Source organism: Bradyrhizobium sp. Mp19, from assembly GCF_029952935.1.
Lineage (GTDB): Bacteria > Pseudomonadota > Alphaproteobacteria > Rhizobiales > Xanthobacteraceae > Bradyrhizobium > Bradyrhizobium elkanii.
In genome coordinates, this window is record NZ_JASAUT010000006.1 from 1 (window position 1) to 56,047 (window position 56,047).

General features: G+C 62.9%; 57 protein-coding genes, 1 tRNA gene and 2 pseudogenes (1 of these 60 cut by a window edge). 13 read left to right on the forward strand and 47 right to left on the reverse strand.

Features of this window, described 5'->3' with window-relative positions; translation table 11 throughout:
• Positions 1–72: 72 nt before the first annotated feature.
• The 6 genes and pseudogenes from QJT82_RS09530 to QJT82_RS09555 all read right to left on the reverse strand — a co-directional run bounded on the left by QJT82_RS09530 (position 73) and on the right by QJT82_RS09555 (position 6,719).
• Positions 73–444 (reverse strand): annotated as a pseudogene (locus QJT82_RS09530) (hypothetical protein).
• Positions 445–508: 64 nt separating this feature from the next.
• The gene (locus QJT82_RS09535; RefSeq protein ID WP_028339171.1) at positions 509–2,437 is read right to left on the reverse strand and encodes a hypothetical protein; all 1,929 of its coding nucleotides are present in this window, start codon (positions 2,435–2,437) and stop codon (positions 509–511) included.
• A gap of 169 nt (positions 2,438–2,606) precedes the next feature.
• Positions 2,607–3,542: a lysylphosphatidylglycerol synthase domain-containing protein gene (locus tag QJT82_RS09540; protein ID WP_028339172.1), complete on the reverse strand. Its 936-nt coding sequence runs from the start codon at positions 3,540–3,542 to the stop codon at positions 2,607–2,609.
• 103 nt (positions 3,543–3,645) lie between these two features.
• Positions 3,646–4,845 carry a hypothetical protein gene (locus QJT82_RS09545; protein WP_155258359.1) on the reverse strand — a complete coding sequence of 400 codons (1,200 nt, stop codon included), beginning with the start codon at positions 4,843–4,845 and terminating at the stop codon, positions 3,646–3,648.
• A 69-nt stretch (positions 4,846–4,914) separates the two neighbouring features.
• Positions 4,915–5,892 (reverse strand): polysaccharide deacetylase family protein, encoded by a 978-nt coding sequence (locus QJT82_RS09550; protein ID WP_196238124.1) that lies wholly within the window; start codon positions 5,890–5,892, stop codon positions 4,915–4,917.
• 29 nt (positions 5,893–5,921) lie between these two features.
• Positions 5,922–6,719, reverse strand: coding sequence for a class I SAM-dependent methyltransferase (locus QJT82_RS09555; protein ID WP_051447737.1), 798 nt, complete (start codon positions 6,717–6,719; stop codon positions 5,922–5,924).
• Positions 6,720–7,054: 335 nt separating this feature from the next.
• On the opposite strand from QJT82_RS09555, the gene QJT82_RS09560 reads away from it, so the two are divergent.
• From QJT82_RS09560 to QJT82_RS09575, 4 genes and pseudogenes are all read left to right on the forward strand, one after another.
• Positions 7,055–8,005, forward strand: a complete 951-nt coding sequence (locus tag QJT82_RS09560; RefSeq protein WP_028339176.1) for a glycosyltransferase family 2 protein — start codon at positions 7,055–7,057, stop codon at positions 8,003–8,005.
• A 24-nt stretch (positions 8,006–8,029) separates the two neighbouring features.
• The gene (locus tag QJT82_RS09565; RefSeq protein ID WP_051447738.1) at positions 8,030–10,060 is read left to right on the forward strand and encodes a hypothetical protein; all 2,031 of its coding nucleotides are present in this window, start codon (positions 8,030–8,032) and stop codon (positions 10,058–10,060) included.
• Positions 10,044–11,084, forward strand: coding sequence for a DUF354 domain-containing protein (locus tag QJT82_RS09570; protein ID WP_080686647.1), 1,041 nt, complete (start codon positions 10,044–10,046; stop codon positions 11,082–11,084). The genes QJT82_RS09565 and QJT82_RS09570 overlap by 17 nt, the downstream gene beginning before the upstream one ends.
• Positions 11,085–11,616: 532 nt before the next feature.
• Positions 11,617–11,727, forward strand: a pseudogene (locus QJT82_RS09575) (PRC-barrel domain containing protein); the annotation flags it as partial.
• 232 nt (positions 11,728–11,959) lie between these two features.
• On the opposite strand, the gene QJT82_RS09580 reads toward QJT82_RS09575, so the two are convergent.
• The 4 genes from QJT82_RS09580 to QJT82_RS09595 form a co-directional block, all read right to left on the reverse strand.
• The gene (locus tag QJT82_RS09580) at positions 11,960–12,874 is read right to left on the reverse strand and encodes a DUF5996 family protein (RefSeq protein WP_028339177.1); all 915 of its coding nucleotides are present in this window, start codon (positions 12,872–12,874) and stop codon (positions 11,960–11,962) included.
• 94 nt (positions 12,875–12,968) lie between these two features.
• Entirely contained in the window at positions 12,969–13,178 is a 210-nt protein-coding gene (locus QJT82_RS09585) for a hypothetical protein (RefSeq protein ID WP_028339178.1), read from the reverse strand.
• A 303-nt stretch (positions 13,179–13,481) separates the two neighbouring features.
• Positions 13,482–13,673, reverse strand: a complete 192-nt coding sequence (locus QJT82_RS09590; protein WP_028339179.1) for a hypothetical protein — start codon at positions 13,671–13,673, stop codon at positions 13,482–13,484.
• 135 nt (positions 13,674–13,808) lie between these two features.
• A complete protein-coding gene (locus QJT82_RS09595) occupies positions 13,809–14,705 on the reverse strand; it encodes a bestrophin family protein (RefSeq protein ID WP_028339180.1) in 897 nt (298 codons plus the stop codon).
• A 355-nt stretch (positions 14,706–15,060) separates the two neighbouring features.
• Between QJT82_RS09595 and QJT82_RS09600 the strand changes: the two genes are divergently transcribed.
• Genes QJT82_RS09600 through QJT82_RS09615 form a run of 4 tightly spaced genes read left to right on the forward strand, consistent with a single transcriptional unit; the run spans position 15,061 to position 19,914 of the window.
• Entirely contained in the window at positions 15,061–17,325 is a 2,265-nt protein-coding gene (locus QJT82_RS09600) for an FdhF/YdeP family oxidoreductase (protein ID WP_028339181.1), read from the forward strand.
• Between the two features lie 50 nt (positions 17,326–17,375).
• On the forward strand, positions 17,376–18,788 hold the full coding sequence (locus QJT82_RS09605; protein WP_028339182.1) for a cytochrome ubiquinol oxidase subunit I: 1,413 nt from the start codon (positions 17,376–17,378) through the stop codon (positions 18,786–18,788).
• Positions 18,789–18,793: 5 nt separating this feature from the next.
• A complete protein-coding gene (gene cydB, locus QJT82_RS09610) occupies positions 18,794–19,798 on the forward strand; it encodes a cytochrome d ubiquinol oxidase subunit II (RefSeq protein WP_028339183.1) in 1,005 nt (334 codons plus the stop codon).
• Entirely contained in the window at positions 19,798–19,914 is a 117-nt protein-coding gene (locus QJT82_RS09615; protein ID WP_080686648.1) for a DUF2474 domain-containing protein, read from the forward strand. Before cydB ends, QJT82_RS09615 begins: the two co-directional genes overlap by 1 nt.
• 81 nt (positions 19,915–19,995) lie before the next feature.
• On the opposite strand, the gene QJT82_RS09620 is transcribed toward QJT82_RS09615, so the two are convergent.
• From QJT82_RS09620 to QJT82_RS09735, 24 genes are all read right to left on the reverse strand, one after another.
• A complete protein-coding gene (locus QJT82_RS09620) occupies positions 19,996–20,292 on the reverse strand; it encodes an Hsp20/alpha crystallin family protein (protein ID WP_051447741.1) in 297 nt (98 codons plus the stop codon).
• Positions 20,293–20,349: 57 nt separating this feature from the next.
• Complete coding sequence (locus tag QJT82_RS09625; protein WP_028339184.1) at positions 20,350–21,174, reverse strand: family 1 encapsulin nanocompartment shell protein; 825 nt, start codon at positions 21,172–21,174, stop codon at positions 20,350–20,352.
• Positions 21,171–22,226 carry a Dyp-type peroxidase gene (locus QJT82_RS09630; RefSeq protein ID WP_028339185.1) on the reverse strand — a complete coding sequence of 352 codons (1,056 nt, stop codon included), beginning with the start codon at positions 22,224–22,226 and terminating at the stop codon, positions 21,171–21,173. The genes QJT82_RS09625 and QJT82_RS09630 overlap by 4 nt, the downstream gene beginning before the upstream one ends.
• Positions 22,227–22,258: 32 nt before the next feature.
• Positions 22,259–22,453 (reverse strand): hypothetical protein, encoded by a 195-nt coding sequence (locus tag QJT82_RS09635; protein ID WP_028339186.1) that lies wholly within the window; start codon positions 22,451–22,453, stop codon positions 22,259–22,261.
• Between the two features lie 103 nt (positions 22,454–22,556).
• Entirely contained in the window at positions 22,557–22,811 is a 255-nt protein-coding gene (locus tag QJT82_RS09640; RefSeq protein WP_028339187.1) for a DUF2171 domain-containing protein, read from the reverse strand.
• A gap of 59 nt (positions 22,812–22,870) precedes the next feature.
• On the reverse strand, positions 22,871–23,098 hold the full coding sequence (locus tag QJT82_RS09645) for a DUF2171 domain-containing protein (RefSeq protein ID WP_028339188.1): 228 nt from the start codon (positions 23,096–23,098) through the stop codon (positions 22,871–22,873).
• A 99-nt stretch (positions 23,099–23,197) separates the two neighbouring features.
• Positions 23,198–25,810 (reverse strand): ATP-dependent chaperone ClpB, encoded by a 2,613-nt coding sequence (gene clpB, locus QJT82_RS09650; protein WP_028339189.1) that lies wholly within the window; start codon positions 25,808–25,810, stop codon positions 23,198–23,200.
• A gap of 50 nt (positions 25,811–25,860) precedes the next feature.
• On the reverse strand, positions 25,861–26,274 hold the full coding sequence (locus tag QJT82_RS09655) for a thioesterase family protein (RefSeq protein WP_028339190.1): 414 nt from the start codon (positions 26,272–26,274) through the stop codon (positions 25,861–25,863).
• A 3-nt stretch (positions 26,275–26,277) separates the two neighbouring features.
• The gene (locus QJT82_RS09660; protein ID WP_028339191.1) at positions 26,278–26,874 is read right to left on the reverse strand and encodes a superoxide dismutase; all 597 of its coding nucleotides are present in this window, start codon (positions 26,872–26,874) and stop codon (positions 26,278–26,280) included.
• 338 nt (positions 26,875–27,212) lie between these two features.
• Positions 27,213–27,605 (reverse strand): hypothetical protein, encoded by a 393-nt coding sequence (locus QJT82_RS09665; RefSeq protein ID WP_028339192.1) that lies wholly within the window; start codon positions 27,603–27,605, stop codon positions 27,213–27,215.
• A gap of 92 nt (positions 27,606–27,697) precedes the next feature.
• Entirely contained in the window at positions 27,698–27,892 is a 195-nt protein-coding gene (locus QJT82_RS09670) for a hypothetical protein (protein WP_035631049.1), read from the reverse strand.
• Positions 27,893–28,209: 317 nt separating this feature from the next.
• The gene (locus QJT82_RS09675) at positions 28,210–30,213 is read right to left on the reverse strand and encodes a HAMP domain-containing sensor histidine kinase (protein WP_028339193.1); all 2,004 of its coding nucleotides are present in this window, start codon (positions 30,211–30,213) and stop codon (positions 28,210–28,212) included.
• An 11-nt stretch (positions 30,214–30,224) separates the two neighbouring features.
• Positions 30,225–31,613, reverse strand: coding sequence for a sigma-54 dependent transcriptional regulator (locus QJT82_RS09680; protein WP_028339194.1), 1,389 nt, complete (start codon positions 31,611–31,613; stop codon positions 30,225–30,227).
• Positions 31,614–31,748: 135 nt separating this feature from the next.
• Positions 31,749–32,030, reverse strand: coding sequence for a chaperone modulator CbpM (locus QJT82_RS09685; RefSeq protein WP_245288648.1), 282 nt, complete (start codon positions 32,028–32,030; stop codon positions 31,749–31,751).
• Positions 32,027–32,935, reverse strand: coding sequence for a DnaJ C-terminal domain-containing protein (locus QJT82_RS09690; protein WP_028339196.1), 909 nt, complete (start codon positions 32,933–32,935; stop codon positions 32,027–32,029). The genes QJT82_RS09685 and QJT82_RS09690 overlap by 4 nt, the downstream gene beginning before the upstream one ends.
• An 89-nt stretch (positions 32,936–33,024) precedes the next feature.
• Entirely contained in the window at positions 33,025–33,207 is a 183-nt protein-coding gene (locus tag QJT82_RS09695) for a hypothetical protein (protein WP_028339197.1), read from the reverse strand.
• Positions 33,208–33,291: 84 nt separating this feature from the next.
• Positions 33,292–33,744, reverse strand: a complete 453-nt coding sequence (locus QJT82_RS09700) for a DUF992 domain-containing protein (RefSeq protein ID WP_245288649.1) — start codon at positions 33,742–33,744, stop codon at positions 33,292–33,294.
• A 191-nt stretch (positions 33,745–33,935) separates the two neighbouring features.
• Positions 33,936–35,831 carry a molecular chaperone DnaK gene (dnaK, locus tag QJT82_RS09705; protein WP_028339199.1) on the reverse strand — a complete coding sequence of 632 codons (1,896 nt, stop codon included), beginning with the start codon at positions 35,829–35,831 and terminating at the stop codon, positions 33,936–33,938.
• A 196-nt stretch (positions 35,832–36,027) separates the two neighbouring features.
• The gene (locus QJT82_RS09710; RefSeq protein ID WP_259266156.1) at positions 36,028–36,621 is read right to left on the reverse strand and encodes an Hsp20/alpha crystallin family protein; all 594 of its coding nucleotides are present in this window, start codon (positions 36,619–36,621) and stop codon (positions 36,028–36,030) included.
• A 176-nt stretch (positions 36,622–36,797) separates the two neighbouring features.
• Positions 36,798–37,337 (reverse strand): nucleotide exchange factor GrpE, encoded by a 540-nt coding sequence (gene grpE / locus QJT82_RS09715; RefSeq protein ID WP_245288650.1) that lies wholly within the window; start codon positions 37,335–37,337, stop codon positions 36,798–36,800.
• A gap of 136 nt (positions 37,338–37,473) precedes the next feature.
• On the reverse strand, positions 37,474–38,037 hold the full coding sequence (locus QJT82_RS09720; RefSeq protein ID WP_264641798.1) for an HdeD family acid-resistance protein: 564 nt from the start codon (positions 38,035–38,037) through the stop codon (positions 37,474–37,476).
• Positions 38,038–38,393: 356 nt separating this feature from the next.
• On the reverse strand, positions 38,394–38,558 hold the full coding sequence (locus tag QJT82_RS09725; protein ID WP_196238126.1) for a hypothetical protein: 165 nt from the start codon (positions 38,556–38,558) through the stop codon (positions 38,394–38,396).
• A gap of 378 nt (positions 38,559–38,936) precedes the next feature.
• Positions 38,937–39,021: transfer RNA gene (locus tag QJT82_RS09730), tRNA-Leu, on the reverse strand.
• Between the two features lie 93 nt (positions 39,022–39,114).
• On the reverse strand, positions 39,115–39,360 hold the full coding sequence (locus tag QJT82_RS09735; RefSeq protein WP_021080574.1) for a FliM/FliN family flagellar motor switch protein: 246 nt from the start codon (positions 39,358–39,360) through the stop codon (positions 39,115–39,117).
• 60 nt (positions 39,361–39,420) lie between these two features.
• Between QJT82_RS09735 and lipB the strand changes: the two genes are divergently transcribed.
• On the forward strand, positions 39,421–40,149 hold the full coding sequence (lipB, locus tag QJT82_RS09740) for a lipoyl(octanoyl) transferase LipB (RefSeq protein ID WP_028339201.1): 729 nt from the start codon (positions 39,421–39,423) through the stop codon (positions 40,147–40,149).
• A 3-nt stretch (positions 40,150–40,152) separates the two neighbouring features.
• Here lipB and QJT82_RS09745 read toward each other — a convergent pair whose 3' ends face one another.
• Positions 40,153–40,578, reverse strand: coding sequence for a 4-oxalocrotonate tautomerase family protein (locus QJT82_RS09745; protein ID WP_028339202.1), 426 nt, complete (start codon positions 40,576–40,578; stop codon positions 40,153–40,155).
• A gap of 115 nt (positions 40,579–40,693) precedes the next feature.
• Between QJT82_RS09745 and QJT82_RS09750 the strand changes: the two genes are divergently transcribed.
• Positions 40,694–41,551: a LysR family transcriptional regulator gene (locus QJT82_RS09750; protein WP_028339203.1), complete on the forward strand. Its 858-nt coding sequence runs from the start codon at positions 40,694–40,696 to the stop codon at positions 41,549–41,551.
• Between the two features lie 18 nt (positions 41,552–41,569).
• On the opposite strand, the gene QJT82_RS09755 is transcribed toward QJT82_RS09750, so the two are convergent.
• The 4 genes from QJT82_RS09755 to QJT82_RS09770 are packed head-to-tail and all read right to left on the reverse strand — an operon-like array spanning position 41,570 to position 44,688.
• The gene (locus QJT82_RS09755) at positions 41,570–41,995 is read right to left on the reverse strand and encodes a hypothetical protein (RefSeq protein ID WP_028339204.1); all 426 of its coding nucleotides are present in this window, start codon (positions 41,993–41,995) and stop codon (positions 41,570–41,572) included.
• A 10-nt stretch (positions 41,996–42,005) separates the two neighbouring features.
• Positions 42,006–43,442, reverse strand: a complete 1,437-nt coding sequence (locus tag QJT82_RS09760; protein ID WP_028339205.1) for a TIGR01777 family oxidoreductase — start codon at positions 43,440–43,442, stop codon at positions 42,006–42,008.
• Positions 43,439–44,104: a DUF4166 domain-containing protein gene (locus QJT82_RS09765; protein WP_028339206.1), complete on the reverse strand. Its 666-nt coding sequence runs from the start codon at positions 44,102–44,104 to the stop codon at positions 43,439–43,441. Before QJT82_RS09765 ends, QJT82_RS09760 begins: the two co-directional genes overlap by 4 nt.
• Before the next feature lie 26 nt (positions 44,105–44,130).
• The gene (locus tag QJT82_RS09770) at positions 44,131–44,688 is read right to left on the reverse strand and encodes a MarR family transcriptional regulator (protein WP_028339207.1); all 558 of its coding nucleotides are present in this window, start codon (positions 44,686–44,688) and stop codon (positions 44,131–44,133) included.
• Positions 44,689–44,921: 233 nt separating this feature from the next.
• Between QJT82_RS09770 and QJT82_RS09775 the strand changes: the two genes are divergently transcribed.
• On the forward strand, positions 44,922–45,734 hold the full coding sequence (locus QJT82_RS09775; RefSeq protein WP_028339208.1) for a methyltransferase domain-containing protein: 813 nt from the start codon (positions 44,922–44,924) through the stop codon (positions 45,732–45,734).
• A 9-nt stretch (positions 45,735–45,743) separates the two neighbouring features.
• Here the strand turns inward: QJT82_RS09775 and QJT82_RS09780 are convergent, their stop codons facing one another.
• The 5 genes from QJT82_RS09780 to QJT82_RS09800 form a co-directional block, all read right to left on the reverse strand.
• Positions 45,744–46,043: an acylphosphatase gene (locus QJT82_RS09780; protein ID WP_028339209.1), complete on the reverse strand. Its 300-nt coding sequence runs from the start codon at positions 46,041–46,043 to the stop codon at positions 45,744–45,746.
• Positions 46,040–46,906: an isocitrate lyase/PEP mutase family protein gene (locus QJT82_RS09785; RefSeq protein ID WP_028339210.1), complete on the reverse strand. Its 867-nt coding sequence runs from the start codon at positions 46,904–46,906 to the stop codon at positions 46,040–46,042. Before QJT82_RS09785 ends, QJT82_RS09780 begins: the two co-directional genes overlap by 4 nt.
• Before the next feature lie 106 nt (positions 46,907–47,012).
• Entirely contained in the window at positions 47,013–49,028 is a 2,016-nt protein-coding gene (locus QJT82_RS09790) for an acetyl/propionyl/methylcrotonyl-CoA carboxylase subunit alpha (protein WP_028339211.1), read from the reverse strand.
• A gap of 191 nt (positions 49,029–49,219) precedes the next feature.
• Positions 49,220–49,426, reverse strand: coding sequence for a hypothetical protein (locus QJT82_RS09795; RefSeq protein WP_016840474.1), 207 nt, complete (start codon positions 49,424–49,426; stop codon positions 49,220–49,222).
• 123 nt (positions 49,427–49,549) lie between these two features.
• A complete protein-coding gene (locus QJT82_RS09800) occupies positions 49,550–49,681 on the reverse strand; it encodes a hypothetical protein (protein WP_259242716.1) in 132 nt (43 codons plus the stop codon).
• 86 nt (positions 49,682–49,767) lie between these two features.
• Between QJT82_RS09800 and QJT82_RS09805 the strand changes: the two genes are divergently transcribed.
• Positions 49,768–50,547: a thermonuclease family protein gene (locus tag QJT82_RS09805; RefSeq protein ID WP_028339212.1), complete on the forward strand. Its 780-nt coding sequence runs from the start codon at positions 49,768–49,770 to the stop codon at positions 50,545–50,547.
• Positions 50,548–50,721: 174 nt separating this feature from the next.
• Positions 50,722–53,190 (forward strand): PAS domain S-box protein, encoded by a 2,469-nt coding sequence (locus QJT82_RS09810; RefSeq protein WP_028339213.1) that lies wholly within the window; start codon positions 50,722–50,724, stop codon positions 53,188–53,190.
• Positions 53,191–53,209: 19 nt separating this feature from the next.
• Here the strand turns inward: QJT82_RS09810 and QJT82_RS09815 are convergent, their stop codons facing one another.
• The 3 genes from QJT82_RS09815 to QJT82_RS09825 form a co-directional block, all read right to left on the reverse strand.
• Positions 53,210–53,506, reverse strand: a complete 297-nt coding sequence (locus QJT82_RS09815; protein WP_028339214.1) for a septal ring lytic transglycosylase RlpA family protein — start codon at positions 53,504–53,506, stop codon at positions 53,210–53,212.
• A gap of 104 nt (positions 53,507–53,610) precedes the next feature.
• Entirely contained in the window at positions 53,611–54,060 is a 450-nt protein-coding gene (locus tag QJT82_RS09820) for a PPC domain-containing DNA-binding protein (RefSeq protein WP_028339215.1), read from the reverse strand.
• A gap of 81 nt (positions 54,061–54,141) precedes the next feature.
• On the reverse strand, positions 54,142–56,047 hold the 3' portion of the coding sequence (locus QJT82_RS09825) for an EAL domain-containing protein (RefSeq protein WP_035631052.1). The gene runs 797 nt beyond the window's last position; only the last 1,906 of its 2,703 coding nucleotides appear in the window; its start codon lies off the right edge, out of view — the gene reads right to left on this strand; it ends in the stop codon at positions 54,142–54,144.

A 56,047-nucleotide genomic window follows, 5' to 3' on the forward strand; every position in this document is an offset into this window, starting at 1 on the left:
TTTGCCTCCATCCTTGGCACAGCGACGCGAATCTACTGCGAATCTATGATTGCGAACTTGTGACTCGGGACACTAGCTGGCCACGATCTTGGCGACGCAGAGCAGAATCACCAGCGCCAGGAAGAAGATGTCGATATAGGTTTGATCTCGCCGGCATGCCTGAGCACAGTGACATCGGCGACGATCTGCCTGCGCGAGGCGACAGCATTGGGCCCCTCGCCGGCCGCCGCGGCGAGCCGCCTCGTCTCACCCTCCAGGCGCTCGATGCGCTGGAAGAAATAGAACGAGCGCAGGCCGGAAAAGGCGTGCATCGCCGCATAGACCACGATCAGGATCGCGACCGTCGCGCTGCTCGTACTTCTCCAGAAGGTTCAGCGTGAAATAGACCAGCCCCAGAAACATGAAGTTGGAGACGACACGGTAGGCGTAGCTGGCAAAGATCATCGGGCGCTCCGGGTGGGGCAGGCTTGCGGCCGCGCGATCGCTCGCATTGCCAAAGTCGCTGCAGCTACGGCGCCGCCCGCACGTAGATGCGCCATGGCTCTACGCCATACATCTTGAAATTCGGCGAGGCCAGCGCCTCAAGAAGCGGCGCAGCAGGCCCGGCCATATCGACGTACAACCCGTCATAGAGAACAACAGTGCAGATATCGCGCTTGTCCAGTTCATGCAGCAGCTTTTCCTTGTCGCGCTCGACGAGAAGGTCACGCATGTATTTGCTGTAGAGTTGCAGAACCTGCCGCTGAGCGAGAAAATTGATGCCGGTATCCTCGGCCAATACCCGACACGTTGGTGGCAGGTTCGCCGTCAAAGCGTTCAACTGCTTGGCAACCCGTTGATAGCCGCTCGTTGAATAGTACGTCCATCGCTTGACGAGAATGCAGGTCGTGGCAACAGCCACACCGAGAATCGCCAACGACAATGCAGCTCGGGTCCAGGTTTCGCGGCGCTCGACGCTCGTTGACGTGGCGGTCAGCGCAACCGGAGCAACCGCTATTCCCCACGCGACGAACAGAGCCGCGAACATGTAAAACTGCATCGCGTAGCGTGCATTCAACACTGTCCAACTCGACAAATTGTAGTATCCGACGTCGAAGGCGCCCAACAGCAGAAGCATCTCGCTGAGAAACCACGCCCCAAACATGGCTCCGATCCGCCAGTCGATTGACTGGAGTGTAGAGCGATCTCGGGACGAAACCCGCTGCACGGCGTACCAGGCTATCGTCGCGAACAGGACGACAAGCGCCGCTGCGCTCGGCCATCCACCGTCCCTGGCAAAACTGATGAGGAGCCGGCTAGACAGGACGGCACCTTCTCCGATGCGGGCCGTATCTCGCGCTTCGATGCTGTGCGCATAAAGCGTACCGGCGGCGACCCGGGCTGCGTCAACGTTGTCGCCGGTCAGGGAGCCGCTCTTGTAATAGGCCATTGCGACGTGAAGGCCGCCCAGGCAATAGCCTGCAGCCACTGCGGCAGTCAGCAGCGCAATGCGCATCGGGGACTGCCCGAATGAAACGCTCAGAAGCGTCCAGGGCGCGACAATCAGTGGCACAAGGACAATGGATAGTGCATGGCCCTGCATCGCCCAACCGCCGAGCACGACGCCCAAAAGCGCAGCTCCGACGCTCGGGTGACGCGAACTGACTTGCCACTGCGCCACAAGAAACGTGCAAAGCAGTAGGAGCGCCGTTAGTCGGAATACGTCGCGGCCGCCGTCGATTGATCCGCTGTGGATGAGAGGGACCGCCAGAATCAAAAGCGGCAGAAGGATCGCGAGGCCACGCACCCGCGCCGCGCTGGCGAGAGTCACGCCCGCCGCAACATAGGTGATGATCGTCAGCTGGAATGCAACGCGCGGCACCATTTCGTCGCTCAAACCGGCCCCGCCGAGACCGGACCAAAGCAGGGCCGACGCATTGTAGGCAGGCCAGAGCAGGCCATGGGGGTCGCCGCGCAGAGTGCCGTCGGAAAGGCCTCCGATCCCGGAGGCATCGAAGAAGCTACGCTGCGAAAGAAGTTGCCGCGCTTCCGCAAGGTACTGCATTGCGTCGGAATTGCCGGTCACCTGGCCGGCATAGAACCAGAGCCGCGGCACGATAATGCAGGCCACCATCAATGTGGCTACGATCGAAGCCAGAACGACTGGATCGCGCAGGGCGTGGGGGCTCTTGGGACCGCGAGGCGTCGGTCCTTTCCAGGGCGCTACAAGCAACGCCAATCCAACGATGAATGGCGCGCTGGCGTGCCCTCCAAGGGCCAGCCCAGGTGCAACAAGCGTGAGCAGCAACAGTAGACATGCTGTGACAAAGCTGGTCGTTGCCACTCCGAAGGCAATACGCCCAAAGGGAGGAATCGGGAGGACGCTGTCAAAGACGTAGAAAAGTCTCGCCAAGCCCGAGGCTAGAACGAGCTGGCCGATCAGAAACAGAGTGCTCAAGCCATTGTCCCTTTGTCGTTCGGCCCATCGCGCAATTACGGTGCCCGGCATTCTGTTCGTGGTGCAAAGCGTGCCCTATCGGCGAAGCCGGAACTCGACGATGTTGTAGTCGCCCCGCGCACGGGCCGCTACCTAATCTTGGGGCGGTCGCGGCGCGTCAAGCAGTGCCCTACGACCGTGAACGTGTTGCGATCAGTCCGGAGACGGCGAAACCAATCAGCAGCGGAAGAACCGTGCGCACGGTGCGGTGAATCAGAGCAAGCGCTGCAGCCGTCTCCGCCGAAGCTCCGGCCTGCTGCAACAGCAGCACGAACGTGACGTCACGCACCCCCAGCCCCAATGGCAGCAGGGAAACTGCCCCGGCCAGATAAGAAATAACGATCGCGTGCCCGATGGCCACAAGGGGAAGATCAGCACCCAAGGCCCGGCCGAGATACCAAATCGAAGCGACGTCGACCACATAGGTTGTCGCAAGCCACAACGTCGCGACAGCCAGCGCAAACGGCTTGATCCCGAACATTGCGTTTCGCAGATCGAAGACGAACCGACGGATCGGCCCGGAGGCCCGAAACAACGGGCCGAGTACCCACATCTTGTCCAACACCGCCGGACCAAGTCCCACCGCTGCGAGGCCAGCGATCAGCAATCCCGCGGCCGCGAGCGAAAGCGGCAGTGCGCGATCACCTGCCAATTCGCCCGGAATGACCAGGACCGCTCCCATCAAGAACAGCCAAAGAAGGCTTTCGATCGTCGTTTGAGCCGCGCCGACACTCACCGGGATATCCGCCAGCATCTTGTAGAACGCCAGGCGCGCCGGCACGCCGAGCTTCGGATCGCCGGCCAGGCTCACCGTGCCCGCTGCCAGCATGGCCATCATGACATCCATCAGGCTGGCTGGATACCGCATTCCCGCCAACAACGTCGCCGCGCCCGCAGCATGCAGCGCAATCATAACGATCGACGAAAGGCAGAGTACGAGTAACGTCTGAATCGAGATCGACCGAAGAGTGTGCCAATCGATGCGATCGACCAAATAGAACAGCGCCGCAGCACCAACAATGAAGGCCGCGCCCCAAAGCAACCGCTTGCGAGTAAGCAGACCCATCAGGCTCCGTGCCTCTCAATCGAGTTCGAGGCGCAAGAGAGGTCCCCGGCAAGCGAGGCGCCGCGTGGCAGTCCGGCTCGCAGCAAGTAGCGGGTGAGGATTTTCATCCACGCTCCGTGGCGGAAGAATTCGCCAGATATTTGCTGGTCGCCTTGTACATCGGTGCTTGCGTCCAGCGAATGAAGACGGCGTCGTTGTTGTTGCCGTTCTCGAACGCCTTGTAACGGAACTTGCCATCGCCGGCATAAAAGCGATCCATGGCAAAAGCCATGTGGCGCTTTGCCAGGCTTTTGTCCCCGTAGGCGAGCGCAGTCAGGATGCTCTGCGCGACATCGTGGGAATCGATTGGCCAGGTCTGCTCGGGACTCCAACGCGGTTTGTCGCCGTCGATCAATTGGGCCTGCATATAACCGCAACCACGCCCGATCGCATCCGCGATACGTTGGTCACCCATTGTCGCGTTGACTTCGATGAGCCCTTCGATGATGTAGCCCGTGTGCCGGCTATCGATGATCGTGTCGACGGGGTGATCGCGGAACGCCGGCGCATAGAACCAGGATCCATCCGGATTTTGATGGTGCACGGCGAACAAGGCCGCCCGCCCGGCAAGCGCGACGAGTTCGTCGCGATCAAGCACCCGTCCCGCCCGGGCCAGCAGGCCTGCGGCTGCAACACTGGCATTGATTATCAGACGCGTGTCGCCCGGACCAAAATAGACATAAGCGCCTTCGGGCAACTCGATCATGCCAGCCTCTTCCAGCATGAAACGTATGCCGGATTCGAGCAGCGCCAGCCCCCGGTCGCGGTCGAGCAGATGGATGGCATCGAGGAGACCGGTCAACACGATGGTGGACGTAATCGTGGTCGGCCAATGCTTCGGGTGCTTCCCCGTTCCTCCCCAGTTGAACGGCAAACCCCAAGCTGCATTGCGAGCCAGCGGGCTACGCGTGTCCTCAAGCAGGGTCAGCAACCTCGCCGCTCGTCGACGCGAGACCTTGCTGTCGGGTTGGCGAGCTTCACCCGCGAGGCTATCTCCGAGTGCTTGTGGCATGACAATGGCCGGGGCCGCCTGGAACAGGCGTTTCGGGATCAGCGCATGGTAAGGCTTGAGCGTTCGGCGGGCAAAGTGCATGAGCGGCCCGATGATAGGTCGACCGCCAACCTGGGAAATAATGTTGTCAAGCTGATAAGGATCATTGCCGGCATAGTCGTTCTGCTCGAGCCAGTTGCCGAGAGCATCGGACGCTGCGCGAACACGTTCGAGCAGATCCTGATCCGAAGCCGGAGCTTGACCGGTCATCATGCGTGGAGGCCTTCTACAAAAAAGCGCGCTGTAGCCATCTACTCTATCGTGTATGCAACAGGCTAGCCGCTACAGTTGCCCGACCAGAATCTTCAAGTGCCGTAGCCGCACTTTTCGCATCAGCCAACCGGTGAGTTCGACATTGCGAAACAGCAGATCGGAGCGAACGACTGGTGGCGATTGGCCTACCGCTTCCTTGCTTGGGACTGGATCGACGGCCCGAGCCGCACGCTCCAGCGTCGTAATCTCTCCGTCAAAGCGACCGACGCAGTCGGCCAGCAATTCATCGAGGACCGCGCAAGCGCGTTCGTCCGGCCGAAACCCGCGTTCGATATCTATCAACGAATAGGAATGCAAGAACAGCACGATAATTTGCTGACTGGACGCCAAGACGGCTTCGATCTGGCGGCGCAACTCGCCGGGACTGCACCAGTCCGGATCGAGCTTCTTCGTCAGCGACAGCAGGCGGGCCGGTCCGAGCGCAAGATCGCAGCGCGTCACGGTCACGGGAACTTCGAGTAGATCGCCATGCCGAACAACGGCGTTCGCGGTGAGCGGGGGATGATTGAGTCCGCAGTGCGGATAGCCGTAAAAAACACTCGAATCGATCTCGATGCCGTTTTGCTCCAGAGCAACGAGCGTATCGTAGTTGGCGCCGTAGCCGCCGGCGCGATGGCTGACAGGCGGTCGGCCTGTCCAGGCTTCAATCAGCGCCACCCCTTCGGAGATGAACCGACGCTGCTCGTTGAACGACAGCGTCTTCATCGTCTGCGCCATTCCGTATCCGCGCTTTCCCTCCGGAAAGGCCGGATGGGTGTGCAGGCCAACTTCATGGCCCCGCTCGGCGATCTCGCGCGTCACGCCGGCAACGAGCTCCTCGCTGACGGTCCGGCGGTTCTGGACATCGACAAAGAAGGTGCCGCGGCCGCCGTGTCGTTCGAGGATATCCATGATGCGCGGAGTCGCGTAATCGCGCCCAGCGTTACGGCCCCGATAGGTGTCGATCGGAGGCCGCGGCTCGAAGAAGTCCTCGACGTCTACGGTCACCACGAATTTCGGGCGCTGTCGTCCCGGGTTCATTTCACTGCCTGTGCAATCACAAGGTGGAAACGGGCGCGGCGTCCGAATGTCGGATGCTTTGCAAGCCAATGATCAATGCTCTGCGTGGCGTCGATGAAGCCCGACATGACCGGAAACAAGGGCGGCCAGATGTTCAGCGGAAATTCCGGCACGAAATCGGGAATGAGCCGCATTCCGGATATCTCTATCATCTTGAAGCGGCCCTGCAGCAGACGCTCGAGCTCTTCGCGAGAGAACAAGACGCGGTGATAGCTCGACGCCCCCTTCACGATGCGCTGCGCAAGCTTCGCGAGATAATATGGCGAGTAGTAAAGATAGCGCGCGAAACGTGCTGTCTCCTGGCTGTTTATGATCGTTGCGCAGAATGCACCGCCCGGCCGCAGCACTCGACGGATTTCATCGAGGGCAGCGTTCAGGTCGGGAAAATTGTTGGGGGCCGTGCACGATACGATCAGATCAAAGCTGTTGTCTGGAAACGGCAACGCCATCGCATCGCCAATACCGTAAGTTGCCGGGAGGTCACCATTCAGGGCCCGCGCATGGGCGATCATTTCGGGGCTGAAGTCCGCACCGTGCACGGTGAAATCTCCGCCCTGATCTCGCTTGCTTTGTGCAAGCCACCGCGTCAAACGTCCCTCGCCACAGCCAAGGTCGAGGATATTTGTTGCCGCCGCGACGAGCGGGGCCATAGCCTCCCGCTCGAGCCTGTCGGTGTAAACCTGAATGGGGCGGGCTCTGAGCGCAGTGTAGTTTTTCGCCTGCAGGTTGTAGAAGCGGAGCGTTTCCTCGTTCATGGAGTGCGATCCGCGCCTGCCCGTCGAAGTTGATTTGGACGCATCTTATTGATCTTGCTAGATAATATGGCGCAACCCGCTTGAAGACGCGAATCCGCGGGCTTGGCCTGCTGCCCCTTCGCCGGCACCAAAGTCGAAAATGCAACAAATTCAGACACGAGAGCCAGAAAAATTGGGGCCGAGCGCGATCTCCGGACCGGCGCGCCGGTGGACAGCCTATTGACGAAACTGCAGATACCGCATTCAAGCAGGGTGGTTCAACCTGGAACAGAGGCTTAAGCAGGTTCCCCAACCGGCCTACGACTCACGAAGCCGCGCCGCGGCGGGAAATGCGCATGTATAAATCGAAGACTGTCGCGGTTGTGGTGCCTTGTTACAACGAGGAGAAACTGATCGGCCGCGTCATCGAGACCATGCCGGAGTTTGTCGACCATATTGTCTGCGTGGACGACCAGAGCCGCGACCGCACCGCCGAGATCGTCGAGCGCTATTCTGCCGCGCAGCCCGAACGCGTCATACTGATTCGACTGCCCAAAAATGAAGGTGTCGGCGGGGCGATCGCCGCCGGTTATCGCTGGGCGCGCGACCACGACATCGATGCGACGGCCGTTATGGCCGGCGACGCGCAAATGGATCCTGGCGATCTAAGCGCACTGCTTGAGCCCGTCATTGCCGATGAAACCGATTACGCCAAGGGAAACCGGCTCTTCACCGGAGAGGCGTGGAACCTGATTCCGCGCGTTCGCTACATCGGTAACGGATTGCTTTCGATGTTGACCAAGATCGCTTCGGGCTATTGGCACGTGGCGGACTCGCAGACCGGTTACACCGTGGCCAACCGGAAGGTGCTTAAGACGCTGAATCTGGACGACATCTACAAGCGGTACGGGATGCCGAACGACATGCTCGTGAAACTGAATATCTCTGATTTCAGGGTACGCGACATCCCGATCAAGCCGATCTACGGTATCGGCGAACAATCAGGCATCAAGCCAATTCGCCTCGTGCCGAGGCTGTCATTGTTGCTCGTGCGATTGTTTGCCTATCGTATGCTGCAGAAATATATCATCCGCGACTTTCATCCGTTGGTGCTGTTCTACTTTACGGGCGCCGTTTTGCTGTCGCTCGGAATGTTCGTCGGACTCTACGTTGTGATGCATCGGCTCTTCATTGGATTCGTGGCAGACAACACACCGCTTTTCACGACATTCCTTGTCTTGATGGGCTGGCAATCCGTCATGTTTGCCATGTGGCTTGACATGGAAATGAACAAGCACCTGAAATAGATCGAGCGACGGCGAGCGGTTACGATGTGCGGCATTTTCGGAGTGATTACGAGCCCGGGCGCGCTTGATCGCGAGATCGTGGAACGCGCCGTCTCTCGGTTGTTCCTCCTGTCGGAAACGCGCGGCAAGGAATCGTCCGGGCTCGCCATCGTTGGGCCGACCACCGTCACCTTTCGCAAGAGTGCGCAGCGTCCGCGCGATTTTCTCGCCTCGACGGACTTTGCTCCCTTCTTCAAGGGTGCTCTGGACACGCTCTACCAGTCCCGTGAGCCCATCGCTATCTTCGGACATTCGAGACTCGTCACGAACGGCACTCAAAACCTGCACGCGAACAACCAGCCGGTTCTTGCCGGCGGCATCCTGGGCGTTCACAACGGCATCATCGTCAATGACGAAGACCTGTGGCGAACCATAAACACGGCCGAGCGGAAGGCCGAGGTCGACACCGAAGTGATGCTCCAATTGCTCCGCCAGCATCTCGATCGGGGCGAATCCCTCGCCGACGCGATGCGCTCGACGTTCCGCAGGTTGCTTGGGACGGTTTCCACCGCGCTCGTGTCCGACGACCTCAATTGCATGGTCCTCGCAACGAACAACGGCTCTCTTTACGTGGCGCCGAGCGCGGCCGACGGCACGATCGTATTCGCCTCCGAGCGCTACATTCTGGAGGAATTCCTGACCACGCCAGGCTTGGCCTGGCCTGCGCGCCCGGACGCCATCCGACAGATCAAGGCTGGCAGCGCATTGCTGATCAAACTCGATACGCTGGTCAGCCACGAGATCGATCTCGGGGTCGACACCGAGGAGACGCCGGCGATCGCCCCGCGGCGGCGCGAGATCCGGGACGACACACCCGGCAAAGTCCGCAATGCCACGACCTTCAATTCGATGCCCGCAGTCAGGCTCGGCAACTTCTCGCGCTTCGAAATCGATCCGCAACCGATCAAGGCATTGCGCCGGTGCACCCGCTGTATTTTGCCGGAAACGGTCCCTTTCATCGCGTTCGATGCAAGCGGCGTCTGCAACTTCTGCCAAAGCCACCAACCGAAGACCTATCTGGGGCGTCCCGCCCTGGAGGCCGAAGCCAACAAGCTGAAGACACGCCGCAACGGCGCCTCCGCCGACTGCCTCATCACGCTGAGCGGAGGACGCGACAGCAGCTTTGGCCTTCACTATGCGGTGCGTGAGCTCGGCCTTAAGCCGATCGCCTACACTTACGACTGGGGAATGATCACGGACCTGGCGCGCCGCAACCAGGCGCGGATGTGCGGGGCGCTCAAGGTCGAGCATATTCTCGTCTCGGCTGACATTGCCGAAAAGCGAGCAAACATTCGTCGCAACGTCTCTGCTTGGCTCAAGCGGCCGTCACTTGGAATGGTCCCCCTCTTCATGGCCGGCGACAAGCAGTATTTCTACTACGCCAATGACCTCGCGAAAAAGCTTCACCTTGAAGCTACGGTGCTTGCCTCCAATCCGCTGGAGAAAACACATTTCAAGGCCGGCTTTTGTGGTGTGCCGCCCACGCTTGGACACCGGCCGTCACAATTCGCGCAGCTTCAGATGGCGAGCTACTACGGCAGGGAATTCCTGCTCAACCCGCGCTACATCAACAAATCGCTTCTCGATACCGCCGGCGCCTTTTTCAGCTACTATTCGATCAAGCACGAATATCTCCGACTGTTCGACTACATTCCCTGGGTCGAGAGCGAAGTAAACGACACGCTGATCGATCAATACGACTGGGAGACCGCCAACGATACGCGCTCGACCTGGCGCATCGGAGATGGGACGGCTGCTTTCTATAACTACATTTATACGCGGGTCGCGGGCTTTAGCGAGAACGATACCTTCCGCTCGAACCAGATTCGAGAGGGCGTGCTCGATCGAGCGAGCGCGCTTCGTCTCGTCGAAATGGAGAACATCCCGCGCTTCGAATCGATCGCGTGGTATTGCGGCGTAATCGGTCTCGATCCCACCGAGGTGATGGAGCGCATCGCTCAGATCCCAACGCTCTATCCCAGCAAAGTTCACAAGAGCGATGCACGTTCTCTTTGATATCGGCCATCCCGCGCACGTTCACCTTTTCCGAAACGTGGCGCAGCGCATGCAGGCGCGTGGCGACAAGATCACGGTCACGATCCGTGATCGCGGCATTATCGGTGGATTGCTCGATCATTACGGCCTGCCCTATACCGTCGCCTCGAAGCCGCGCCGAGGCCTTGTCGGCAGCGCCATCGAACTTGCGATCCACAACTGGCAGGTCCTGAAAGCCGCGCTTCCAGACAGACCGGATTTCCTTGTCGGCACGTCTGTATCGGTTGCTCACGTCGGCCGCGTCATTGGCAGGCCCTCGATCGTCCTGAACGAAGACGACGCCGATTACGTACCGCTGTTCGCGAAAATTACCTATCCTTTCGCAAATCGCATCGTCATACCGGCGGTCTTGCGGGACAAGAAGACCGCAAAGGTGCGAACTCACGACAGCTATCATGAGCTGGCCTACCTCCACCCGAACCATTTCAAGCCCGACCAGGACGTGGTCCGCCTGTTGGGAATAGAGCCTCGCGAGCCCTACTTCATCATACGGCTGGTTTCGCTGACGGCTCATCACGACGCCGGCGAAAGCGGGCTTTCCGAGGCTCAGGTTCTTCGATTGATTGCGTTGCTCGAACCGCATGGCCGCGTCTTCATCAACGCGGAAAGCTCCATCGCTCCGCGCCTTCAGCCATACGCCCTGAAGGCTCCGCCCGAGACCATGCATGACCTTCTGGCTCACGCGAAGATACTGATCAGCGACAGCCAGACGATGACGATGGAGGCGGCTTTGCTCGGACGCCCCGCGATCCGCTGCAATAGCTTCGTCGGGCGCTGCTCCGTGATCGCTGAACTGGAACAGCGGTATCGGTTGGCCTGGGGCTTCAAGCCCCAGCAGTTCGAGGAACTGGTGACGCTCGTGTCGGGTATGGTTGCTGATCCAGCATTGGAAGCGACGATGGCGCAGCGACACGCGCGGGTACTGGCCGAGAAGGTCGACCTCACCGACTGGCTGCTCAAGCAGTTTGATAATGGCTTTGCATGATGGCCGGTCGCGCGTGTCAGGGTCTCGCGTCGAGACCTGGGGCTCAGTCTCGCCGGAAGCGGCCGCTATCGGCGAGGTCCCGCGATTCGATCGGCGCCTCCAACTGTCATCGACCAAGCCAAGAAGTTAGCAGCGCGACCTTCTAGGTCCGCACGCCCAGCCAATCGACAGCGCGTTGCCGGGGCCGGACGCGAACAGTGGCATTCCCGGGCGACACCCGGAAAAAGCTTAATGATTTCAGATGGGAACTTGGGTTTGTGGTGCGCTCGGAGGTTGCACGAATTTGTTGTAATATCAATGAGTTACCAAGGTTTTTCAAACCATAAGGTGCATTTCGAACCTAAAAAGTTTCGTTCAGAAGGCGCCACGATGCCTCCCCCAAAAGGCCCCTCCGCGCCTGCAAACCGGACCGAGGCTCCCCGGCTCGTACCGAGCATCCGGCTGATGATGGCTGTAGCGGACGCTCTTTGGGCCCCCGTGAGCGTCTGTTCAGTATCTCGCAACCAGCGACGACTGCATCGCGCGCAATGCCGAGCTCGATGCTGCTATCGCCCACTGGGTGGCTTCGGTTGGCATCCTGGGGATCGGTGGCGATCATTACCCGCTGCCCTGGCAATACCTGAACGATACGGGCCTTGGTGGGTAACCGCGACAACCATTGTCGCGTTATGTTCGTGCTTTGCTGTCGTTTCGAACAGCTGGATACAGCGGAGAAGCAGTGCGGCGGAGAGAGTGTCAGTCAATCCCTGTTGAAAGATAAGGCATATTTGAGCGTCCTGGGCCAAAACCTACCAATTGAGCTATTGCCGAAGTCTGGCGTTTCGCCTCCAACACGCCGTCGTGATACAAAGCGGTTGTGGGCGCCAGGTCGCGTGTCATTCCGGCCGGCCGCCACCCAACAGCCCGGAATCCCACCCTGCAGCGGTTGCACCAGCGTGATAGGTGGATTCGAGGAAGGTCAGCAGGTCACTTTCGGGATCACCGGACTGGCGAAGGTCATCGTAGTCGAGAAGGAACTCGCCCATGCCGGCGTCCCAGCGGGCGGCGGCCGGACCGACCTTGGTGTTCTCGATGCCTTTCGGCTGCGGATATGTGAAGGAGTAGAACGCGGGCCTGGGATAGGAGGCATCGCCCGACCACCACCCCATCTCGATCAACTCCGCATCCATCGCATTGCGTCGAATGAAGCCAATATCTTGCGCGGGTGTGACGGGCTTGCCGTTGTAGAACACCGCGCGAATATCCAGCGTCCCCCACATCAGGCCTATCGGTTGCGTCTTGCCGGTGAACCGGCCCTGAAATTCGTGCATGACACGTTGCGTGCTGAGGAGGATGCGCCACCACGCATTGACCAGGTCGCGATCGTACGGCCGCTGTTCCTTGTCCTCGTTGAACGGGATCGGATGGGACACTTCCTGCGGCAGGAGAGTGATTGAAGCGTCAATGCCGGCGTGGCGAAGCTGATCGAGCAGAGCATCCACGAGCGCGGCAACGGATGTCGGTCGCAGCGGCAATTGCCCCGATGCGCCCGAACTCGTGAGCCACTGCAGCTCGTGCGAGATGAAGTCCGCGCGGATCTCGTAAGCACCGCTGGCATAGCGGATCGGACCGGTGGTCAGCCCTCTCGCACTGAGCCACAACGGCACCTCGGCCCATTGCGCCTGAAACGGTTCGGCCAGCTTGAGTTTTCCGACCGCCTGCAACGTCATGTGGAGAAGAGTTCGCGTGGGCTCGAAGGCCGGGCTGGAAAGCGCCGGCCAGAAATCGGAAGTACGCTTGCCAGCAATCATGGCGCATCCTCACACAGCACCTGGAGGCTTGGCAGCAGGATCGATTCAGCGAACCTTCGCTGCCGTGCGGCCAGCTCCAATGCGCCCCTTCCAGTTAGCGGTTCGCGTCAAGGTTATCGCTTATGACCTTGTCGATCACGCCTTCATTGTGCTGGATGAACTCGTCCCGCGACATGCCGGAGGCCTGCCACAAGGATTGAAGGCCAGAGTCTCTGTGAAGCCATTCGCTTCGGGTCTGATGGTCGATCTTGTGCCGCCGCGCGTCCTGTGATCCGTGGGAGGCTTTGTCATGATCCTTGGACATTGAGGGTCCTCCTATGTCGCTATCAATGACGTTCAACGTCGCGCTCGACCGGATTGTTCGAACCAACAGGAGTTCCGATCCGCCCGAGCGTCGAAATTCCTGATGGCAAAGAATGCGCCAACTTGGGCGCGGAAACAATGTCAATGGCTTGGCAGCGCAACACCTGACGACGACGGACATTTTGTCCGCGCCGTGGAGGACAGGCTGTCCATCGACGATGCCTCACCTGTCTCGCGCAGGCTTCCGCGGAGCAGACACGTACGCGCGCTCCGCATCTCCGTCGCGGATGGACTTTGCCCCAGCCTAATCGGCTTCGTCGAGAAGCGGCCGGGGCGCCTGAAAGCCGTGCGCTTCCGCGAACCGAAGCGCCTCGACGATCATCGTCTTCATCGCCTCGGGTCCGTCATCGTGCGTGATCTCATACTCCAGGAGAAACGAGGCAAACGCATCTTCATCGATCTTGTCGAGCGCGTCAGCGAGTTCATTCATCGTCATAGGCACCTCCTGGAACCTCGATCCCACTCGGATAGGCTCATTCACTATATGCTCATGGCCACCTCCATATGAAGGTCGAGGCGTTGCGCTATCGAAGGGCATCTCGCCGCAACTTTCCCGGATCAAAGGTTCCGCCTATTTCAGCACATTGTCGCGCGCCTCGATCGGTGCGGGAAGATCCCGCTCGCCAAGCAGGAATAGAATCTCGCGCTCGATCATGCGCCGCATTGCGTCCAGTGGGAGAGCGTTAGGCTCCAGTCCGAACGGATCCTCGAGTTGATGGCCGAGCGCGTCGAGACCAAAGAAGGTGTATGCGACCAGCAGGACGGGCAGCAGCGTCCACCAGTCCAGCGATCCGGCCAGCGCGAACGGCAGCGTCACGCAAAAGATCAGAGCGGTCCGGTGCAGCAGCAGGGAATAGGCGAACGGCACGGGCGTCGACGCGATGCGTTCGCAACCGCCCTGCACGTCGGAGAGCGCGCTAAGCTGCCCCTCGAGGACGGAGTAGTGGATCGGCTCAATGCGGTCCCGCTTCATCAGCGCCAGGCAATATGTTCCGATCTGGTTGAGCACGACATTGGTCGGGTTGGGCCCGCCTGACGCGGCGTCGATGTCGCACCAATGTCCGATCGCCACCAGTTCGTCCTCGCCGCGCAAGCGGGCTGCCAGTCCGGCGCAGAAGCCGCACAGGCCGCGAAGCAGCACGCGCCGCTCCTCCTCATCAAGGGTGGAGGTCTGACGTGCGAACGAGCGGCAGGCGATGATCAGCTTGCCCCAGAGCTCCCGGCCTTCCCACCAGCGCTCATAGCAGGCGCTGTTCCGAAAGCTCATGAAGACCGACAGCGCGATGCCGATCAGTGTGAAGGGAACGGCGCTGATCCGCGCAAAAATGCCCGGATGCTCCATCGCGGCGAGCACCGCAAGGACGCTGATCAAGGCGATCGCAACCAGATGCGGCGCGATCCGCGGCAGGATCGAGCCGTTGACCGCAAACACGATGTCCCTGAAGCCGGGCTTGGAGCGCACAATCATGTCGACCTCCGCGGCGCGCTTAAGCCCTCCTCGAGATTGCAGCTCGAGCCGGACGCCGCGCGCGTATCGTCACTGGTGACGACGAGCGCATTGGTCGCAATGATCAAGTTTGGACATCGCCGGAAGCAACCTTCCGACATGGACAATGGGTGGTTCACGCCGTCTCCCCGATTCAACGGCGCGTAATGAAGCAACCTCCGCGCCAATTCCGGAATGTAGTCCAGTCAGTCACTTAGAGCGCGATCGGCTTTCAACGCCGGACATTTTGTCCGCGCAAAAGGACAAAATGTCCATAGAAATCAATATGATAGAATGGTTTACTTCCGATATCGCGGATGATTGGGGAGTGCTGGCAATGACCGACCACAAGCCTCGTTACAAGGCCTATCATCATCCTGCGGGCGGCTGGGGAGCGGCCGGCGCAACCGCCAAGGTGCTGCTCGAGCAGAGCGTCGTCACCAAAGGATCTCGCGCGTTGCTCGCGATGAACCAACCCGGCGGCTTCAAATGTCCGAGCTGCGCCTTCCCCGATCCTGACTGCAAGAAGACGCTGGAGTTCTGCGAGAACGGCGCCAAGGCGCTGGCGTTCGAAGCGACCAAGCGCAGGGTCACGCGAGAATTCTTCGCCACATACACGGTGTCCGAGCTGATGGAGAAGTCGGACTACTGGCTTGAGATGCAGGGCCGGCTGACCGAGCCCATGCGCTATGATGCGGCTTCCGATCGCTATCTGCCATGCGAGTGGGACGAAGCCTTCACGATGATCGGAGATCATCTGCGTGCGCTGGAGAGCCCGCATCACGCCGAATTCTACACCTCGGGACGCACGCCGAACGAAGCCGCGTTTCTGTATTCGATCTTCGTCCGCGCGTTCGGCACCAACAATTTCCCCGACTGCTCGAACATGTGCCACGAGCCCACCAGCCGCGGCCTGCCACCCTCGATCGGCGTCGGCAAGGGCACCGTTGTGATGGAGGATTTCGAACACGCCGAAGCCATCTTCGTGATCGGGCAGAACACCGGCACCAACTCGCCGCGCATGATGACCAATCTGGTCGAGGCGCGAAAGCGCGGCGTGCCGATCGTGGCCGTCAATCCGATGCCGGAGCGGGCACTGATCCGCTTCACCGAGCCGCAGGATGTCATTCAAATGGCGACCTTCGGATCGACCCCGATCGCCAGCGAGTTCGTTCACATCAAGATCGGCGGCGATCTTGCCCTGTTCAAGGGCATGATGAAGGTGATGTTCGAGCGCGAAGCGCAGGGCGAGAAAGTCCTCGATCACGACTTCATTCGCGAGCAGACCGTCGGATTCGATCTGGTCCGGAAGGATGTTCTGGCCCAGTCGTGGCCCAACATCGTCGCGATTTCCGGCGTCGAGGAGGCACAGATCCGCCGTTGCGCCGAGATCTACATGCGCTCCCGGGCTACCATGATCTGCTACGGGATGGGACTGACCCAGCACCAGGAGGGATCGCGGCTGCTGCAGCAAGTCGTGAATCTGCTGCTGATCAAGGGCAATTTCGGCAAGCCCGGCGCCGGCATCTCGCCGATCCGCGGCCATTCCAACGTCCAGGGCGACCGCACCGTCGGCATCGACGAGAAGCCGACCGACGACTATCTCGACCGCGTGCGCGACGTGTTCGGCTTCGAGCCGCCGCGCGGACACGGCCACCACACCGTCGAGACCGTCGAGGCGATGCAGAACGGCACGGCCAAGGTCTTCATCGGCATGGGCGGCAACTTCGTCCGCGCGGTCCCCGATACCGAGCGATCGTATGCGGCGATGAGGAAACTCGCCCTGACGGTCGGCATCAACACCAAGCTCAATCGCGGACATCTGGTCCACGGGCGAGATGCGCTGATCCTGCCGGTGGTCGCGCGCTCCGAAGTCATCCATACCCTGGCCGGAGAGCAGTTCGTCACGATAGAGGACTCGATGTCCACCGTCACGGCATCGCGCGGCGTGCTGGCGCCGGCAAGCGCCGATCTGCTCCCGGAGGTCGAGATCGTCTGCCGGATGGCGCGCGCGACGCTTCCCGACAGCACGATTCCGTGGGAGAGCTATATCGAAGACTACGGACTGATCCGCGATAAGATCGCGGACGTCTATCCCGAGATCTACAGCGACTTTTCGGAACGGATCAAACGACCGCAGGGCTTCCACCTCGACGTGCCACCGCGCCGGCTGGTCTGGCCGACCCCGAACGGCAAGGCCAATTTCCTCTTGATGCCCGGCCTCGAGGTCAACGCTCCGGTGTCCGATCCCGCGATGCTGCGGTTGGCGACAGTCCGCTCGCACGACCAGTTCAACACCACGATCTACAGCTATAACGACCGCTATCGCGGCGTCTACAACGACCGGATGGTGCTGTTCATGAACGCCGATGACCGGGCGGCGCGAGGGCTCGCCTCTGGCGCACGGATCGCGCTCGAGACGATCAGCGATGACGGCGTGCGGCGCCGGGTCGATGGTCTCACGGTGCTGGACTATCCGATGCCACGCGGCGCGGTCGCGGGATACTATCCCGAGCTGAACCCGCTGCTGCCGCTCGAATACTACGACAAGATCAGCGGCACGCCCGCCGCCAAATCGATTCCGGTTCGTGTCGTCGCCTAGCGGGCGGCTCCACAGGTTGCGGAGAGCTTCGGCTTCATAGGGAGGCAACATTGCTTGGGCAACTCGACCCGGTAATCCTGGCACGCGCGCAGTTCGCGTTCACCGTCTCCTTCCATTTCATCTTCCCGGCGTTCTCGATCGGGCTCGCAAGCTACCTCATGGTGCTGGAGGCGCTCTGGCTGAAGACAGGAGAAGGCGTCTACGCCAATCTCTACCGCTACTGGCTCAAGATCTTCGCGGTCACGTTCGGCATGGGAGTGGTGTCGGGGGTCGTGATGTCCTACCAGTTCGGCACCAACTGGTCGGTATTCTCGACCAAGGCGGGACCGATCATCGGTCCGCTGATGGCCTATGAGGTGCTGACGGCATTCTTCCTGGAAGCCGGCTTCCTCGGCGTCATGCTGTTCGGCATCAGCAAGGTCGGCAAGCGCCTGCATTTCGTCGCGACCTGCATGGTGGCGCTCGGCACGCTGATCTCGGCGACCTGGATCATCGCGGTGAACAGCTGGATGCAGACGCCCGCAGGCTATGCGATCAACGCCAAGGGACAGTTCGTGCCGGCCGATTCCTGGCTGCCAATCATCTTTACCGCGAGTTTTCCGTTTCGCCTGGTCCATACCGTGATCGCGGCCTATCTCACCACCGCTTTCGTCGTCGGGGCCGTCGGCGCCTGGCATCTGCTCAGGGACCGCAGCAATCCGGGCGCGCGCAAGATGTTCTCGATGGCGATGTGGATGGCCGCGATCGTCGCGCCGATCCAGATCCTGGCCGGCGACGCCCATGGGCTCAACACGCTGGAGCATCAGCCGGCCAAGGTGCTCGCGATGGAGGGCGACTACCAGCCGAGCCCGAGCGGCGCCCCGCTGATCCTGTTCGGCTTCCCGAGCAATGACGAGGCGCGCGTCCGTTACGAAGTCTCGATACCCCACATCGGATCGCTGATCCTGAAGCATGATCCACATGCGCCGCTTCAGGGCCTCACCGACTTCCCGCGCGAGGACTGGCCGCCTGCGCATATCGTGTTCTGGTCGTTCCGGATCATGGTGGCGCTGGGATTTGCGATGCTCGGTGTCGGCCTTTGGAGCCTGCTCGCCCGCGTGCGCGGCAAGCTCTACGACTGGCGCTGGCTGCATCGCGTCGCGGTCGCGATGGGACCGGCCGGCTTCATCGCCGTGATCGCCGGATGGGTCACGAGCGAAGTCGGCCGCCAGCCCTTCACGGTGTACGGCCTGCTGCGCACCGCGGAATCGCATTCGCCGCTCGCTGCGCCCGCGGTCGCCGCCTCGCTCGTCGCCTTTGTGCTGGTCTATTTCAGCGCCTTCGGAGCCGGGACCTATTATCTGCTGCGGCTGATGGCCAAGCCGCCGGAGCGCAAGGAGCCGGAGCTGCCGAACCTGCCGCAGCGCGCGGCGGGCATCACCCCGGCGGCAGGTGTCGGGGCGCCGCTGACGGCCCGGGAGTGAACGCCATGATCAGCATCGACCTTACCATCTTCTGGGCGGCGGTCATCGGCTTCGCCGTGATGGCCTATGTCGTGATGGACGGCTTCGATCTCGGCATCGGCATCCTGTTCCCGAGTTTCGCGGTCGGCGACGAGCGCGATCAGGCGATGAACTCGATCGCGCCGGTGTGGGACGGCAACGAGACCTGGCTCGTGATGGGCGGCGGCGGACTGCTCGCAGCGTTCCCGCTGGCCTATGCCATCCTGCTTCCGGCGACCTATCCGCTGATGATCGCGATGCTGCTCGGCCTCGTGTTCCGCGGCGTCGCGTTCGAATTCCGCTGGCGGGATGCAGGCCACCGCGCGCTGTGGGACATGGCCTTCTCGCTGGGCTCGGTGGTCGCGGCGCTGGCCCAAGGCATCACGCTCGGCGCGATCCTGCAGGGCGTCCGGGTGGAGAATGACGCCTATGCCGGCGGCTGGCTCGACTGGCTGAGCCCGTTCAGCCTGCTGACCGGGATCGCCGTCGTCATCGGCTATGCCCTGCTCGGCGCGACCTGGCTGATCTGGAAGACCGAAGGAACCAGCCAGCGCCATGCGCGCCGCCTCGCCTTCTGGCTCGGCCTCGGAACGCTCGCAGCGCTTGCGGCCGTGAGCGCGGCAACGCCGTTCCTGCATTACGATTACTGGCGGCGCTGGTTTGCGCTGCCCGGCGTGCTGCTCACGGCGCAGGTGCCGCTGCTGGTTGCGATCTGCGCGGCGACGCTGTTCTGGAGCCTCAGGCGCGGGTTCGAGCGGCTGCCCTTCGCGATGGCGCTCGCGCTGTTCCTGCTCGGCTTCCTCGGCCTCGGCATCAGCATCTATCCCTATATCGTTCCCCGCGCGGTGACGATCTGGGATGCTGCCGCGCCGCCCGAGAGCCAGTCCTTCATGCTGGTCGGCGCGCTGGTCATCGTCCCGGTCATCCTCGCCTATACGGGCTGGGCCTATTGGGTGTTCCGGGGCAAGGCCGGCATTCACGGATATCATTGATGGAGCACCGGCTTCCGCTCTGGCAACGGCTCGCCTGGATGGCCGCGATCTGGGGCGCGAGCGTCATCGCGCTCGGATTGGTCGCCGGCCTGATCCGCGTCGTGCTGACAGGGTGACATCGTCGCAGGAGAAGAAGCAATCAGGCGGCGGCGCAACGACGAGGCGGTGAGTGATCCGTCGGCGGGATCGCAGCGAGCTCAGCTCTTCTGCCGGCTGCTTCGCTTCGGCAGCCGCACCGTCAGCACACCATCATCGAGATCAACGCGCATTCGATCGGGATCGACCGAACATGGCAGCCGCATCACACCCAGAAATCTGAGCGAGCGTCCCACGCGGCAACGGCCTTCCGGCCTGTGCCGCCCGAGGGTTGGCTCGGCGAGAATGGTGAGCATGTCATCGTCGACCATGACCTCGATCTCGTCTTCGTTCAGGCCCGGCAGGTCGGCAAGGACCACCACATCGCGTTCGTCTTCGTGCACGTCAAGGTCAAGCATACGGGGACTGTGCGGTACGGTTACGAGCCTGCTCTGATCACCGGCTTGAGCCTTCTATCATTTGGATTTGGCAGCCGGCGCCTTCGCCGGTGTGAGCACCACGGATGCCTCGGTCGTCAGCACCCGGAAGGTGAAGCTCTCCTGGAAATACAATTCGACCGTCGAGCTCGAATGGCTGAGATAGCCGATGGAGAAATCCTGGCCGATGTCGAGCTCGAAGTCTCCACCGCGTGTCGTCAGTACGAACGCGCCTTCAATCGCCGGCGCCCAGATGGTGCCGCCATCGACGATCCGCTCGATGTGGTGAAAAATCGGATAGCCGTCGTCGGCTCCCCCACTCGCGGCCGTGTATGTGCTTGCCCCGAGCACCAGCGCGTACGGCCCATTGCAGCCGGCCAGCCGAAGCTGGCTGACGGCCTGCGCGACGACATCGGGGTAAGCTCTCACATTGGCCGGAAGGGGGATCGCAACATTGCTGCTCGCCTCCGTGATGCCCTGAATGCCTGCCGCCGCATAACCCGCGAACACCGCGCGATCTTCGGCGAAGGCGATCTTGCGCGCCGCTTCCTTCACGGGAGACCAATCCGAATCGTTCGAGCCGCGATCGACATCGTCGATCTGCTGCCGCGACAGCTGAAAGGGGACGCGCAGCTCGACTAATGCCTTTGCCTCCCGCTGAATGGCCCGGATTTCGTCGCCGGGCGCATCGATTTGCCTGATATGCCCGGTGCCGATGGCGGCGAGCCCGGGCCCCTTCGGACCCGTGACATCCACGACCCTTCGGGCTGCCAGATGCCGCTTGAGTGTCCGCGACGCTTCCTGCTCGATTTGCGCCCAGGCCCCGTCGGAGATCGGCGCGAGGTGGCGGTGAAGATTGCTCATTCTTTAGCCCCTTGCTTCAGAGAACCAATGCCGAGCGACCCATCATTGCCGGCCGGGCATGAGAGAGATTCATTGGTGGACGGCGTCGATGCGCCCGGTAGGTCGACGGCATCGGGCGCAGGTTCCGGCTCGACGTCGTCGAGGAAGCTTGCCGATGGCACGAAAAACAATGCGCCGGTCACGGCGCGGCTGAAATCCAGCAGCCTGTCATAGTTTCCGGGCGGCCGGCCCACGAACATGTTTTCGAGCATCTGCTCGATGCGGCGCGGCGATCGCGCGTATCCGATGAAGTAAGTGCCGAACTCGCCCTTTCCGAACTCGCCGAACGGCATGTTGTCGCGAACGATCTCCAGCTGATCGCCATCCTCGACAACCGTCGTCAGGACGTTGTGCGCATATGGCGCCTTCGCCGCGTCCAGTTGCTCGATATCCGAGAGCTTGTGCCGACCGATGATGTTTTCCTGTTGCTCGATCGGCACCGCATTCCAGCGCGCCAGATCATGGAGATACTTCTGCACGATGACGTAGCTTCCGCCGGCGAAGGGCGCATCCTCCTCGCCGATGACGGTTGCGCGTTCGGCGTCCGCGCCGACAGGGTTTTCCGTCCCATCGACAAAGCCCATCAGATCGCGGTCATCGAAATATTTGAAGCCGTGGACCTCGTCGACAACGGTCACGACGCTGCCGAGCCGCGGCATGATCTGCGCCGCGAGCTCGAAACACATATCCATGCGCGTGGACCGGATATGAAACAGAAGATCGCCCGGCGTCGAAACCGCGTGATGCACGCCGCGAACTTCCCGAAACGGGTGCAGATCCTTCGGTCGCGGGGCACCGAACAGCCGGTCCCAGATGCTGGAGCCGATGCCCATGACGCACGACAACCGCCCTTGCAGATCGCGGAAGCCGACGGCGCGCAACAGCGACGACAGGTCCGCGCAGAGACCGCGTACGGCGGCGTCGCTTTCCGGTCCGGAATTGACCGTCACGACCAGGAAGATGGCCGCCCGCGTGAGACGCGCGACGACCGGTTGCGGAACAGCAGACGGCACACCTTGCTCCTTTGGTGACCTCCGAGAGGTCTCTAGTCCATGTCCCGGAAAGCGTGGCCGTCGGCTTTCACGCCCACGATGACACTCGAGGGCACCAGGTCCTGGGCGCAGGTGCCGTCGAACACCCAATCACCCTTGTCTGCAAGGTCAGGGAGATTTGCGCCCTTGCGTACATACAGCCCGATCGCGGGCTTCTTCGCATTGATGTAGAGATCGTACTCTTCCATTTCATCAACCTTCCTGAAACACGAGGTCTATCGTCCGCCCGTTCTGGGAGTGCCAGATCGGACAGGCAGTCTCCCGCGTCCGCGCGAGCGACACGATTGCCGGTCACAGCTTGACCGGCCGCCCCGACTTCTCCTCCTCCAGCGTGACGGCAATATCGGCATTGGCGGAGAGGCGAACCTTGTCGCCCTCGACACCCGCCACAAAGCCCATTTCAACGTAGTGATGATGGCCTTCGTGATGGCCAAAGCTGTCGGACTTCTTGAGCTTGATGCGATCGCCCTCGACGCGATCGACTGTGCCGACGTGAACGCCGTCCGCGCCGATGACTTCCATATTCTCCCTGATCGTGTTCGCCATGAGTTGGTTCTCCTGTCCAATTTCCGAATCGATTGACACGCCGCCCTGCGGCCACGCCATCAGTCCTCGAAAAGCCTGGCAATGTCGGCGTCGCAGCAAAGCCGAACCTTGTGGCCCTCGATGTTGTTCACCAGATCGAGGCCGATATAGTGGTGATGCTTCTCGTGCGAACCGCCGTCGTGCTTCTTCAGCTTGATCCGATCCGCTTCGACGCAGTCCACCGTGCCCAGATGATCGCCATCGAAGCCGATGACCTCCATGTTCTCCTTGATGTCGTCCTTCACCATGCTTTCCTCGTTCGATACGATCTCGGTTCCCGCTTCGGCCTGCCGACCGCCCGGCCAACGCGATGATGCCGCGCGCAGCCGCAGCCTCGGATCACGGCCTCAAATCATGACTTCATCGTCCTGGTCCGCGGTCGGCGCGGCCTTGCCGTTGAAGGTGAGGCCGTCCTTGCCCGCCGAGATCTTGACCTGCGAACCGTCGCGCACATCGCCTGCGAGCAACATCTCCGCCAGCGGATCCTGCAAATAGCGCTGGATGACACGCTTCAGCGGACGGGCCCCGTATGCCGGGTCCCATCCCTTGTTGGCCAGCCAGTCTCGCCCCTTGGCGTCGAGCGACAACTCGATCTTGCGATCGTCCAGCAGCCGTCGGAGCCGTGCAAACTGGATTTCGACGATCCGGCCCATCTCGTTCTTCTGGAGCCGGTGGAACAGAATGATGGCGTCGATCCGGTTGAGGAACTCGGGCCGGAAATGCGCCCGCACCATGGTCATGACCTGCTCCCGCACTGCGCTGGTCTTCTCGCCTTCGCCCTGGTTGACGAGCAGCTCCGCCCCGATGTTCGAGGTCATGATGATCAGCGTATTGCGGAAATCGACCGTACGGCCCTGGCCGTCGGTCAGGCGTCCGTCGTCGAGCACCTGCAGCAGGACGTTGAACACGTCGGGATGCGCCTTCTCGATCTCGTCGAACAGCACTACCTGATACGGCCGCCGACGCACCGCCTCGGTCAATACGCCGCCCTCGTCATAGCCGACATAGCCGGGCGGCGCGCCGATCAGCCGCGCGACCGAGTGCTTCTCCATGAACTCGGACATGTCGATCCGGACCATCGCCGTCTCGTCGTCGAACAGGAATTCGGCAAGGGCCTTGGCAAGCTCGGTCTTGCCGACGCCGGTCGGCCCGAGGAACATGAACGAGCCCATCGGACGATTGGGGTCCTGCAACCCAGCGCGCGCGCGGCGTACTGCCGTCGACACGGCCCGCACGGCTTCGGCCTGGCCGACGACGCGCTTGCCGAGCGCCTCCTCCATGTGGAGCAGCTTCTCCTTTTCGCCCTCCAGCATCTTGTCGACCGGAATCCCGGTCCAGCGCGACACCACCTGCGCGATATTGTCGGCGGTCACCGTTTCGCCGATCGACGTGCTCTCGCTGGCTTCGATCGCGGCAAGCTTCTTCTCGAGTTCGGGGATCCTGCCGTAGGCGAGCTCACCCGCCTTCTGGAATTCACCCTTGCGCTGTGCATTTGCGAGTTCCGTGCGAAGCCGTTCGAGCTCGCTCTTCATCTTCTGTGCGTCGGATAGCTTGCCCTTCTCGGCCTGCCATTTCGACGTCAGATCGGCCGACCTCTTCTCGAGATCGTGCAATTCCGTCTCCAGCGTCTGCAGGCGGCTCTTCGAGCCGGCATCGTTCTCCTTCTTCAGCGCCTCCTGCTCGATCTTCCGCCGGACGATCTCGCGATCGAGGTTGTCGAGCTCCTCGGGCTTGGAGTCGACCTGCATCTTCAGCCGCGCGGCCGCCTCGTCCACGAGGTCGATCGCCTTGTCCGGCAGAAAGCGGTCCGTGATGTAGCGGTTCGACAGCGTCGCCGCCGCGACCAGCGCCGAATCCGAGATGCGCACGCCATGGTGAAGCTCGTACTTCTCCTTGAGGCCGCGCAGAATCGAGATCGTGTCCTCGACCGTCGGCTCCGACACGAACACCGGCTGGAAACGGCGCGCCAATGCCGCGTCCTTCTCGACATGCTTGCGGTACTCATCGAGCGTGGTGGCGCCGATGCAGTGCAGCTCACCGCGGGCCAGGGCCGGCTTGAGCAGGTTGGAGGCGTCCATCGCGCCGTCGGTCTTGCCGGCGCCGATCAGCGTGTGCATCTCGTCGATGAACAGGATGATGCCGCCCTCGGCCGACGTCACCTCGCTGAGGACCGCCTTCAGCCGCTCCTCAAACTCGCCGCGATATTTCGCTCCGGCGATCAGCGCGCCAAGGTCGAGCGCCAGCAGCTTTTTGTCGCTCAGGCTCTCGGGCACGTCGCCATTGACGATACGCAGCGCCAGCCCCTCGACGATCGCGGTCTTGCCAACGCCGGGTTCGCCGATCAGCACCGGGTTGTTCTTGGTGCGGCGCGACAGCACCTGAATGGTGCGGCGGATCTCCTCGTCGCGACCGATCACCGGATCGAGCTTGCCGTCGCGCGCGGCCTGGGTCAGGTCGCGGGCGTACTTCTTCAGCGCGTCATAGGCGTTCTCCGCCGACGAGCTGTCGGCCGTGCGCCCCTTGCGCAGCGCATTGATCGCAGCTTCCAGATTTTGCGGCGTGACGCCGCCATCCCTGAGAAGCCCGGCCGCATCGCTGTTGCGGTCCGAAGCCAGGGCCTGAAGCAGCCGCTCGACCGTGACGAAGCTGTCTCCCGCCTTCTCCGCGGCCTGCTCCGCCGCGGTGAACACGCGGGCGGTCTCGGGCGCTAGATAGACCTGTCCCGCGCCGGCGCCCGATACTTTCGGGAGCTTGTTCAACGCCGCTTCGGTTGCCTTGAGGATCGCCCGGGAATTGCCGCCGGCGCGGTCGATCAGACCGCCCGCCAGACCTTCGCCGTCATCGAGCAGCACCTTGAGGATGTGAAGCGGCGTAAACTGCTGGTTGCCTTCCCGCGTCGCCAGCGATTGTGCCGACTGGATGAAACCTCTTGCGCGATCGGTATATTTCTCAACATTCATGGAATCACCTCACGCTGGCAATACCGGCGCATGCCGTCCTCGTTCCGATTTCATCGACCTGTCGGCGAATGCGCCCTTTTCGCCTCGAGGTGCTGTTCCAGTCGAGCGAGATCGATCACCATGCGCTCATGGGTGCCCCTGCCGATCTCTTCGATTTCGTCCTGCGCGGTCACCGCGAAGACCAGGCGCCGTCCATCGACGCCGGTGACTTCAGCCTCCGCGGTCACCCGTTGTCCCGCCGGCGTCGCGGCGATGTGCCGGACGTCGACGGCGATCCCAACCGCCGCCTCACCGGGTTCGAGATAACCCCGGATGGCGTTGAGCGCTGCGTTCTCCATCGCAAGGATCATCACCGGCGTCGCGAGAACCGGCGGTAGCGTCGGGTCCTTGAACTGGCTGGCCAGATGCTGCGGCCTCACGTCGAGCGTGAAGCGGCCCTTTGCGCCAAGAGACACCGGCTTCATGTTTCACACCGCCTTCTGGAACAGTTCCTCGACGTAGTCCCAGTTCACGAGGTGATCGAGAAACGCCTTGATGTAATCGGGCCGGCGGTTGCGATAGTCGAGATAGTACGAGTGCTCCCAGACATCGCAGCCGAGAATCGGCTTGGCGCCGTGCACGAGCGGACTTTCGCCGTTCGCAGTTTTCATCACGACGATCTTGCCATCCTTCACCGCGAGCCAGCACCATCCCGAGCCGAACTGACCGACACCGGCCGCCACGAAGTCGTCCCGCATCTTCTCGATGGAGCCGATATCGGCGCTGATCCGCTTCTCGAGGCTGCCCGGCATCGCGCCGCCGCCCTTCGGCTTCATCCATTTCCAGAAATAGGTGTGGTTGAGATCCTGGCTTGCATTGTTGAAGAGCGGCGTGTTCTTGCCAAAGGAGCCGACGACGACCTCCTCGAGGCTCTTGCCTTCCCATTGCGTGCCCTTGATCAGCGTATTGACGGCGTTGACATAGGCCGCGTGATGCTTGTCGTGATGATATTCGAGCGTTTCCTTCGACATGTAGGGAATGAGCGCATCGTGGAGATAGGGTAGATCAGGAAGGGAAAACGACATGGGACTTCTCCGGCTCATGATCTGCTGTACGAGCGAACATCCGTGTTTGCGACATAGGCTCGATCGTTCATGCCGATAGTTGCGTATCGCGATCCGCCAAGCCGCGGTCGCGCTGACCCGACGGACACTTCCTCAGCAACCGACGTGCCAACTCGAGCCGCACGAAATATCAATGCGTTACAGAGCGACAAGCACATGCCATCGGACAATTTGTCGAAACGGCGCGAGACAAACTGTCCGAGATGGCAGCAGCCAGACGAGGCTCGAACAGACGTTCTTGCGGCGGCACACGACGTGAGCGGAAGCAGCACACACGCATCAACACGTGGCCGGCCGTTCTACTTCCCTGACCCGTACATCAGCTCGAGTGCCGCAAGCGCAGTCAGGATATAGCCGCCATCATTGTCCATATCGTCGTCCGTGGAGAGATCGAATTCCCTCCACACGCCATCAAGATTGCCGGCCTTTCTTTCGTTGATGACCCGGGTCGCCACGTCACTGATGACGCCGAACTGTGCGAGGTCGTAATGCAGGCCGTCGTCATCGGAGAACAGACCGTGCTTGCGCAGGAACGCGGCCATCGGCATCGACGTTTCGCTGAGGTAGAACAGCAGGTCTCCCGCGTCCACGGGCCGGTCCGTCGCCTGGGGCACGAAGCCGACCTGCGTGATGAGCTGGGCGGCGCATGATTGAAGATCGGTCGTGAGCTGGCTCAGCGATACGACAGCCATTGCGATCTCCTCAGCTGTGAAAACGAATCCCCGATCGGCCCGGGCTCTATCGGTCCCCGCCTGATTGGATAGCGTCGCGCGGGCCCGAATTCCTATTTGACCCTGCGGCCATGGAAGAACCCGGCATTCGTCGTGTTCTCGCGAATATTGGCCGTCTCGCCCTGCTCCGCCGCGTTCTTCGCCTTTCCCTTCGGCTGCGGCCCGGCATTGCTGTCGGGTTCCGATCCGGTCCCCTTCGGGCTCCGGTTCGCAGGCGGGACAGGCGGCATCTTGTTGTGACGTGACATCGCGGCAACTCCCTTTGAAGACAACGGATCGCGATTCCGGCCGATATCGTGGGAGATCGAGCAACTGACGTGCCAAATCGAATCGGCAACGAAATCAGCCTCATAGCGTGGCAGTTCTCACCGGATAAAGACAATTTGTCAGGGCGAGGCCAGACAAACTGTCCGGCGAAATACGTTCGTTCGAATCCTCCTTGTCATGGACCAGCGCGCGACACAATTCGCGCCACGCCGCTTTCACGTGTCTAACGCTGCACTACGGCTAATCGTTGCACCGCGACGGCCTCGATCTCAAAGGTCGGGCGAGCCATCCCTCGCGATCAGCCAGAAGCTTCTCGCAGCCAGACGGAAAAGGTCGTGCCCTTTCCCAATTCGCTTTCGACCGAGATCCTACCACCTTGTCGGGTCACGAGCATCTGGCTAATTGACAGCCCGAGACCGGTGCCTTCCCGCCTCTTGGTCGTGAAGAAGGGATCGAAGATCCGTTGCATGATATCGGGCATCATGCCGGCGCCGGTGTCGCCGACCTCGATCACGACACCGCGACGCAGACCTTCCTGGCGATCGAAGGTCCGCAGCGTCAGCTGTCCGCCGTCCGGCATGGCGTGAATCGCGTTGACGATCAGATTGACCAGCACCTGCTGAAGCTCGGTCCTGTTCATCGAAATCGGGCGCGACGCGCGATACTCCTTGTCGACGGTGATCGTCGTTTTGTTCAGCAGGTGCTGCACCAGCGGCAGCGTATCGTTCACGATCTCGTCCGGCTGATACTGCTCGATGAAGCCGGCGTATTCCTGCGGCTTGGCGAACTGAAGCAGCCTGGTGACGATCTCGCTGATCCGTCGGAGCTGCTCGTCGATGAGCCGGAACTCGGTCTTCGCGGCGTCGACCTTACTCCCCATCAGGTCGCGGATGACTTCGAGATTGCCCTGCACCACGGCAATCGGATTGTTGATCTCATGCGCGATGCCGGCGGTGATTTCGCCGATCGCGGCGAGCTTTTCCGACATGATGAGCTGCTTCGTGGTCGCTTCCAGTTGCTGGTTGGCGAGTTGCAGCTTGCTGGTGCGCTCCTCGACGCGCTGATTGAGCTCCTCATTCCATTGTCGCAGCTGGGTATCGCGCTCGTGAAGCTGATCGAGGAGCCGATCGAGGTGGGTCGCAACCCGACCGATCTCGTCCTGATCGCCGGCATGCCCGGTTCGGGCGTCGAGCTCCCCCCGTTCGACCCGCGCAATCGTACCCGTCATGCTCTCGAGAGGACGGAAGATTGCCGCGGCCCACCTCAGAAACAAAGGAACGGTCGCGGCAACCGCGACCAGGAAAGCCACCGCGATCTCGAGCAGCGTCCGGCGCTTGGCTTCGGTGAAGGGCCTTTGAAGAAAGCCGGCATAGAGCATGCCTACCCGATGACCGTAGCTGTCGAGCAGCGGCTCATAGCCCGAGACATACCAGTCGTTGACGACGAATGCACTATCGAACCAGCTGCCGCCGTCCTCAAGGACGGCCTTGTGGACTGCGGCCGACACCCGGGTGCCGATCGCACGTTGCGTCTCGAACAGCTGCACATTGGTGCTGATGCGGACATCGTCGAGAAACAGGGTGACGGTGCCACGGCTCTCCTGAGGCAGGCCGAGGCCGTGATAGATGAGATCATTGATCGTATCGACGAAGGCGAGATTCTGATTCAAGAGGATGCCACCGACCAGCGCGGCTCGCCGGCCGTTGGGCAGCATCAAGGGGTTGGCCGACTGCAGGACCAGGCCGCGCGTTTCCTCCGTCTTGGTCGTCGGAGCACTTCCGACTGTCGGAACGAGCTCGATTCGCGCCCGTCGCGCGAGATCAGGCGATATCGCCGAAAGCTCGGCCGCCTCGAAAACGTCGATGACTGTCCTTGCGCGTCCTTCGAGCGCGGTGCTGATGACCGGCCAGTTCCAGCGGACGGAGGCCGATGCGAGCGGATAGTCGCTTGTCACGACCTGTCCGCCGTCGGCGACGATATAGAGGAAGTCAAAACCGCGGGCTTGCGCAGTTTCCCTGAGAAGCGCCGCAAGATCGCCGTCATGACCAACCTGCTTCTGCAGGGTCTGCTGAAACCGCGCGGAGCTGGTGACGAAAGCCAATTGGTCTTCCGTGTTCTCCATGATGCGGGCGAGATATTGATGCGCGATGGTCAGGTCATCATGGACCTTCGAGATCAGCGCTTCGTCGAACTTGGCGTTCCAGCGATAGATGCTGATCCCCAGCAGCAGCGGCAGGATCACGAGCATCGGCACGAGAGCGATCGCCAGCAATCGATAGCGAACCGAGCGCCGATTGCTCATCGAGCGAACAGCTATACTTTCCAGCTTGCGCATTTGCGGTCGACCGTCTTACGCGAGATGCCGAGCCGCCGCGCAGTTTCGTCGCGATCTCCGCCGGTCTCACGAAGGATAGCCAGGATGTGGCGTCGCTCCACCTGGGCAAGACTCTCCCCGCCGCTGTCGCCATGATCGAGGGCCCTCTCGAAATCCTCCGGGAAGGTGCCGAGGATGATGGTCCGCTCGATCAGATTGCGCAGCTCGCGGATGTTCCCGGGCCATTCATAGTGCGTCAGGGCCTTGCGCACACGCTCGCCCATGGGCACGGCAGGCATGCCCAGCTGCTGGGAGATATCGCGCATGAATATCGCGGCGAGCTCGAGCACGTCTTCGCCGCGGTTGCGGAGCGGTGGCATGCAGATTTGCATCACATTCATTCGGAAGTAGAGATCGGCGCGGAAGCTGCCGGCCTCGACCCGGCCTGGCAGATCGGCATTGGTGGCAAAGACGAAGCGGGCATCGAACGGGACCTCCCGTTCCGCACCGACGGGACGGACCCGGCGATCCTCGAGAACGCGCAGCAGCTTGCTTTGAAGCGTGTACGGCAGTTCGCCGATCTCATCGAGAAACACGGTCCCGCCCTGAGCATGCATGAACAGGCCCTCGCGCGCCCGCCCCGCGCCCGTGAACGCTCCCTTGAGATGTCCGAACAATTCGCTCTCGATCATGTCGGCTGGAATCGCGCCGCAATTGATCGGCACGAACAGCTTGTCGGCGCGATTGGAGAGGGAATGCAGCGAGCGGGCGGCAACCTCCTTGCCGGTGCCTGACTCGCCGGTGAACAACACTGGCGTCGGCAACGGCGCAACGCGCGCGATGATATCGCGCACCTGCTGGATTGCGCTCGACTGACCGAGCAGCTTGTTACGCAGGAACATTTCGTGCGAAGCGGACGCCAATTCATGACGCAGCACGTAATTCTCTCGCTGCAGCCGCGTTCGATCCAGGCATCGCGCCACGGCGTTGAGCAACTGATTGGAGCGGAAGGGCTTGATGACGAAATCGACAACGCCGGCCCGCAAGGCCACGATGGCGGTATCGAGGTCGGCGTAGGCCGTCATCAAGATCACATCGGCGAAGAAGCCGATCGCGCGTTGCTCGGCCAGCCAGTCAAGGCCGGCTTTCCCGGGCATAACGTTGTCGAGGATGACCACATCGAAATGCCGGCTGTCGAGCTTGCGCGACGCCTCCTTGGCATCGGCCGCCTCCTCGATCAGCTTGCAGCGCGGCCGCAGAATCTTGACGAGAAAATTGCGGATACCGGGCTCATCATCGATGACCAGTATCGACGCCTGCGAGAGCCAGGGGCCGAACTCCGGGCTGCCGACGGGTTCGACAACTTCCTGGGTTGATTCCTCCGACATTCGGCCCTTCTCCTGACGTCGCCTGCACCCTAACAGGGCAGGCCCGAGAACCACAACATCGCCGCGCAGGACTCGTTTGAACGCGATCGCACGCAGGCGCCGGCCCGAATTCCGGTTGCCGGGCCACAGCGAAGACTAGGTCGACTCTCCGCTGACCTCATCATGCAACCGCGCAAGCACCCGCCGCATGCCATGCAGCTGGTCGACGAGATGAAGCACCACATCGATGCCTTCGTCGTTGACGCCCATGCCAGCCGCGAGATCCTGAATGAAGCGCGCGCGGGCGACGTCGCCCTCGGTGAATGTCATCCCGGCGACGGTCCCCTCAGGGATCAGCCATTCCTGCTCGAGCCAGAATTCCAGGGTCTGTACCCGGACACCGGACGCGATCAGAAACTCCTGCCTGTTCATGATCATGATGCACCGCCTTCGCGCGGGTTGAATTCCTTGCCCTTGCCCCATCCTGATACGAATGCCTCGAGCTCCGGGTCCGGCGAATTCGGCAGGACGATCTTCAGCTTCACGAGCTCATCGCCGCTGCCGCCGCCGTGACGCGGCGCCCCCTTTCCGCGCAGGCGAAGCGTCGTCCCGGTATTCGATCCCTTTGGGACCGACATGGTCACTTCGCCGGTCGGCGTCGGGACGCGCACCCGCCCGCCCAGGACGGCTTCGGACAGCGAGATCGGCAATTCCAGCGAGATGTTGTCGCCGTCGCGCGTGAAGCGCCGGTCGGGCAGGACTTCCACATCGATCAGCGCATCGCCGGGCCCGCCCTTGCCGGTGCCGGGCGCACCCTTGCCCTTCAGACGCAGGACCTGGCCGTCGACCAGCCCGGGCGGGATCTTGACGTCCAATGCACCGCCGTCCGGCAAGGATATGCGCTTGTTGCTACCCGTGATCGAATCGACAAAATCGATCGCGAGCCGATAATGCAAATCTGCGCCGCGACGGTTCGCGCGTGCCCGCTGACTGCGCTTGAGCAGCTCGGCGAAGGGATCCTCGCCGTCCATGAAATCGGCGAAGCCAGCACCGCTGCTGTACGGATGGCCATGGTCCGCGCTGGCGAAATCCCGATAGTAATGATGCTGCGGCTGCTCCGCACCCGACCCGTCGATCTCGCCATTGTCAAACCGCTTGCGCTTCTCGGCATCGCCAAGCAGATCATAGGCGCCCGCAACTTCCTTGAACTTCTCTTCGGCCTTCTTGTCGCCGGGGTTGAGATCCGGATGAAGCTTCTTCGCCAGCTTGCGATACGCCTTCTGAATGTCGGCGGCTGAAGCCGATGACGAGACGCCGAGCACATCGTATGGATTGGTCGCCACGTCAGCTCTCCTGGCATCGGCAACAAGACATCAGGCTCCCGTGACCGAGGCGCTTGCGAGGCGCGACGCCGTTCGACGGCAGGTTGAAGCTATTCGACATGGCCCGGGTCCACATATCTCGGATAGTTCTTGGCCTGCTGCGGCGTCATCCGCGCCGGGTCCGGCGCGCCCGGCACCCCCCGCGGGCCGAGCTTGGCCCGCGCGATGTCATCCTCCATCAAACGCGGCTTACCGTCGTCAAGCTGTCCATTGCCTCCGTAATCCATTGCCATGGTTGCTCCCTGATCCTGCGAGGGGCCCTGTGGCCGGGCTTCGATTCAGGAGACCGAACGGCTCATCAGCACACCGCTCCCGCGTCATCGCCCCGGTTGCAGGGTGAGGCTCTCGACCCCGGCGGCAATGATCACGCCGGTGGTGGCCTGAACACTGATCGGCTGCAGGGCGATGCTGTTGTTCGAACCACCGAGCAGCACGTTTCCGCCCACCCCAACTACGGCCGCTGCCATGGCGTCGACCCCGACATAGGTGCCGGCAAGGTCGCCGCGACCGGGCTGCACCACGGGCGCGAACACGTTCCAGGCCAGCGCAGTGTTCTCCGTGAAGCCGATATCGAGGCCGAGCTTCCGCATTGTCGCAACGTAGTAGTCCTCCGGCAGTCCGTTGATCCGCAGGACACATCGAAGGTTGACCACGGCTCCGACCAGGAACCCGACGGTCGCGCCACCGAGACATTCGAGCACGCCAACTTGTACCTTCTGTGCCGGTGCCGGTTGCTGCGCGTGACCGGGCGACACGAGCGCGCTCAACATTGCGGCGACGATGGCGATTGAAAGACTCCGGTGACGACGCATAAAGAACCCCCTTGTGAGTTGAAAGACGATGCCTGTTGGGCATCACGGACAGAGTTTGAGTGAACCGGTAGAAGGGTCCGGGCAACGCACGTCGCCCGGACCAAGTGGCATCATTTCCTGCGCATGCCGGGACGGATTCGGCGGCTGCGCTACATCGACTTTTTCTCATCGTCACCGATCTCGGTAAATTCGGCATCGACGACGTTGTCATCCCGGCCCGGGCCCGCGCCGGGCGCCCCATGCGGCGCGGCACGGATGGCCTCACCCAACTTCATCACGTTCTGCTGGAGCACGCTCGCCTTGCTGGTGATCGCAGCCGCGTCGTCGCCTTTCAGCGCCTCGCGCAGATCCGACATGGCGTTCTCGACCGCGCGACGGTCCGTGTCGGAAAGCTTCGAGCCGTGCTCGACGACCGTCTTTTCCGCCGAATGCAGCAGCGCCTCCGCGGTGTTCTTCGCCTCGACGGCTTCCTTGCGCTTCTTGTCCTCGACCGCGTGCGCCTCGGCCTCCTTGATCATGCGATCGATGTCGGCTTCGGACAGGCCGCCGGACGCCTGGATCTGAATGCGCTGCTCCTTGCCGGTCGCCTTGTCCTTTGCCGAGACATTGACGATGCCGTTGGCATCGATGTCGAAGGTGACCTCGATCTGCGGCACACCGCGCGGCGCCGGGGCAATGCCCATCAGGTCGAACTGCCCGAGCAACTTGTTGTCGGCGGCCATTTCGCGCTCGCCCTGGAAAACGCGAATGGTCACCGCGTTCTGATTGTCTTCCGCCGTCGAGAACACCTGGCTCTTCTTCGCCGGAACGGTAGTGTTTCGCTCGATCAGGCGCGTAAACACGCCGCCCAGGGTCTCGAGGCCGAGCGACAGCGGCGTGACGTCCAGCAGGAGAACGTCCTTGACGTCACCTTGCAGCACGCCGGCCTGGATCGCCGCGCCGATCGCAACGACCTCGTCGGGGTTGACGCCCTTGTGCGGCTCCTTGCCGAAGATCTTCTGCACGATCTCCTGGATCTTCGGCATCCGGGTCATTCCGCCGACCAGGACGACCTCGTCGATGTCCTGGGCCTTGAGCCCGGCGTCCTTGAGCGCATTGAGGCAGGGCTCGATGGTCCGTTGCACGAGATCGTCGACCAGGGATTCGAACTTCGCGCGGGTCAGCTTGACCTGAAGGTGCTTGGGACCGGTTGCGTCGGCCGTGATGAACGGGAGGTTGATCTCGGTCTGCGTCGTGGTCGAGAGCTCGATCTTGGCCTTCTCCGCTGCCTCCTTGAGCCGCTGAAGGGCGAGATTGTCCTTGCGCAGGTCGATGCCCTGCTCCTTCTGGAACTCGTCGGCCAGGTAGTTCACCAGCCGCATGTCGAAGTCCTCACCGCCGAGGAAAGTGTCCCCGTTGGTGGCCTTAACCTCGAACACGCCATCGCCGATGTCGAGAATGGAGATATCGAACGTTCCGCCGCCGAGATCGTAGACCGCGATCTTGCTCTGCTTCTTCTTCTCCAGACCATAAGCGAGCGCTGCGGCCGTCGGCTCGTTGATGATGCGCAGCACCTCCAGGCCTGCGATCTTGCCGGCATCCTTGGTCGCCTGCCGCTGCGCGTCGTTGAAATAGGCGGGGACGGTGATGACCGCCTGCGTGATCTTCTCACCAAGGTTAGCCTCGGCGGTCTCCTTCATCTTCTGCAGGATGAACGCCGATATCTGCGACGGCGAATAGGACTTCCCGCCGGCCTCGACCCAGGCATCGCCGTTCGAAGCCTTGATGATCGTGTAGGGAACGAGCTTCTTGTCCTTCTCGACCATCGGATCGTCATACCGACGGCCGATCAGGCGCTTCACCGCGAAGATGGTGTTGGTGGGATTTGTCACGGCCTGGCGGCGCGCGGGCTGACCCACAAGGCGCTCGCCGTCGCTCGTGAACGCCACGACCGACGGTGTTGTGCGCATTCCCTCGGCATTCTCAATGATGCGCGGGTTCTTGCCGTCCATGACGGCAACGCAGGAGTTCGTCGTTCCGAGATCAATACCGATTACTTTTCCCACTGTCGCACCCTCCTGTTTCGCTTGTTTCTCTTCGCTGTCGTTCACCGAACCGGTGTAGAATGCTTCCCTGACCACCAGGTCGGCGTGTCGAAGCTATCGGCGTCCAATGCGTGTGCGTGTCGTTCGTCGATATGGGCGGCGCAACGGCCAGCAAGGCCTGGCGCAGACCTGTTCGATCTCCAGCACGATGTACGTCTCATGACGCCTTCGGCTTCGGATTGGCATTGTACGCCTCTTCCGGTGCGGCCGCTCCGGCTTTGTTCCGGTCCGGCGTCGTCGGCGCGCCGCCCTGGGCGGCAACTTGAACGGGTATTCTGCGGGCGCGTTCCTTGTCCCTGTTGATCGGCAATGCCACAATCAGAACTCCATTGTCGAAGTCGGCCTTCATCTTGTCTGTGTCGACCGAATAAGGCAGGCGCAACGTGCGGAGCAATGTGCCGTGGGAGCGCTCGAGGATGTGGAAGCTCTCCTTGTCGTCCGCCCTGTCCAGCGTCTTCTCCGCGCGAATGGTGAGGATGTCATCGACGAGCGTAACGTCGATGTCCTCCGCCCTCACACCGGGAAGGTCGGCACTGATCCGCATTTCACCGTCGGTCTCGCTCACATTGATGCTGGGCATGAAGGGACCCTGCCGATCGCCACTGAGATGCGATTGGCGATGAAGATGACCATGCAGGAAGACCTCGCCGAACAGACGATTGATCTCGTGATGGAGCGAATGGAAGGGAGCTTCGATATCACGCTGAATCGGATTGCCCGATCGAACAGGTGCGGTGGAATTCGGCGCCATCATTCTCTCCCTGTGCGACGACGGGCTCTTCCTTTCGAAACTCGGGCTCTTCATTGCAACAGGCATGCCATCCCCGACAGCCAACGGTAACAACGACTTAGAAGTGCATCGATCGCGACGGCGGACATTTTGTCTCGGCTGCACGGGACAAGTTGTCGATGAAGCGGGATGGCATTTCATGCTCCGCTCGCGATGCCGACCTTCGCGGGACGCAATGCGCGGGCGCCGATCGCGTAACCCGGTTGCAGAACCTTCATCACAGTGCCGCGCGGCACGGACGGATCCGGCACCTCGAACAACGCCTCGTGGAAATTAGGATCGAACCGTTCGCCGACGGGATCGAGCTTCGTGATGCCGTGCTTTTCCAGCACGCGCAGCAACTCCTTCTCGGTGAGGCCGACACCTTCGACCAGCGTCTTCAGCGCCCCCTCCCGCTCCCGGACACTATCGGGAATGCTGGCAATGGCACGCTCCAGGTTATCGGCCACGTGGAGTATGTCGCCGGCAAATTTCGTGATCCCGTACTGACGCATGTTGTCGAGATCGCGCTCGGCGCGGCGACGCGTGTTCTCGACCTCGGCCAATGCGCGCAGCAAGCGGTCCTTGAGCTCGGCATTCTCAGCGAGGAGCTGGGTGCGATCCTCCGACGAACGATCGGTTGCTACGGCTCTCCCGAAATCCGCAGCGTCCCCAGGGTCAGGCAGGGCATCGCTCACGGTTGGCAGCGTGTGAGCCGAACTTGCCGGGCCGTGTCCATGCGGATCGTCGTCGGGTGGCCATTTTCGCTCCGTCATCTAGTCCTCCCTCGCAAGCGGACAGCGTTTCCCTGTCCTGTTCACCTAGTGGAGCCCGCTAGGCCGCGCGAAACCGCAGGCCGACACCGACCAGCGCGCAGCCCTGAAAAACGAGATCGATCGCCAGAACAAGACCGAGCAACCACAGACTGTTGACCGGCCAGCCAAGCAGGAAAACCAGCCCTGCGATCGCGGTGACGACACCCGAGGCAACGATCCAGCCCCAGCCGTGGTCGGTTCGCGTCTGGAATCCGAGCCAGAGGCGGGCGATGCCCGCCGCAAGCGTGAGCAGCGCCAGCATCAGCGTCAGAAACACCGAGGCAAGCAGCGGATTCATCGATGTCACGACGCCAGCGGCCGCGTAGAGGACGCCACTGATCATCCACCACAGGAAGCCGCCCCAGTTCTTCACGCGGAACGCCTGCACGATCTGCATGGCGCCCGCTACGATCATTCCCGCGCTCACGTAGAAGACCGTCACGATGGTAGCCAGCAGCAGGTTGCCGGCCGCGACAGCGCCCAGGACAATGAAAAGGAGCCCGAGGCCGACGAACCAGCCCCACTTGGCGTGCACGTCCGCAAATGCGCGAGACAGCATGGACGTATGATTGGTGGTTGTCATCGGAGCCTCCGGAATTCGAACCGGCGAGCTCGCTTCAGCCGTGTGCAACCGGCACTCCGGCGTGAAGGCGCCACAGCACACTCGCCACCGCACACCAGAGCAACAGGCATGCCAATCAGGAAACCACGTTATGTCAGACGCTTGGTGGTTCGACCGCATGCAAGAAGGACAATTTGTCCGCGCGCCACCGGACAGAATGTCGAGGGAACGCCGCCGCTGGGGAAGCGCATGCGTTGCATCTCGATGACGAAGAGCGGCGATGGCTTGGTCATCGGCAGCTTAGGGGGCATGTGCAGCCATCCCGGCACTTGGCCAGGCTGAAGAGAGGTCGGCTACCCCCTAAGGTGTCTCAACGGTCAGTCTTTCGAGGGCTTCGGCTGAGTTTCGCTCACAGGATCGGAGGCCGGAAAAGTCTCTTCGAGGCCTTCTTCGAGCCGGGTCATTTTCATATCCGCCTCGATCGCCGTCTTGGGATCTACCGCGAGCTTATCGACGGGGGCGGGATCGAATTTTTTCTTCATGGACAGAGACCAGGGTGACCGGAATTGCACCTGATGCGCACCCCATTCGTTCCTTTGGCAACTCCGCACATCCGCAAGAGCGTCATTGGGCATCCGTCGACGGCACCCTGCGCATGTCAATCCGGGAAGACCGCGTCGCGCTCCCGAACGAGAGACGGCCCCGCCGATTCCTACGCTGGGCTGCACTACAGCACTCTCGTGAGGAAGTAGTGGTTTCCTTCGCTGGACCTTGGCTCAAAAAAACGGATGAGACGACAAGGACAGCGCTTGCCAGATCAAAACTGGAGATTGGCAACAAGTAACTACGAATTTTGCCGGGTAACAATGTGGGAGCAGGCCATTGCGAAAACCTTATTCCTATCAATGGCTTATTGCCTATGGTGCGCTCGGAGGGACTCGAACCCCCACGGTGTTACCCACTGCCACCTCAAGGCAGCGCGTCTACCAATTCCGCCACGAGCGCTTGGGATACCGGATGGAACCCCGAAGGCACCGCCGGATCGACGGGGCCATGTAACAAATCACGGATGCAGGGACAAGGCGATTAATGCGGGAATTAACTGCGAACGCCGGGAGATTTCGGCAGCATTTGCTTGACCTCGACCGCAATCCGGTTGCGGTCGACCAGGACCACCCCGCTGGCCACCGGCAGGTTGTTGGCGAGGATCTTGACCTCGTCGGCCTCCGTGGCATCCAGTTCGATGATGGCGCCGCGGGATAGGCGCATGACCTGGTGAATCGGCATCGTGGTGGTGCCAAGGACCACCATGAGATCAACGCTGACTTTATCGAGGGTGGGCACTTCTGAACCGCCGAACTGGAACTAGATTGTGGGTTCACTTGACCACGTTAGGGTTAGCTAATGGTTAACGACCGCCAGAGCCTCGATTTGACGACCTTTGCGCGCCCTTCGGGCGACCGCGCGGTCGAATGGCGGATTTCGGACCGCGCGGTGCCCTACCCCGATTCGCTCGCCGCCATGGACGACCGGGTGGCGAAGATAGCGGCGGGCTCGGCCCCCGAACTGGTATGGCTGCTGGAGCACCCGCCGCTCTATACCTCCGGCACCAGTGGCAAGGCCGACGATTTGCTCGCGCCGCGCTTTCCGACCTTCCAGAGCGGCCGCGGCGGCCAGGTCACCTATCATGGCCCGGGCCAGCGCGTCGCCTATGTGATGCTCGACCTCAAGCGGCGCCGGCCCGATGTGCGCGCCTATGTCGCTTCGCTGGAAGAATGGATCATCCGCACGCTGGCCGCCTTCAACGTCCGCGGCGAGCGCCGCGAGGACCGCGTCGGGGTCTGGGTGCGGCGCCCGGACAAGGGCGAGGGCCATGAGGACAAGATCGCCGCGATCGGCGTGCGGCTGCGCCGCTGGGTCTCGTTCCACGGCATCGCGATCAATGTCGAGCCCGACCTCTCCCACTTCCAGGCCATCGTGCCCTGCGGCGTGGTCGATCCGCGCTACGGCGTCACCTCACTGGTCGATCTCGGGCTGCCGGTCACGATGGCCGATGTCGACATCGCACTCCGGCAGGCCTTTTCCGAGGTGTTCGGCGACACCGCAGCGCGCCTGCCGGAAGCGACGTCATAGGCTTCACGCCGCCTTCTGCGGCGCTACCTCGAGCTTGCCGGCGATGTAGCGGCGCTCCTGGGTGAGGCCGCCGAAACCATAGGCGTCGCCCTTCACCTCGTCGACATGGGCGTAGCTCTCGGTGTGCAGCGGCCCGAGCAATTCCTCCATCCGCTTGAACAGCGCCGCGAGATAGGCCGCCTTCTCGTCCTTGGTGTTGGTGCCCTCGGTGACGTGGATGTCGAGCCAGTAGCTCGCGAGCCCGTGCTCGGCGAGCGGCTTGCCGCCCGCGAACCAGTCGGCGGCATCGGCGCACTTCACAATGATCGCAGTGACCTTGGGATCTTTGTGCAGAATCCGTGCGGTCAGGTCCGACACGGCGGCGGCGATGTCGGACTTCAGCGACGGCCTCTCGCGCGAGGTCGCGTAGGTGACGGTGATGAGCGGCATGATCGGTCTCCTTGAATCCGGTTGGCGCGGGTCAATCGCGCCTCTTCTAGCTAGACCTTCGCGCATCATCTTGGTATCTTATCTATTTAGATAGCAATGATAACGATCATTGATCATGACAACCACGCTCGATATCGACACCGTGCAGGCCTTCCTCCTCGTCGCCGAGCTTCAAGGCTTCACCCGCGCCGCCGAGGCGCTTGGCACCACGCAAGCGGCGATCAGCATGAAGTTGCAGCGGCTCGAAACGGTGCTGGGCAAGCGGCTGGTCGAGCGCTCGCCGCGCGCGGTGCGGCTGACCGCCGACGGCGTGGCGTTCCTGCAGCACGCCCGCGCGCTGATCGAGGTGCATGATCGCGCGCTGGCCGGCGAGACACCGGCGCGCCAGCAGCTCACGCTCGGGATCAGCGATCACGCCGCGGGCCCGGAGCTGGTGCCGCTGCTGGAGCGGCTGCACGCGACGGCCTCCCAGCTTGCCCTCTCCGTGACCATCGGCTTCTCCCGCGAAATGCTCGATACCTACGATGCTGGCGAGCTTGACGCCGTGATCGTGCGCCAGGAAGGCAGCCGGCGCGGCGGCGAGAAGCTGACCGAGGACGAATTCGGCTGGTTCGCCGCCAAACGCTTCGTCTGGCCGCGCGGCGATGCGCTGCCGCTGGCAACGCTGGCGCCGCCCTGCGGCGTGCGCGCCCTCGCCGTGCGCGCGCTCGACAAGGCCGCTATCGCCTGGACCGAAAGCTTCGTCGGCGGCGGCGTCACCGCGGTGGTGGCGGCCGCGCTTGCAGGGCTTGCCGTTGCACCCCTGGTCCGCCGCATCGCGCCGCCGGGCCTGGTCGATATCGGCCCTGCCCACAAGCTACCGCGGCTCGGCACATCGAAGGTGATGCTGCATTCGAAAGTCGGCGATCCCGCCAAGCTCGCGGCACTCAGGACGCTGGCTGCAACGTTTCGGAGCGTGGCGTCTGCGGCATAGGTTGAACATCGTAGCGGTTCACATCGAGTCTTCGCCTGTCGCCAGTTCGGACATGACGAACCAGTAGGTCAGGCCGGCGACAAACCCGGCCACGACGAACAGGCAAACCAGTCCGGATGTCCAGACAGCCGGGGATCGTAGAAGGACACTGATGCTCAACGCACCGATCGCCGCGCCTGCGCAGGCGAAAAATCCCGCGGCTCGGATATGGAACTCCTGAGTGAACCAGACGACGATCGCAGTTGGAATTGCTGTGAGCAGACAAGTGATGACGAAGATCGCGGCCGACGGAAGCAGCATCACGACAATGCCGTAGAGCAGCCGCGCGACATCGCCGTGCGACGTCATCATCAGAATGGTCTGACCGACGGCGGAAATCACCGCGGTCGCGGCGCCACAGCCCGCAAGCCAACCTCCGAATGCACGGGAACAGGTGCTGCACATCCAGGCCTCCTCACAAGATCGCATCGAACGCGCTGCGCAAGGTTTCGTGCCGGAACACAAAGCCGTTGCTCAGCGCCTTGTTCGGCAGCACGCGCTGGCCGCCGAGCAAGAGCTCGTCGGCGAAGTCGCCGCCGACGGCGCGAAGCAGCGCCGCCGGCACGCGGAAGATCGCCGGCCGGTGCAGACGGCGTCCGAGCTCCTCGGTGAATTTCGTGTTGGTCACCGGGATCGGCGCGGTCGCGTTGACAGGACCGGACAGCTCAGGTCTCGCAATCACATGCGCGATCAGACGCACGAGGTCGTCGCGCTCGATCCACGACATCCACTGCTTGCCCGAGCCGAGCGGGCCGCCGAGACCGAACTCGAACGGCGTCAGCATCCGCGTGATGAAGCCGCCGTCGGTGCCGACCACGAGACCGATCCGCAAATATGCCACGCGCACGCCGTGATCCGCAGCCGGCTTCGCCGCATTCTCCCAGGCCTCGCACAATTCGTGACTGAAGCAGGCGTGGGATTTCGCCGACTCCGTCAGCACCTGGTCCTGCCAGAGTCCGTACCAGCCGATCGCGGAGCCGCTCACGAGTACCGACGGCTTGCGTTCGAGGCGCGCGATCAGCTTGATCACGTCAGACGTCATGTCGATCCGTGAGGCGATGATCTTGCGGCGCTTGGCCTCGGTCCACAGGCCGTTGCCGATCGGCTCGCCCGCGAGATTGACGATGGCGTCGATCCCGGAGTCGGCGGGCAATTGGTCGAGGCTCGTGATCAGCGTCACCGGCGGCATCAGCATGTCGGCCTTTGCCGGATTGCGGATCAACGCAATCACCTGATGGCCGGATGCGGTGAGGCTCGCGACCAGGCGGCTGCCGATGAAGCCGGTCGCGCCGGTGACGAGCACGGTCTGCCGCGTCGGCAATTTCTCGACCAGCGTCGCGGCCGGCACGCTGGCCATCCGTCCGAGGCGTCTGGCGGCGGCAAAGTCGCGCGCGCCGAACAGCGCGGCGCCGAAGGCCGCAGCCGTCGCGAACAGACTTAACGGACCCGCATAGGCCGGCGCGACGGCGGTCGGCAGCATCGCCCAGCCGATCAGGACCGGCACCAGCAGCACGAGGATGGCGCCGTAATTGATCGCCAGCAGCGTGTGATTGATCCGCTCGCTCGGCGGCAGCTTTCGGCTCAGATCCTCCTCGACGAAATCCATCAAGGTGATGACGACCTCGACGACGAGCACGGCCATGATGGCGATCGCAAGAATGCCGTGCACCTCCAGCCAGCCGAGCACGAGGAACAGCAGCGCATAGAGCATGTTGCGCACGCTGTGCAGCTGGAGCTCGTGGCGCTGCGAGGGACGCCAGGCCAGCCGCTCGGTGAATTCGTGGTGATAGAACGTATCGAATGCGCCCATCGCAATCTGGATGGCGACAAGCGTCCAAAGCAGCGGCGTCATGGCGTGGCCTCCCTGAACACAGCGGACTGACGGATCAGCCGACCGAAACGCGGGTGGATGATCTCCAGCGTGAAGCGGAAGTCGCCGCAGCCGAGATCGGAATGGGTTACGGTGAGATCGCCGGGCGTGAGCCATTCGGGCAGCGGCATCCGAAACGGGCCGAGCTGCAGCGAATAGCCGACGCTGCGAAACACCAGCGCCTCGTGCTCGACCGCGATCCGCAGCGCCATGCTGACGCCGAAGCCGACATACTCCTCGAGCCCGGTCGATCCTGCAAAACGCTTGGCGGAATGAATCACCTGCGGGAAGCCGTCGCGGCGCGCGCAGATGCGGGTCCAGACCTGGCCGCCGCTTGCGGCGTCCTCGGTAACGGTGACGATCATCGGCACGCGCGTTTCGGTGCCGGTCGGGAACGGTCCGCCGATCAGCCGCGCTGCCTGCGCCAGCCACCAGCCGATGCGGCTGCACGCCGCCTCCTCGACCTCGCCGACATAGACGACGGTGTTGCCGTCCTCGAACCGTTTCGAGAAGCGCCGCCAGATCGCAACCGGCAGGCGGCCCCAATCCTCGTCCGACAGCAAGGCGCGGAAGCGATGGTCGTCAAGCAGCTTTGTATCGGAAGTCGGCGCTGTCTTTAAGGTGGATATCCTTGCTGACGCCATCGCACACTCCCGTTACACCGCCGCCTTTATTTGGCCCTGCCCGTGGGCAGGAAACTCACGATTTTCTCGCCGAGCTTGATCAGCGCGACCAGGCGCGGCCGCGGCACGTTCAGCATCTGCGTGTACCAGCGGTCGACCAGCTCGGTGAATGTCAGCATCTCCTTGAGCCGCTTGCTCGCGAGCGGGCTGATCGCCGGATCGTCGGCCGCGTCGGAGACGCAGGCGCGCAGCGCTGCGAGCGCGGGATCAATCTCGCGCTCCTTGCGTCCCGCCGCGATCTTGGCCGCGACCTCCCAGATGTCGGTCTCGGCCTCGAAGTGGTCGCGGCGGTCGCCAAGGATCGGCACCCGCCGGATCAATCCCCAGGACAACAGCTCCTTGATCGAGTTGGAGACGTTGGAGCGCGCCATGCCGAGGGTGTCGGCGATGTCCTCCGCCGTCATCGGCGCTTCGGCGAGGTAGAGCAGCCCGTGGATCTGGCTGACCGAGCGGTTGACGCCCCATTCGTCGCCCATGTCGCCCCAATGCAGGATGAAGCGCTCGACGACGGCAGGAAGTTTTTTCTTGGCGGATATTTCTGTCATAACAGAAATATCAGACCGTTCGGAGCAGAAGTCAAGGCTGGTGGCGCGGCCCTACGAAGACGCGGGCGACATGGCAGGTCTCCTGACCTATCCGACGCCCCGGCAAATGCCGTTCGTCACAGGTGAGGAGTTTTCCTTTGTGGCCCCGAGCTCTTCGTCCAAGCTGATCCGGGTGGATGATTTTTGGGCCGTGCACCGGGTCGCCCGCGTCACGGCCGCAATGGAGATTGCGCATGCCAGCGTCCGACAAGGAGTTCGTTGGGTCCATTCCAGAGCTTTACGACCGGTTCCTCGTGCCGATGATTTTCGAACCCTACGCACGCGATCTGGCGCAACGCGTCAAGGCTCTTGGTCCGCGCGACCTGCTTGAGACGGCAACCGGCACCGGCGCCGTCACCCGCGCGCTGTCGTCCGCGCTCGGGCGCGACACCAGGATCGTGGCGACCGACCTGAATGAACCGATGCTCGAACGAGCGAAGTCACAGATGCCGAGCGGGACCGCAATCACCTGGCGGCAGGCCGATGCACTGAACCTGCCGTTCGACAATGCGAGCTTCGACGTCGTCGCCTGCCAATTCGGCGCGATGTTCTTCCCCGACAAGCCCAAGGGTTATTCGGAGGCTCGCCGTGTGCTGAAGCCGGGCGGCCGTTTCCTGTTCAGCATATGGGGTCGCATCGAAGACAACGAGTTCGCCGACGTGGTGACCCAGGCATTGGCGGAGGTCTTTCCGGCCGATCCGCCGCGCTTCCTGGCGCGCACGCCTTATGGCCACTACGCGGCCGATCCGATCCGGGCCGACCTTGCAGCCGCGGGCTTCAGCAAGATCGAGATCGACGACGTCCGGCTGCAAAGCCGGGCGAATGCGCCGCATGATCCTGCGATCGGCTTTTGCCAGGGATCACCGCTCCGCGGCGAGATCGAGGCGCGCGGCGGTATCGGCCTTGAGGCTGCGACCGAGCACGCCGCATCGGCGCTCGCGCGCCGCTTCGGCAGCGGCGCGATCGAAGGCCGGATTCAGGCGCTGGTGATCTCGGCGGTCGCGTAACGACGCGCTTCAGACCGTCGGCAGGACCGAGAACCGCTCCCCTGCCCGGCGCTGGTTCAAAAGATCGGAGTTGCCTGATGCGGCGTGCACGGCAGCGACGCGCGCCGAGAACGGACCGCGGTTGCATGCCGCAATCATGTCAGTGACGCCGTCGTCGGGGCCGGCAAACACCGCCTCGACGCTGCCGTCGCGGCGATTGCGGACCCAACCTTCGAGGCCGCGTGCGTTTGCCTGCTCGTCGACCCAGGCGCGATATCCGACGCCCTGGACGTGACCGCTAATGGTGACGTGGCGGATCACGCCGCTCATTTCTTCAGACCGAGGAACTCGCCGCTGCGCGCCTTGGTCTCCGCCTCGCGCATGACGCGACCGGTCAGTTCGGACGAAGCGATGCCCTTCAGGTTCTTCGGCGAGGTGCCTTCGCGCAGCGCCTTCAGCGTCTCGTAGACGGCCAGGGTCGCGGCCGCGAATGGCGCGTGGCCCTGCAGCGCGATCCTGACGCGCCGGCTTGCCAGATAGTCGAGCGCGGTCATCTCCTCCGGCGCGCCGCCGAGCACGATCGGCAGCGTCGTCGCGGCCGAGAGCGCCTCCAACTCGCCGCGCGATTTGATGCCGGTGAAGAACAAGCCATCGACGCCGACCGCCTCATAGGCCCTGGCGCGAGCGATCGCATCGTCGAGATCAGTGATCGAGACGGCACCGGTCCGGCCCAGGATGACGAGCGATGGATCGCTGCGGCCGTCAAGCGCGGCCTTCATCTTGCCGACCCCCTCTTCCAGCGAGATCAGCTGGGTCTTGGCCTCGCCGAACGCTTGCGGCAGCAGCGTGTCCTCGATGGTAAGGCCGGCCGCGCCGGCGGCCTCCACCTCCTGAACCGTGCGACGGACATTGAGCGCGTTGCCGTAACCGTGGTCGGCATCGACGAGCACCGGCAGCGTCGACGCACGCGACATGCGGCGTATCTGCTCGGCGAATTCGGTCAGCGTGATCAGCGCAATATCGGGATCGCCGAGCACGGCGAGCGAGGCCACCGAGCCGCCGAACATGCCGAGCTCGAAGCCGAGATCGTCAGCAATCCGGATCGAGGTCGCATCATAGACCGAGCCCGGGCGGATGCAGGTTGATCCGTTGAGAATCGATCGCAGTGCTTCGCGGCGTTTGCGGAAGGCCATGATGTGTCTCCATCCACGTCATTGCGAGGAGCGAAGCGACGAAGCAATCCATCTCTCATCATATGAGGCTAGATGGATTGCTTCGCTGGCGCTCGCAATGACGGTGCTAAGCGAACTCCAGGATCAGCGCGTCGACCGCAAGCGTAGCGCCGGCGGCGGCGTGGATCTTCTTGACCGTGCCGTCACGCTCGGCGCGCAGCACGTTCTGCATCTTCATGGCTTCGACCACCGCCAGGGTCTCGCCGGCCTTGACCTCCTGCCCCTCGGTCACCGCGATCGACACCACGAGACCGGGCATCGGGCACAGCAACTTCTTGCCGGTGTCGGCGGCCGAGACCACCGGCATCAGCCGGGCCGAGGTCGCCTCGGTCTCGGTGAAGACATAGACCGGGACCTCAAAGCCCTGATGCGCGAGGCGGAAGCCGTTGTTGATCGCCCGCACCTGCACGGCGACAAAATTGCCGTCGACGGTGCCCTGCCAGACCGGCTCGCCCGGCACCCAGCCCGACACCAGATTGTGCGGATTGCCGGGCAGCCCGTCGGCGCCGATGAAGCGCACTGCAATCGCGTCATCCTCGCGCGCGACGTCGAGCGCAATCTCGGCGCGGTCGAGCCACACCGCGCGGCGGCGCTCGCGCAGCACCACGCGGCCGCCCATCTGGCCGGAGATCTGCCGCTTGCGCTCGCCCAGCACGTGGTCGATGGCGGCACCGACCGCGGCCAGCCGCCGCGCGATCTCGCCCTCGGGCGCGCGCGCCGAAAACCCCTTGGGGAACTCTTCCGCGATGAAGCCGGTCGACAGCCGGCCCTCGCGCCAGCGCGGATGGTTCATCAAGGCCGACAGGAACGGAATGTTGTGCCGGATGCCGTCGACATAGAAGGCGTCGAGCGCGGTCGCCTGCGCCTCGATCGCCGCGGCGCGCGACGGGGCGTGGGTGACGAGCTTGGCGATCATCGGATCGTAATGGATCGAAATCTCGCCGCCCTCCTGCACGCCGGTGTCGTTGCGGATCGTGATGCCGTCATGGCTGGCCTCGGCCGGCGGACGGTATTTCACCAGGCGGCCGATCGACGGCAGGAAGTTGCGGAACGGATCCTCGGCATAGACGCGGGATTCCACCGCCCAGCCGGTCAGCGTCACGTCCTTCTGCGCGATCGCGAGCTTCTCGCCGGCCGCGACGCGGATCATCTGCTCGACGAGATCGATACCGGTGATCAGCTCGGTGACGGGATGCTCGACCTGCAGGCGGGTGTTCATCTCCAGGAAGTAGAAGCTCTTGTCCTGGCCGGCGACGAATTCCACGGTGCCGGCCGAATCGTAGTTCACCGCCTTGGCCAGCGCGACCGCCTGCTCGCCCATCTTGCGGCGGGTGGTCTCGTCAAGCAGCGGCGACGGCGCCTCCTCGATGACCTTCTGGTTGCGGCGCTGGATCGAGCACTCGCGCTCGCCGAGATAGATCACGTTGCCATGCTTGTCGCCGAGCACCTGGATCTCGATGTGCCGGGGATCGACGATGAACTTCTCGATGAAGACGCGGTCGTCGCCGAACGACGACTTCGCCTCGGCCTTGGCGAGGTTGAAGCCTTCGGCGACCTCCGCCTTCGAATGCGCGATGCGCATGCCCTTGCCGCCGCCGCCGGCGGAGGCCTTGATCATCACGGGATAGCCGATCTCGTCGGCGATCTGGACGGCGTGCTTGTCGTCCTCGATGACGCCGAGATGACCCGGCACGGTCGAGACCTTGGCCTTCGCAGCGGCCTTCTTGGATTCGATCTTGTCGCCCATCGCGGCGATGGCGCCGGGGTTCGGGCCGATGAAGACGATGCCGGCGGCTTCCAGCGCGCGCGGAAACGCCTCGCGCTCGGACAGGAAGCCGTAGCCGGGATGCACCGCCTGCGCGCCGGTCTTGCGGCAGGCCTCGACGATCTTGTCGATCAGAAGATAGCTCTCGGCCGCGGCCGGCGGTCCGATCAACACGGCCTCATCGGCCATCTCGACATGCAGCGCATCGCGGTCGGCCTCGGAATAGACGGCGACCGTCTCAATCCCCATACGGCGCGCAGTCTTGATGACCCGGCAGGCGATCTCGCCGCGGTTGGCGATCAGGATTTTCTTGAACATGCTCTTCTTGCTTGGGCTTCTTAGGACTTGGGCTTTGGCAGGATTCCTCCCCGCGCAATCTGGCACGGGCGATTGGGCGTAACCACTCCGTGGTACAGCAAATTGCCCCGGAGGCAACGGTCTAATGCACGCCTTGCCCGATGCTTGGCCAAATCCTCGGCCAAATCCTCGGCGGTAGCCTGAGGGGTATTTCAGCCCGAATAGGTCTTGAAGCGGCCACGCGAATGCGCCTTCGCGACGGCTTTCATCAGTTCGCTGACCTCGTTCTCCAGGAATTCATTGGCCACGATCAGCGCCCGGATGGTGGCGCGCAGATTGCCGCCGCAGGCGGAAATGGCCTGATCGACAGCGGCTTCCAGCCCGTCATCGTCGTCAGATTCGGGCCGTGCAGACATCATGGGGTATCCGGGATTCAGTTGGCGCATCATGTTCCTATTTTGTTCTCATCAAGTCAATCGGATCTTTGATCGGACGCGGTTCTTCTGGGCCGCCTTTCTCTTCCGCCGCCAGCGTGCGAGGCATTACAGAGTCCAGATGTCGGTGACGATTTCAGCGAGGACGTTGATGATGAACTCGGCTATGCGCATCCCTTCGATGGCAATGTCCGGCCGTTCTACGTCGCGGAATGCCGATCGGGACGTGACGGTGCGCACGTCCCCATTCGCGAACGGTCCTTGGTTGGATCGTACCGGCTTGTGCTAGAAGTTCGGCTGCCCGCCAAAGATCTGAAGTTGAGAAAATGCGGTTTCGAAATCCGGTCGCCACGACGCTTCTCCTGACTTGCCTGTCTGCGATCCCTGGCCTGCCCGCGACCGCCGGCCCGGCGGCGTCAGCGATCATCAAGGACGCCGGCACCGTTCAGCTCGGCAGCACAACCTATCGGCTCGACGGCATCGACGCGCCGGCGGTCGATCAGCTCTGCATCGACGAGCACGCCGACGTCTGGACCTGCGGGATCGAGGCGCGCGACCAGCTGAGCAGGCTGATCGGCGGCAAGCAGATTCACTGCGACGATATCGGCGTCGATCCGACCTTCAGGAAACGCCGCCTCGGCGTCTGCAAGATCGAGGGCGACCCGACCAGCCTCAGCCAGGTGCTGGTCCAGAAAGGCTATGCTCTCAATGTCGAAAACTCGGCCACTGGCCGATTCAAGCCGGATGAAGCCACCGCCAAGGACAATCGTGCCGGGCTCTGGAAGGGCTGCTTCGTGGCGCCGCGCGATTTTCGTACGGCCAGGAAGGACGGCGCCCTGCTCGGCAACGCCTGCCCCGCCGACCGCGACCAGCAGATCCGCAACGCGCTCTTCCCCGACGACCTGCCGATGCCGGCAAGCTGCAACATCAAGGGCAAGTACGCCGTGCGCGCCCGCGTCACCGGCAATGTCGGCATCTACCACCTGCAGGTGTGCCGCAGTTACCCGGGCCTCGGCAATCCGGATCGCTGGTTCTGCTCCGAGGAGGATGCACAGGCGGCCGGGTTCCGCCGGGCCTATAATTGCCGCCCGCCCAAAGCCAAGTGAAGGGCTCGTGGATTGCATCGTCATTCCGGGGCGCGAAGCGAACCCGGAATCTCGAGATTCCGGGTTCGACGCTTCGCATCGCCCCGGAATGACTCAGCCTAACGATCGCCATAAATCAAGCTGGCAAAGCCGCCGCGTCCTGTGTGAAACTGCACCGAGAGGTTGCCGGCGCGTATGACCCCATCCGATCCCGCTGATGTGCTTCCCGAAGCTGCGGCAGCCGAACGGCTGCGGCAGCATCTTGAGGAGATCGCGCGCGAACGCGATCGCGCCCATCGCGAGCTCCAGGAGCGCGAGGCGGAGCTGGCGCGGATCCAGCGCATCGCGCGGGTCGGCGGACTCGAGATCGATTTCCGCGACGGCGTGCGCAACCGCCGCTCTCCCGAATATCTCCTGGTGCATGGGCTGCCGCCCGACGAGATCAACGAGACCTATGAGAACTGGGTCGCGCGCATCCACCCCGAGGATCGCGAGCGCACGATCCGGCACCTGTTCGGTGTGCTCAAGGCCGGCGGCGAAGACTACACGGCCGAATACCGCATCGTCCGCCCGAACGACGGTGAGAGCCGCTGGATCCGCGTCGTCGCCAAGATCGAGCGCGACCGCAGCGGCCGTGCGCTGCGGCTGGTCGGCGCGGATCTCGACGTCACCGATCAGATGCTGGCGCAGGAGACCCTGCGGGAGAGCGAGGAGCGCTTCCGCCTGATCGCCGACAGCGCGCCGGTGCCGATCTGGGTGACCAAGCTCGACCGCACCCGCTCCTTTGCCAACCAGGCCTATCTCGACTTCCTTGGACTGCCGTTCGAGGAAGCGATTGTGTTCGACTGGCGCAAGGCGCTGCATCCGGATGACCTGCCGCAAATTTTGCAGGAGCAGATCACCGGCGAGCTGTCGCTGAAGCCATTCGTGCTCGAGGCCCGCTATCGGAATGCCGCGGGCGATTGGCGCTGGCTGCGCTCGGAATCGCAGCCGCGCTGGGACCCGAACGGCAAGCATATCGGCTTCATCGGCGTCGCCCACGATATCACGGCGGCCAAGGAAGCCGAGATCGAGCTTCGCAAGCTCAACGAGTCGCTGGAGCGACGCATCCTGGAGCGCACCGCGCAGCTCGAATCCCGCGAAGCGCAGACGCGCGCGATCCTGGAAACCAGCCATCAATACCAGATGCTGCTCAACCGCGATGGCGGCCTGCTCTACACCAACCAGACGGCGCTGGCCGGCATCTGTACCGATGCCGCCGACGTCGTCGGCAAGCCGTTCTGGGACACGCCGTGGTTCGCCGCGACCGAGGGCATGCCGCGCGTGATCCAGAATGCCTTTGCGACCGTGATGCGCGGCGAGGAAGTCAAGATCGAGATGCAGCTGCGCCTGCCGATCGGCGAACGCTATTTCGATTTCGCGATGCGGCCGCTGCAGGACCAGCACGGCACCATCGTCGGCGCCGTGCCGGAGGCCGTCGACATCACCGAACGGCGCCGCGGCGAGGAGGCCCTGCGGCAATCGCAGAAGATGGAAGCGGTGGGCCAGCTCACCGGCGGCGTCGCGCATGATTTCAACAATCTGCTCACTATCATTCGCTCCGCGACCGACTTCCTGCGCCGCCGCGAGCTGCCGGATGACCGGCGCCGCCGTTATATCGACGCGATCTCCGAGACCGTGGAGCGGGCCTCCAAGCTCACCGCGCAACTATTGGCATTTGCGCGCAGGCAACCGCTCAATCCGGAAGTGTTCAATGTCGGGACGCAGGTCGACAGCGTGACGCAGCTGATCCGGCCGCTGGTCGGCGCGCGGATTCACATCGAGGTCAGGATCGAGGATCCGGATTGCTTTGCGATCGCCGACATCGGCCAGTTCGAGACCGCACTGCTCAATCTCGCGGTCAACGCCCGCGATGCCATGAGCGGCGAAGGTCAGCTGACGATCGGCGTCCGGAAGGTGAAGAATATCCCTGCCCTGCGCGCCCAGGCCTCGCGCAGCGGCGATTTCGTCACGGTCTCGATCCAGGACACCGGCACCGGAATCTCGCCGGAAAATCTCGACGCGATCTTCGAACCGTTCTTCACGACCAAGGAGGTCGGCAAGGGAACGGGTCTCGGATTGAGCCAGGCCTTCGGCTTCGTCAAGCAATCCGACGGCGACATCGAGGTCACCTCTACGCCCGGGCACGGTGCGACCTTCACCATCTATCTGCCGCACGCGATGCGCCCGGCGGACGCCAAGGTCGCTGCCAGCGCCGGCACCGAGCAGGCTTCGATCGGCCGCGGCTATCGCGTCCTCGTGGTGGAGGACAACGACGATGTCGGCCAGTTCTCCACCGAGCTGCTCGAGGATCTCGGCTATTCGGTCAAGCGCGCGGCCAATGCCAATGCCGCGCTCTCGATCCTCTCGGAGAACGAGTTCGCCGCCGACCTCGTGTTCTCCGACGTGATCATGCCGGGCATGAACGGCGTCGAGCTCGCCGGAATCATCCGCGATCGCTTTCCCGGCCTGCCCGTGGTGCTGACCAGCGGCTACAGCAACGTGCTCGCCGAGAATGCGCACAGCGGCTTCGAGCTGATCCAGAAGCCCTATTCGGTCGAGGCACTGTCACGGACGCTCCGCAAGGCGATCGCCGAACAGCGGGCGACCGCTTCCAAGCCCTGATCCCGCCGCCGCCCGCGCCCTACTGGATCACGACATGCGCGACGCCGAGTTGAAGGATGCCGAGCGCACGGGCCGCCGCGGTCGACACATCGATGATCCGCCCACGAACGAACGGACCGCGGTCATTGACGCGGCACCGGATCGATTTTCCCAGATAGGAGACGGTGATCATGCTGCCGAATGGTCGCTTGCGATGCGCGCAGGTCATCTCGCTACTCTTGCCGATGCCACGATAATAGGACGCAAGGCCACTCTCTGCGTTTGCCATGCACGAGGCAAACAGCAGCATTGCCGCGGACGTTGCTGCGGTTTTCATCGATCGCCTGCCGGTCGAGCCCCGCAAAGGAACGCGGTTCCACGGCTTCGGTTCCGCGCCCCGGCGTCGGCAGGTCGATTTTAGGAACTTTTCGACGGAAAGCGTCAGGCGGTCGCTGCGGGATCGATCAGGGCGATGCCGAGCTCGGGCCGCTTCCGCCGGCGAAGCCTGGCGGGAGCTTCCGTGACCACAACCTCCAGCGTCGGGCGGACGATGCCGGCAAGCAGATGACCGCCGCGGGTCGATCCGTCCGACAGTCCGAGCACGATATGCATGTGCAGGCTGGCCTTGCCGTCGTCGCCGGTCGCGATGTCGCCGAGCGCGCACAGCACCTCGCACTGTTCGTCGATCTCGATCTTCCGATAGCTCTTGGATGCGAAATCGAACCAGCCGACCGTGGCCCGCTCGAACGCGCCGATCGCGGTGAGCGATGCCGCCGTCACCTTCGCATCATTGGCGAACTTTGTCAGCGCGCCGAACGCTTCCTCGCCGCTATCGAGCACGACGACGTGAACCTGCGCGCTGGGCGCATCGGACACGAGCTTGCTTTTCATCGAATGCCTCGCCTCTCAAGAGCTTCCACTCCCAATCGGAGACGGCGACGATTGTTCCTGACGGACCGGATCGGCAGCCGCTCAGGCGGCGACGCTATCGGCCGCGAGCAGCGTCCGCAGGTCCCGCGCAGGAACCGGCCTGCTGAACAGGTAGCCCTGCATCTGCGTGCAGCCGAGCATCTGCACGGTGTCGCGCTGCTGGTCGGTCTCGACGCCCTCGGCTGTGGTGATCATGTTGCGGTCGGCTGCGATCGAAACCACGGCGCGGATGATCGAGGCCGAGCCGCTGTTGCGGGTCACTTCCTTGACGAAGCTGCGGTCGATCTTGATCTTGTCGAACGGGAAGCGCTGCAGGTATTGCAGCGACGAGTATCCGGTGCCGAAATCGTCGAGCGCGATGTGGACACCGAGCGCGCGGAGCTGGCCGAGCGTGACCAGCGCCGCATCGTCGTCGGCGATCAGCACCGCCTCGGTGATCTCGAGCTCGAGCCGGCGCGGATCGAGCCCGCTCTCGGCAAGCGCATGCGCAACCTTCAGCGCCAGCGTCTCCGACTTGAACTGGATCGGCGAGACGTTGACCGCGACGCGCACATGCGCCGGCCAGGCTGCCGCCTCGATGCAGGCGGTGCGCAGCACCCACTGCCCGATCTCCTCGATCAGCCCGGTCTCCTCGGCAACCGGTATGAACTCCGCCGGCGAGATCATGCCGCGCACGGGATGCCGCCAGCGCAGCAACGCTTCGCAGCCGGTCACCTCGTCGCTGCGCAAGTCGACCAGCGGCTGGTAGTGCAGCTCGAAGCCGCCCTCGGCCAGCGCGGTGCGTAAATCGGCCTCCAGCGCGCTGCGCAGATTGGCTTGCGCCTCCATCGCCGGATCGAAGAAGCGATGGGTCCTGCGGCCCGCCGCCTTGGCGGCGTACATCGCAAGATCGGCACATTTGAGCAGGCGAAACAGGTCGGAGCCGTGGCGCGGGGCGATCGCAATGCCGATGCTGGCGTCGCTCGACAAATGATGGCCGAGGCAGTCGAACGGCGTGCGCAGCGACTGATAGATGCGTGCGACCAGGTCGCTGACGTCGTCGTCCGAGGTGATGTCGTGCTGGACGATCGCGAACTCGTCGCCGCCGAGCCGCGCGATGAAGTCGTTCGACCCGACCGACTGGCGCAGCTTCTCGGCCACGCGCCGCAGGAACTCATCGCCGATCAGATGGCCCAGCGTGTCGTTGATCCGCTTGAACTCGTCGATATCGATGTAATGGATGGCGAACTCGCGCGTGGCGGCCTCGAGCAGCAGCCCTTCCGCGTGGCGCTGGAACAGCGTCCGGTTCGGCAGATTGGTCAGCGCATCGTAATGCGCGAGATACTCGATCCGCGCCTGCGCACGCCGCCCATCGGTGACGTCCTCGAGCGTGGTGGCCCAGCCGCCGTCGGGCGCACGCTTGTAGATCAGGCGGATGCTCCGACCGTCCGGCGTCATGATCACGGAGTCCCGGACCTCATCGCCCCTCGGGTTTGTGAAGCGGGCGCAGTACTCATCGACGTCGCCGACGAACGAGCCGATCGCCTGGCGATGCAGGATCAGGTCGCGCAGATGGCAGCCTGGCCTCGCGACATCAGGCGAGAGGCCGAACATGTCGATATATTGCTGGTTGCAGATCACGAGCCGCGCCGAGGCATCGAACAGCAGCAGGCCCTGCGTCATGGTGTTGATGGCGGTGTCGAGGTGCTGGCTCTTCTCGGACAGCCGGCGGCTTGCCGAATCGTGCTGCCGCTGCAGCTGGCGGACGATCAGGAAGACCGCGAAGCTGATGATCAGCACGGCCAGCACGGCTGCGCAGAACTGCAGCTTGGTCTGGGCGCGCCAGTCCTCCAGGGCGCTGGCAGTTCTGGTGGTGGCAAGAATCAGGATCGGAAAATGCGACAGCGATCTGACCGCACCGACGTTCTCCTCGCCCGAAGCGCCAACGAACCGTCCCGACGTGTTGCCG

Coding starts and splice junctions, on each gene's coding strand:
- QJT82_RS09565 (WP_051447738.1), top strand. CDS start 8,030: ATGTGCGGCATTTTCGGAGTGATTACGAGCCCGGGCGCGCTTGATCGC.
- QJT82_RS09760 (WP_028339205.1), bottom strand. CDS start 43,442: ATGACGCCGCTGCTTTGGACGCTTGTCGCCATCCAGATTGCGATGGGC.
- QJT82_RS09725 (WP_196238126.1), bottom strand. CDS start 38,558: ATGAAGAAAAAATTCGATCCCGCCCCCGTCGATAAGCTCGCGGTAGAT.
- QJT82_RS09720 (WP_264641798.1), bottom strand. CDS start 38,037: ATGACAACCACCAATCATACGTCCATGCTGTCTCGCGCATTTGCGGAC.
- QJT82_RS09545 (WP_155258359.1), bottom strand. CDS start 4,845: ATGATGACCGGTCAAGCTCCGGCTTCGGATCAGGATCTGCTCGAACGT.
- QJT82_RS09795 (WP_016840474.1), bottom strand. CDS start 49,426: ATGATGTCTGCACGGCCCGAATCTGACGACGATGACGGGCTGGAAGCC.
- QJT82_RS09655 (WP_028339190.1), bottom strand. CDS start 26,274: ATGAAGCCGGTGTCTCTTGGCGCAAAGGGCCGCTTCACGCTCGACGTG.
- QJT82_RS09810 (WP_028339213.1), top strand. CDS start 50,722: ATGACCCCATCCGATCCCGCTGATGTGCTTCCCGAAGCTGCGGCAGCC.
- QJT82_RS09770 (WP_028339207.1), bottom strand. CDS start 44,688: ATGACAGAAATATCCGCCAAGAAAAAACTTCCTGCCGTCGTCGAGCGC.
- QJT82_RS09620 (WP_051447741.1), bottom strand. CDS start 20,292: ATGCTTGACCTTGACGTGCACGAAGACGAACGCGATGTGGTGGTCCTT.
- QJT82_RS09560 (WP_028339176.1), top strand. CDS start 7,055: ATGTATAAATCGAAGACTGTCGCGGTTGTGGTGCCTTGTTACAACGAG.
- QJT82_RS09685 (WP_245288648.1), bottom strand. CDS start 32,030: ATGATCATGAACAGGCAGGAGTTTCTGATCGCGTCCGGTGTCCGGGTA.
- QJT82_RS09555 (WP_051447737.1), bottom strand. CDS start 6,719: ATGAACGAGGAAACGCTCCGCTTCTACAACCTGCAGGCGAAAAACTAC.
- QJT82_RS09595 (WP_028339180.1), bottom strand. CDS start 14,705: ATGATTGTGCGCTCCAAGCCCGGCTTCAGGGACATCGTGTTTGCGGTC.
- QJT82_RS09625 (WP_028339184.1), bottom strand. CDS start 21,174: ATGAGCAATCTTCACCGCCACCTCGCGCCGATCTCCGACGGGGCCTGG.
- QJT82_RS09640 (WP_028339187.1), bottom strand. CDS start 22,811: ATGGCGAACACGATCAGGGAGAATATGGAAGTCATCGGCGCGGACGGC.
- QJT82_RS09540 (WP_028339172.1), bottom strand. CDS start 3,542: ATGGGTCTGCTTACTCGCAAGCGGTTGCTTTGGGGCGCGGCCTTCATT.
- QJT82_RS09570 (WP_080686647.1), top strand. CDS start 10,044: ATGCACGTTCTCTTTGATATCGGCCATCCCGCGCACGTTCACCTTTTC.
- QJT82_RS09780 (WP_028339209.1), bottom strand. CDS start 46,043: ATGAGCGGCGTGATCCGCCACGTCACCATTAGCGGTCACGTCCAGGGC.
- QJT82_RS09755 (WP_028339204.1), bottom strand. CDS start 41,995: ATGTGCAGCACCTGTTCCCGTGCATTCGGAGGTTGGCTTGCGGGCTGT.
- QJT82_RS09700 (WP_245288649.1), bottom strand. CDS start 33,744: ATGTTGAGCGCGCTCGTGTCGCCCGGTCACGCGCAGCAACCGGCACCG.
- clpB (WP_028339189.1), bottom strand. CDS start 25,810: ATGAATGTTGAGAAATATACCGATCGCGCAAGAGGTTTCATCCAGTCG.
- QJT82_RS09585 (WP_028339178.1), bottom strand. CDS start 13,178: ATGTCCAAGGATCATGACAAAGCCTCCCACGGATCACAGGACGCGCGG.
- QJT82_RS09695 (WP_028339197.1), bottom strand. CDS start 33,207: ATGGCAATGGATTACGGAGGCAATGGACAGCTTGACGACGGTAAGCCG.
- QJT82_RS09785 (WP_028339210.1), bottom strand. CDS start 46,906: ATGGCCTTCCGCAAACGCCGCGAAGCACTGCGATCGATTCTCAACGGA.
- QJT82_RS09805 (WP_028339212.1), top strand. CDS start 49,768: ATGCGGTTTCGAAATCCGGTCGCCACGACGCTTCTCCTGACTTGCCTG.
- QJT82_RS09815 (WP_028339214.1), bottom strand. CDS start 53,506: ATGAAAACCGCAGCAACGTCCGCGGCAATGCTGCTGTTTGCCTCGTGC.
- QJT82_RS09820 (WP_028339215.1), bottom strand. CDS start 54,060: ATGAAAAGCAAGCTCGTGTCCGATGCGCCCAGCGCGCAGGTTCACGTC.
- QJT82_RS09710 (WP_259266156.1), bottom strand. CDS start 36,621: ATGGCGCCGAATTCCACCGCACCTGTTCGATCGGGCAATCCGATTCAG.
- QJT82_RS09580 (WP_028339177.1), bottom strand. CDS start 12,874: ATGATTGCTGGCAAGCGTACTTCCGATTTCTGGCCGGCGCTTTCCAGC.
- cydB (WP_028339183.1), top strand. CDS start 18,794: ATGATCAGCATCGACCTTACCATCTTCTGGGCGGCGGTCATCGGCTTC.
- QJT82_RS09600 (WP_028339181.1), top strand. CDS start 15,061: ATGACCGACCACAAGCCTCGTTACAAGGCCTATCATCATCCTGCGGGC.
- QJT82_RS09790 (WP_028339211.1), bottom strand. CDS start 49,028: ATGTTCAAGAAAATCCTGATCGCCAACCGCGGCGAGATCGCCTGCCGG.
- QJT82_RS09615 (WP_080686648.1), top strand. CDS start 19,798: ATGGAGCACCGGCTTCCGCTCTGGCAACGGCTCGCCTGGATGGCCGCG.
- QJT82_RS09745 (WP_028339202.1), bottom strand. CDS start 40,578: ATGCCGCTCATCACCGTCACCTACGCGACCTCGCGCGAGAGGCCGTCG.
- QJT82_RS09765 (WP_028339206.1), bottom strand. CDS start 44,104: ATGGCGTCAGCAAGGATATCCACCTTAAAGACAGCGCCGACTTCCGAT.
- QJT82_RS09645 (WP_028339188.1), bottom strand. CDS start 23,098: ATGGTGAAGGACGACATCAAGGAGAACATGGAGGTCATCGGCTTCGAT.
- QJT82_RS09670 (WP_035631049.1), bottom strand. CDS start 27,892: ATGTCACGTCACAACAAGATGCCGCCTGTCCCGCCTGCGAACCGGAGC.
- QJT82_RS09675 (WP_028339193.1), bottom strand. CDS start 30,213: ATGAGCAATCGGCGCTCGGTTCGCTATCGATTGCTGGCGATCGCTCTC.
- QJT82_RS09635 (WP_028339186.1), bottom strand. CDS start 22,453: ATGGAAGAGTACGATCTCTACATCAATGCGAAGAAGCCCGCGATCGGG.
- QJT82_RS09665 (WP_028339192.1), bottom strand. CDS start 27,605: ATGGCTGTCGTATCGCTGAGCCAGCTCACGACCGATCTTCAATCATGC.
- lipB (WP_028339201.1), top strand. CDS start 39,421: ATGGTTAACGACCGCCAGAGCCTCGATTTGACGACCTTTGCGCGCCCT.
- QJT82_RS09660 (WP_028339191.1), bottom strand. CDS start 26,874: ATGTCGTTTTCCCTTCCTGATCTACCCTATCTCCACGATGCGCTCATT.
- QJT82_RS09590 (WP_028339179.1), bottom strand. CDS start 13,673: ATGACGATGAATGAACTCGCTGACGCGCTCGACAAGATCGATGAAGAT.
- QJT82_RS09680 (WP_028339194.1), bottom strand. CDS start 31,613: ATGTCGGAGGAATCAACCCAGGAAGTTGTCGAACCCGTCGGCAGCCCG.
- QJT82_RS09750 (WP_028339203.1), top strand. CDS start 40,694: ATGACAACCACGCTCGATATCGACACCGTGCAGGCCTTCCTCCTCGTC.
- QJT82_RS09775 (WP_028339208.1), top strand. CDS start 44,922: ATGCCAGCGTCCGACAAGGAGTTCGTTGGGTCCATTCCAGAGCTTTAC.